The following is a 57,156-nucleotide window of genomic DNA, read 5'->3' as shown; positions in this document are numbered from 1 at the left end:
GCGACCAGCGCGGCCCGGCGTTCCGCGGCGAGGACCCCGCCGACCGCGACGTCCTCGCCGACCGCCGGCCCGTCCTGCGCCGCCGCGCGCAGGACCAGCCCGTCCCGGCGGCTGCGGGACCGGTGCAGGTTGCGGGTCTCGTTGGCGACGATCGCGAGCAGCCACGACCGGAAGGACGACTCGCCGCGGTAGCGGGACAGATTGCGGAACCCCTTCACGAACGCCTCCTGGATGACGTCCTCCGCGTCCGATCCGGCGCCGAGCAGCACCGCCGTCCGGTACGCGGACGCGGTGTGCCGGGCGACCAGGAGTTCGTACCCCTCCAGGTCACCGGTGCGGGCGCGGCGGACAAGCTCGTCGTCGTCCAGTGGAGACCTCCCCTTCGACCACCCTCATGACACCGGTCGCGCCCCGGCGGTTCCACAGTCGTGGCATGGAACCTCGACGGCTCCGAGGGTGTCACCTCGGCATGACCGTCACCATCACCCGCCGCGGCGTCCTGACCCTGCTCGCCGGTGCCGGCACCGCCGTACTGGCCGGCTGCGAGCCGACCCGCGCCAGGACCTCCGCCCCGACCGTCTCCGTCCCGGATCCGCTGCTCGTCCAGGTCGACGCGGGGCAGGTCCTCCTGCGCGGGGCCGACCGGCGGACGATCCCGCGCGCGGTCGCCAGCGCGGACGGCGCCTGGATCTTCGCGACCGCCCCCGCGGGCCCCGACACCGCCTGCTGGCGGATCGACACCACGACCGGCCACGCCTCGGCGAGGACGGCGCTGCCCGGACGCTGGCTGCCCCAGGTGGTCTCCGCCGAGGGGACGGGCGTGGCGCTCACCACGACCACGGCGACGGTGAACGGCGGCCGACCCGCCGGGCGGGAGGTGACGCCGGTGCTGGTCGCCGACGTCAACGGGCTGCGCCACCGCCTGGACCTGCCGGGCAACGTCGTTCCGGAGGCGTTCACCGCCGACCGCACCGGGCTGTTCGTGCTCGAATGGCTCCCGGCGACCGCGCCGGACCGCTACCGGGTGCGGGTCGTCGACCTGGCCACCGGCCGGCCCGGCCCGCTGGCCACCCGCGACAAGCGGACGGTGCCACCGGGCGCCGAGGAGGAGATGCGCGGCGACGGCCGCCAGGCGGTGCTCGCACCGGACCGCACCGTCCTCTACACGCTCTACACCCACCAGCCCGGCCACCAGCACACCCGGGACCTCGTGAGCGGACGGCCCGGCAACGCGCACGCGTTCGTCCACACGTTGCAGCTGGCGGAATGGTGGGCGTACTGCATCGATCTGCCGCACCCGTTCGGCGAGGCGGCCGCGGCCGGCCACACCATGGCGATCAGCCCCGACGGCGGTCGGCTCCTCGTCGCCGACATCGCGTCGGGCACCGTCGCGGACATCTCCACCGGGGACCTGGCGGTACGCCGGACGGTGCCGCTGGCCCGGGGCGCGGGCGCGGCGCACGCCACCGCCGGCACCGACCACCTCTTCCTCGCCGCCGGCACGGCGGTCCGGGCCCTGGATCTCACCCGCCTGACCGGCACGGTGGACTGGCAGGCGCGCGAGCCGGTCTCCGGCCTGGTGGCCAGCCCGGACGGCAGCCGCCTCTATCTTGGCCAGCGGGACGCGGTGAGCTGGCACGACGCCGCCAGCGGCCGGGAACTCGGCCGCGTCCGGGTGCCCGGACTCGTCGGCCTGCGCGGCCTCGCGCCACGCCCCTGAACCCCCGCCGCCGGAGGCCCACCGCCCAGCCGTAAGAACTCGGCAATGGATCGGCCACCCACCCGTGGCTACGCTGGCCGCTCGGGTACGGGGAGGTGCGCGTGGCGCAGCGGGTGCTGGTGGTCGACGACGACCGCACGGTCGCCGACGTGGTCTGCCGCTACCTGGAGCACGCCGGCTACGAGGTCGGGCACGTCGGGGACGGGGCCGGGGCGCTGGCCGCCGTGGCCCGGCGCCCACCGCACCTCGTGGTGCTCGACCTGATGCTCCCGGTGCTCGACGGGCTGGAGGTCTGCCGGCGGCTGCGGGAGCGGCCGGACGGCGTACCCATCGTCATGCTCACCGCCCGCGGTGACGAGGCCGACCGGATCCTCGGCCTGCAACTGGGCGCGGACGACTACCTGAGCAAGCCGTTCTCACCCCGCGAGCTGGTGCTGCGGGTCCGCTCGGTGCTGCGCCGCGCCGGTGGCGACCCGGCCGGCGTACCCCCGGAACTGCTCGCCGACGGCGGCCTGGAGGTGGCGACGGGCCCCCGGGTGGCCCGGCTGCACGGCCGGGAGCTGACCCTGACCCTGCGCGAGTTCGACCTGCTCGTGCACCTCATGCGGCACCCGGCGCGGGCGTTCCGCCGGGCCGAGCTGCTGGAGCGGGTCTGGGGGTGGAGCTTCGGCGACCAGTCGACGGTGACCGTCCACGTGCGGCGGCTCCGGGAGAAGATCGAGACCGACCCGGCCGATCCCCGCCGGATCGTCACGGTCTGGGGCGTCGGCTACCGGTACGAGCCGGCCGATGCGTGACCTGGCGCTGATCTTCGGGGCGGCCCTGCTCGCGGCGCTCGCCGTCGGGCTGGCCGGCGCGGTGGCGCTGCGGCTGCTGCGCGGCCGGTCGATCACCGTGCACATCTCCGTGCTGCTCGCCATGACGGTCGGCGCCGTGGCGGCCGGGGTCGCGGTGGTCGCCGAGGCGATGTTCCTCTCCCCGCACGACCTCGAGGTGGTGCTGACCACGCTCGCCGCCGCCGCGGTGGTGAGCCTCGCGGTCGGCTGGCTGTTCGGCCGCCGGCTGGCCGCCGCGGCCGTCTGGGCCGACCAGGCGCGGGAGCGGGAACGCCGCATCGAGAAGGGGCGCCGGGACCTGGTCGCCTGGGTCTCCCACGACCTGCGCACCCCGCTCGCCGGGCTGCGGGCCATGGCCGAGGCGCTGGAGGACGGGGTGGTGGGCGATCACGCGACCGTCGCCGAGTACCACCGCCGGATCCGGGTGGAGACCGACCGGATGACCCGGCTCGTCGACGACCTGTTCGAGCTCTCCCGGATCAACGCCGGAGCGCTGCGGCTGTCGCTGTCCGCGGTGCCGCTCGGCGACGTGGTGTCCGACGCGCTGGCCGGCAGCGCGCCCCTGGCCGCCGCGCGCCGGATCCGGCTGCTGGCCCCGGAGGCCGGCTGGCCGACGGTGACCGCGAGCGAGCCGGAGCTGGCCCGGGTGGTGGGGAACCTGCTGCTCAACGCGATCCGCTACACGCCGGAGGACGGCACCGTCCGGGTGGACGCCGGCCGGGACGCCGACACCGCCTGGTTGGCCGTGGCGGACACCTGCGGCGGGATCCCGGAGCGCGACCTGCCCCGGGTGTTCGACGTGGCGTTCCGGGGGGAACGGGCCCGCACTCCCCCGCGCGACGGCGGCGGCGTGGAGGGCTCCGGCGGGCTGGGACTGGCGATCGTGCGCGGCCTCGTCGAGGCGCACGGCGGCCGGGTCGAGGTGGGCAACATCGACGACGGCTGCCGCTTCGTCGTCCGGCTGCCGCTGGCCGCGTGAGCTGGGCGGCCGGCGGCTCCCCCTACGGCCCGACCAGCTCGGCGAACCAGCGGTCGTCCGCCTGGAACACCTCGCGGACGGACAGGCCGGCCGCCCGGGCCGTCCCGTGCACCGCCCGGGTGTCCAGCCGGGCCCAGCCGAAACTCGGCCCCCGGTACCGCCCCGACACCACCCGCACCCGGCCCTGCCAGCTGCCGCTGCCGGGCGGGTCCAGCTCGACCAGGGCGGTGCCGTCGGCGCCGAGCAGCTCCCGGCACCGGCGCAGCAGCCGGCCCGGGTCACCGCCGATGCCGATGTTGCCGTCCAGCAGCACGACGTGCCGCCACCGGCCCTCGGCGGGCAGCGGGTCGAACAGGTCGGCCTGGACCGAGACCACGCCCAGGCTCCGGGTCAGCGCCACCGCCCGCGCCGAGACGTCGACTCCCACGGTGACCAGCCCGGCCCGGGTCAACGCCACGGTGAGCCGGCCCGGCCCGCAACCCAGGTCGAGCGTCGGGCCGGTGCAGCGGGACACCACGGCGACGGTCGCCGGCTCGGCCGGACCGTGCCACCGCTCCACCGGCAACCGGCGGCGCGTCCCGTCGGCCTGCACCAGCCAGTGCGCGGTGGCGTCCCGGTGCCGGAGCGCGGTGGCGAACCCGTCGACGCTCACCGCCGGCCCCCGACGGCGTGCCGTCCCGGTTCCCGGAGCGGCCGGGCCCGCCCCAGGGCGCCGACCGCCCGGGCGAAGCGGCCCGCGGGGACCAGGGCGGCCACGGCGAGCGCGTCGGTCCAGTCGTCGACGTCGCGCAGCACCGGCAGCGTCCCGATCCGCAGGCCGCGCCCGGCCAGCGCCTCCCGGGTACGCCGCCCGGTGTCTCGGGTCGACATCGGCACCCCGCGCAGGGCCCGCGCCTGCCGCGGGTCGCGCAGCCCCAGCGCCCACCAGCCGCCGTCCGCCGCCGGGCCGAGCACCCCGTCGGTGCCGGTCGCGCCGAGCCGGCGTACGGCGGCGGCCAGCCGCGCCGCGGTGATCTGCGGGGTGTCCATGCCGATCTGGAGCACCGGCCGCCCCGGGTACGCGCCGGCCACGTCGGCGTGCGCGTGCGCGAGCCGGTCGGCGAGGTCGTCGCCGCGCTGCGGCAGCACCGCCCAGCCCGCGACCGCGTCGGCCAGCTCCGGCCCGTCCTCGGCGTCGGCGAGCCGGCCGGCCAGGGCCAGCACCGGGAAGACACCCGGGGTGGCGGCGACGGCGTCGAGGGTGTCGCGCAGCGCGGCCGCGGCGATCCGCGCCGCCTGCGCGGGCTCGGCGGGTGGGCAGAGGCGGGTCTTGACCGTCCCGGCCACGGGCGCCTTCGCCATCACCAGCACGACGGTCATCGCGGGCCGTCCACGGTGCGGAGCACGGTGAGGAAGTCCCGGGTGGCACGGACGGTGCCGCGGACCGAGCCGGAGACCTTGGACCTCGTGCCGGCGGCGCGCGGGGCGTAGCGGACGTCGCGCTCGTGGATGCGCCAGCCGGCCGCGGCGGCGCGGATCATCAGCTCCAGCGGGTAGCCGAAGGCGCGATCGGTGACCCCGAGGGCGAGCAGGGCGTCCCGTCGGGCCACCCGGATCGGGCTGAGGTCGCGCAGCGGCACCCCCCGCTGCCGCAGCAGCGCCGCGACAAGCGCCGTGCCGGCCCGGGCGTGCCAGGGCCAGACCCCGGCGGACACCGGCCGCCGCCGGCCCACCGCCAGGTCGGCGGTGCCCGCCGCGACGGGGGCGACCAGGGCGGGCAGCTCCCCCGGGTCGAACGAGCCGTCGGCGTCGAGCACGCAGACCAGCTCGGTCTCGGCATGTTCCAGGCCGGTGTGCACGGCCGCCCCGTAGCCCCGGCGGGGCTCCCGCACCACCCGCGCGCCGTGCCGGGCGGCCACCTCCGGCGAGCCGTCCCGGGACCCGTTGTCCACCACGATCGCCCGGTAGCCGGGCGGCAGCGCGGTCAGCACACCGGGCAGGGCGGCGGCCTCGTCCAGGCACGGCAGCACCACGTCGATCTGTGTCGGCATGCCGCCGACGCTAGGCCGCTCGGCGCCACGCCAGGCCCCGATCGTGCTTACGGAACCCTTACCGAGCAGGGATTTCTTACCATCCGGTGACGAGCCGGCGGATCGGCTGCCGCGGTGCGCCGCCGGCCCGTACCGTCCGGTCGTCATGAGAGCCGCAGCCACCCTGCCCCGCGTTCCCGGCCGCCCACGGCGGACCGCCCCCGGGCGCCGCGGCGACCTGGTCGCGCTGGCCGTCGAGGCGGTGCTGCTGGCCGCGGCGGTCGCGGTCGGGCTGCTGCTCAACCGGCGCGGCGCCGGGCTGCACGCGGACGCCGCGCCGCTCTACGCCACCTGGCGGCCGCACGCCGGTGGGGGCACCCCGCTGGCCGTGCTGGTCGCGGTGGTCGTGCTCGGGCCGGGCCTGCGCTGGGCGCGGACCGCCCGCTGGGGCCCGCTGCTCGCGGCCGGCTGGCTGGCCGCCGTGGCCTGGACGCTGTCGCTGGCCCTGGTGGACGGCTGGTCGGCCGGCCTGGCCCGGCGGCTCACCGCGCAGGCGGAGTACCTGCACGAGGTGCCCGGCGTCACCGACATCCCCGGCATGCTGACCGGATTCACCGACCGGATCCTCGACTTCCAGCCCGACTCCTGGTCCACCCACACCGCCGGACACCCGCCGGGCGCCCTGCTGGTGTTCGTCTGGCTGGACCGGATCGGCCTGGGCGGCGGCACCGCTGCGGCGCTCTGCTGCGTGCTGGTCGGCGCGACGGCCGCGGTCTCGGTGCCGGTCACCCTGCGCGCGCTGGGCGCCGCCGGGGCGGCCCGGGCCGTGCTGCCGTTCCTGGTGCTGCTCCCCGGCGCGGTCTGGCTGGGCGCCTCCGGCGACGCCGTGTTCACCGGCGTGGTCGCCGCGGGCCTGGCGCTGCTGGCGGTACGCGGGCCGCTCGCCGCGCTGGCCGGCGGGCTGCTGCTGGGCTTCGCGCTGCACCTGTCGTACGGGTTCGTGCTGGTCGGCATCCTGGCGCTGACCGTGCTCGCGCTGCGCCCCGACCGCCGCCGGGCGGCGCTGCTCGCCGCGACGGCCGGCGTCGTCGCGGTGACCACGCTGTTCGTCCTGGCCGGCTTCCGCTGGTGGGAGGGGTACGACCGGGTGGTCGAGCGGTACTACCAGGGCTGGGCGGCCGACCGCCCGTACGCGTACTGGGTCTGGGCGAACCTGGCGGCGCTGCTGCTCTCCGCCGGGCCGGTGCTCGGTCCGGCGCTGCGCCGCGCGGCGCTCGCGGCCCCGGCCGTGTGGCGGTCCGCCGGCTCCCCGTCCGGCGGCCGGGCCGGTGACCGGGTGCTCGACCGGCCGGGTGCGGGGCCGCGCGGCGCGGCCGGCGCGGCCGTCGGCCGCAGCGGTGCCGCCCGGCTCGGTCGGCGGTGGCGGGCGCGGGTGCGCGCGCTCGGGCCGACCGTGCTGCTGCCGGCCGCCGCCGCGCTGGCCGTGGCCGCCGCCGACCTGTCCGGGATGAGCAAGGCCGAGGTGGAGCGGATCTGGCTGCCGTTCGCGGTCTGGCTGCTGGTGGCCGTGGCACACCTGCCACCGCCGACCCGGCGCTGGTGGCTGCTGGCCCAGGCGCTCACCGCACTCGCCGTCAACCACCTGCTGTTCACGGTCTCCTGAACCACCGCCGTCCAGCGGGTGGCGCCGGTCCGGGTCAGGCGGGCAGGGCGGCGGGCTCGCGGAGGGGATCGGTGGCGAAGGCCGTCACGCCGTCGGCGAAGCTCACCTCGGCGGTGTAGCCGAGCAGGTCACGGGCCCGGGTGGGATCGGCCACCACGTGCCGGACGTCGGCCGCCCGGGCCCCGCCGACCACCTCCGGCTCGGGGCCGGCCATCGCCTGGGCCAGCGCGGAGGCCAGGTCACCGACGGTGTGCGGCTCACCGGAGCAGACGTTCACCGGGACCAGGCCGTCCGGCGTGGGCGCGGTGAGCGCCAGCAGGTTGGCCCGGGCCACGTCGGTGACGTGCACGAAGTCGCGGCGCTGCCGGCCGTCCTCGTACACCCGGGGCGGCCGGCCGTCGGCCAGCGCCGAGCGGAACAGCGAGGCGACCCCCGCGTACGGGGTGTCGCGGGGCATCCGGGGGCCGTACACGTTGTGGTAGCGCAGCGCCCACACCCCGCCCCCGGTCTGCCGGGCCCAGGCCGCCGCGTAGTGCTCCTGAGCGAGCTTGCTGGCCGCGTACGTGCTGCGCGGCTCCAGCGGGGCGTCCTCGGGGACCAGGGCCGGGTCGAGGGTGCCGCCGCAGGCCGGACACGTCGGGTCGTACCGGCCGGCGGCCAGGTCGGCGGTCCGGCGCGGGGCCGGGCGGACCACCCCGTGCCGGGCGCAGGTGTAGCGCCCCTCGCCGTAGACGACCATCGAGCTGGCCAGCACCAGCCGCGAGACCCCGGCCCGGTGCATGGCCGCGAGCAGCACGGCCGTGCCGTGGTCGTTGTGGGCGGCGTAGTCCGGGGCGTCCGACGGGTCCAGCCCGTGCCCGACCATCGCCGCCTGGTGGCAGACCGCGTCCACCCCGGACAGCAGCCGGTCCAGCAGCGCGGCGTCGCGGACGTCGCCGATCACCGGGTCGTGCGGCCGGGACCACTCCGGCAGCGCGCCGCCGTGCGCCTGGGGCAGCAGCGCGTCCAGGCACACCGGCTCGTGGCCCGCGGCGGCCAGCAGGTCGGCGATCTGCGATCCGATGAAGCCGGCGGCGCCGGTGACCAGTACCCGCATGCGGCCAGGCTAGGGCACCCGGCGGCCCCGGTCCGGCGGTTCCGGGCGGACGTCAGCGATCCGTAAGGGAGGGCGGTAAGGGTTCGGTAATGCGGCGAAACCGGATGACGGGCGGCCACGGCGTCTAGCGTCCTGGTGAGGGTGCCACCGGCGAACGGGTGGACCCGGACCGCCGACCAGGAGGAGACGTGCCCGCCAGCCCACCGCCACCGGACGACGCGTCGTCGGCCGCGCCGGCCGCCCTGTGGGCCGGGCTGGCCCGGCACCGGCCGCCCGGGGTCGACGCCGCCGACCGGGCCTGGCGCAGCCCGGTCCGCGGGCCGTGGCTGACCTCGGTGCTCGGCGCCGTGCTGCTGGCCACCCTTCCCCTGGTCGTCGTCACCGGGCTGCTCGACTGGATCGCCTACGGGCCCCGCCTCGACCAGGCGTTCCCCCGGGACGTGGGCTGGCTGCACCCGCCCGTGTTCGACTGGCCGACCCGGCCCGCCTGGCTGTTCCGCCTCACCCAGGGGCTGCACGTGACCCTCGGGATCGTGCTGGTGCCGGTGGTGCTGGGCAAGCTCTGGTCGGTGGTGCCCAAACTCTTCGACTGGCCGCCGGCCCGCTCGACCGCCCAGCTGCTGGAGCGGCTGTCGCTGGTGCTGCTGGTCGGCGGCATCCTGTTCCAGACGGCCACCGGGCTGCTGAACATCCAGTACGCGTACCTGTTCGGCTTCGACTTCTACACCGCGCACTGGTACGGCGCGTGGATCTTCACGGCCGCGCTGGTCGCCCACGTGGCGATCAAGCTGCCCCGGATGGTCACCGCGCTGCGCGGGCCGGGCTTCGCGCGTACCCCGGTGGAGCGGACCCGGCCGGAACCGGCGGATCCCGACGGCCTGGTGGCCCGGCGCCCCGGGCCGGCCACGATGAGCCGGCGGGGCGTGCTCGCCCTGGTCGGCGGCGGCGCCCTGCTGCTGGCGGCGCTGACCGCCGGGCAGAGCGTCGACGCGCTGCGCCGCACCGCGCTGCTGCTGCCCCGCGGCCGGCGGATCGGCGACGGACCGACCGGCTTCCCGGTCAACCGCAGCGCCGCCGCGGCCGGGGTGACCCCGGAGCAGACCGGGCCGGGCTGGCGGCTCACGCTGCGCGCCGGAAACCGCACGGAGTCCTTGGACCGCAACCGGCTGCTCGCCCTGGCGCAGCACACCGCCGTGCTGCCGATCGCCTGCGTGGAGGGCTGGTCCACCACGCAGACCTGGACGGGCGTCCGGCTGCGCGACCTGGCCGCCCTGGTCGGGTCGGCCGGCCCGGCCACCGCCCGGGTCCGGTCGCTGGAGCGCGCCGGCCTGTTCCGCGAGGCGGCCCTGCACGGCGGTCAGGTGACCGACCCGGACGCGCTGCTCGCCCTGCGGGTCAACGGCGTCGACCTGAGCCTCGACCACGGCTACCCGGCGCGGGTCATCGTGCCGGCGCTGCCCGGCGTGCACTGCACCAAGTGGGTGGCGGAGATCGTGTTCGATGGCTGAGTTCCGGCGCGCCTACGGCGCCGCGCCCTGGCACCTGCTGCTCCTGGCCGGATGCTTCGCGATCACCGGCTGGATCGCGCTGCGGCTCGCCGGTGAGGCCTCGGCCGTCCGGATCCTGCTCTGGTTCCTCGGCGCGGTCATCGCGCACGACCTGGTCCTCTTCCCGGTCTACGCGTCGCTCGACCGGGTGCTGCGCCGTGCCCTCGGCCGGGGCCGCGTCCCGTCGGCCCTCAACCACGTCCGGGTGCCGGCGCTCGGAGCCGGCCTGCTGTTCCTGATCTACCTGCCGGGCATCCTCGGGCTCGGGGACGGCACCTACCTGGCGGCGACCGGCCTGGCGCCCCGGGCCATGGTGGGCCGGTGGCTGGCGGTCAGCGGAGTGCTCTTCGCGGGGAGCGCGCTGCTCTACGCCGCCCGCCGGCTGGCCCACCGGGTCAGCCACCGACTCCGCGAACGGTAGGGCTCAGCGCGGCGCGTTCAGGTAGCGAAGCACGGCGAGTACCCGACGGTGGTCGGTCCGCGCCTGAGGTAGGTCCAGCTTGGTGAAGATGGCTGTCACGTGCTTCTCCACGCTGCGCGGGGCGAGGTGGAGCGCCTCGCAGATGGCAGCGTTGGAGCGGCCCTCGGCCAGCATCCCGAGGACCTCCCGTTCCCGCTCGCTGAGGCGGGCCACGCCCGCGTCCACCGCCGGCGCCGCCAGCAACTGGCGCACCACCTCGGGGTCCAGTGCCGTCCCGCCGGCGGCCACCCGGCGCAGCGCGTCGACGAAGTCGTCGGTGCTGACGATGCGGTCCTTCAACAGGTACCCGACCCGCTCGGGGTGCTCGGCGATCAGCTGCCGCGCGTACCGGGTCTCCACCCACTGCGAGAAGACCAGCACGCCGGTGTCCGGGTGCGCGGCACGGATCGCCAGTGCCGCCCGCAGGCCCTCGTCGGTGAAGGTCGGCGGCATCCGCACATCGACCACCACCGCCTCCGGCCGGTGCTCGCCGACCGCCGCCCGCAGGTCGTCGCCGTTGTCCACCGCCGACACCACGGTGATCCCGTAATCGGTGAGCAGCAACCTGATCCCGTCGCGCAGCAACGGGTTGTCCTCGGCGATCACGACGCGCATGGCAGCTCCAGGGTGACAGTCGTCGGCCCGCCGGGTGGGCTGTCCACCCGCAGCGTGCCGTCGAGCGACTCGGCCCGCCGGACCAGCCCCGTCAGACCCGTACCCGTGTCCCCGGGCCGCGCCCCGCCGCGCCCGTCGTCGGTGACGGTGAGGCGCAGCGCGCCATCCAGCGCGCGCAGGTCCAGCCGGATCCGGCCGGCCCCGGCGTGCTTCGCCACGTTGGTGAGCAGTTCGGCGGCACTGAAATACAGGGCCGACTCCGTCTCGGGAGCCAGCCGTTCGGGCAGGTCCACGTGCACGTCCACGGGCACCGCGCTGCGCGCGGCCAGCGTCTCGATCGCGGTGCCCAGGCCGGCGTCCAGCGCGGGCGGGTGGATGCCCCGCACGATGTCCCGCAGCTCGGTCAGCGCCTCCACCACCGCCCCCTGGGCCTGCGTCACCATCGCCCGCAGCTCCGGCTCGCCGGCCCGCCGCTCGATGCGCGACAGTGCCACGCCCAGCGCGACCAGCCGGGCCTGCGTACCGTCATGCAGATCCCGCTCCACCCGCCGCAGCAGCGCGGCCGCGTCCGCCCGCAGCGCCGCCCGGCTGGACTCCAGCGCCGCGATCCGGGCTCGCTCCGGGCCCGGCTCCAGCAGCGCCCGCACCAACCGCCGGTCCAGCCACACGATGAGCCGGACGTACCACGGGAACAGCAGCAGCGCCGCCAGGCCCTGCGCGGCCAGGCCCCACGCGCCGCCCCACGGCGGGTCATCGGGAAACCAGTGCGTCCAGATCGGATAGGTGAGCCCGAGCAGCCCTCCGGCGATGAGGACCCCGCCGAGGTACGCGGCCGCGGCCATCAGGGGCAGCCGGGCAAAGCAGTACGCGAGGGCCTTCCAGGCGCTGGGGTCCGTCAGCACCGCGCCGGCCCAGCGCACCGGGCCGGGCCCGCGGCGGCGTACCGGCGGCGGGTCCGGCCAGCTCCAGCCGAGGAACAGCCGGGCCGGTCCGCGGAAGTACCGTACGGTCAGCCGGGCCAGCATCAGCACACCGGTCAGCAGCGGCAGCCCGATCGTCAGCAGCGACAGCGCGGCGAACACCAGCCCCAGCAGGGCGATCGCGAACGTCGGCACGGCCAGCACCGTGCCGGTGACCGCGTACCCGACCTCGCGCCAGGTGCGGGCGGCCACCGGCGCGCGCAGCACCGCGCCGGCGACCGATCTCACGCGTCCACCGCCAGCGACTCCACGGGCGGACGGCGCATCGCCACCAGCGCCGGCACCACGGTGCCCAGCAGGACCAGCCCGATCACCGCGGCCAGGCCGCCGGCCAGCTGCCCGGGTGGCAGGTACGGCATCCACGTGCCCTGCATGCCGTGCAGCATCGGCACCATGGTCACCATCGCGACCACGGTACCCACCACCAGGGCGGTCACCGTCACCATCAGAGCCTCGCAGACGACCATGGCCAGCGCCCGCACCCGACTCGCCCCGACCAGCCGGGTCACCGCGAGCTCCCGGCGCCGGGCCAGCAGCACGGTCACCAGCGTGTTCACCGCGGCCACGGCGGCGAAGGCGACGTAGACGGCGGTACCGGAGTACTCGGTCCACACCTGCGCCGCCGGTTCGGGTGCGCCGCGCACGTGCACCGACGTGGTGTGCGCGACCACTTTCACCATGGCGAACGCGATCGCGAGGACCAACGGGACCAGGGCACCGGACAGCGCCCTGGCGCGCAGCGCGAGGCTGTCCGCGGCCAGCGCGCCGGTGCCTCCGAACAGTCGCGCCAGCGGGCCGGTCAACCGGAGCAGGACCGGACCGAGGAAGCCGGCCCCCACGCACATCGCCAGCATCGTGAAGAAGCTCGACCCGTCGGCCTTCGCCGGGTCGCCGTTGGCGATCCGGACCGACAGCACCACACCGCCGGTCACCAGTAGCACCCCGATCGCGGTGCGCAGCACGCCGACCCGGCGCCGCGGGACCGCCGTCTCGGTCAGCGCCGTCGCGGGGCGTACCCGCGCCGGGCGTACCGCGGCGACCAGCGCGCCGACCAGCGACGCCCCGACGGTGATGCCCAAGGCGGCGGGCAGCGCCGCGGCCGACGGGTGGTACGTCACGCCGGGCGGGATCACCCCGTGCCCGGTGAGCCCCGCCAACCAGGCACGGGCGAGCAGGGCACCGAGCGGCACCCCGAGCACGGTAGCCGGCACCGCCACCACGGCGGCCTGCGCCGCCACCGCGCGGCGCACCCGAGCAGGAGTGGCACCGACCGCCCGCACCAGCGCGATGTCGCGGCCCTGCCGGGCGATCGACGACGTCATGGTGAGCCCCACGATCAGCGCGGTCAGGTACACCGACACCACCACGAACAGCACGGCCATCTCGGGGATCTGGCTCTCGACAAGCGCCTGCCGTGCGGCCCGGTCCAACCGCGCGCCGGACAGCGAGGAACTGGCGCCCAACGCGCCGGACACCAGCGCGGCGGCCAGGCACTGCGTGACGAACGGTCCGGCGAAGGCCCACGGCTGCTTGCGTAGCGCCTGCCGGGTCAACCCCGCGTTCACCGGGCCACCGCCGGTTCGCTCACGGTGGCGCGCAGCCGCTCCGCGATGGTCGCCGGGTCCGGTGTCGGGCCGTCCGCCACCACCGCGCCGCCGCGCAGCAGAACGAGGCGGTCGCTCCAGGCCGCCGCGGTCGGGTCATGGGTCACCATCACCACCGTCACCCGGGCCTGGTCCACCCCCGTACGCAACAACCGCAGCACCTGCTCGCCGGTGGCCGGATCCAACGCCCCGGTCGGCTCGTCCGCGAACACCACCGCGGGGCGGCCCGCCAGTGCGCGGGCGATGGCGACCCGCTGGCGCTGGCCACCGGACAACTCGCCGGCCGGCCGGTCGGCCAGCCCGGACAGCCCGGCCTCGGCCAGCACCTCGTCGAGCGGACGCGGGGGCGGGCCGCCCAGCCGGCGGGGCAGCAGCACGTTCTGCCGCACCGTCAGCTCCGACAGCAGGTTGTACGACTGGAAGACGAAACCCAACCGGTCGCGGCGCAGCCGGGTCAGCGGACCCTCACGCATCCGCGTGACGTCCCGGCCGGCCAGCCGGACCCGGCCCGAGGTCGGCCGGTCCAGCCCGGCCGCGCAGTGCAGCAGGGTGCTCTTGCCCGACCCGGTCGCGCCCATGACCGCCACGAAGGTGCCGGCCGGTACCTGGAGCGAGACGCCGCGAAGAGCGGCGACCGGCCGGCGACGCGAGCCGTAGATGCGGGTCACCCCGTCGAGTTCCACCACGTTGTCCATGCGTTCCAGCCTGGGCGCCGGCGGCGCCGGGGACATCCGGGCGCACCGCACGGTACGGGTGCGGCTGTCCGCACCGCACGAGGCACCCGGCATTCGTTTCCTGGCGATCGACCGTCGCGCCCGCGCTCCGCGAGATCGACCGTTGCGGCAAGTGCGCGTAGGGTCATCGATCCATGAAGGTTCTGATCTCGGTGGACCTGGAGGGCATCTCGGGGATCGTGCATCCCACGGAGACGAATCCGGATCGCTACGACTATGAGCGCGGCCGGGCCCTGATGACGGCCGAGGCGAACGCAGTGATTGCCGGTGTTCTCGACGCCGAACCCGACGCCACCGTGTGGGTCGCCGACGCACACGGACCGTTCCGGAACCTCCTGCCGGAGGACCTCGACCGGCGTGCTCACCTGGTGCGAGGCAAACCCCGCCCGCTGGGCATGCTCGCTGGGCTGGACGGGCAGACGGATGCCGTGATGTTCATCGGCTACCACGCTCGGGCCGGCGCCGGGCCCGCCGTGCTGGCGCACACGATGAGTGACGCCATCCTCGACGTGCGGGTGGCCGGACGGTCGCTGGGCGAGATCGGCCTCAACGCCGCCATGGCGGGACACCTGGACGCGCCGGTTGTCCTGCTCAGCGGGGACGACGCCGCCTGCACGGAATTCAGCGAGCTGGTGCCCTCGGCGGTCACCGTCGCCGTCAAGCAGACCCTCGGCCAGGCGGCCGCGGTGGCCCTACACCCGCAGGAGGCACGGGAGCGGCTGCGCCGCGCCGCCGCCGACGCGATCACCCGGCGCGCATCGATCTCCCCACCGAAGATGGCCGGGCCGTTGGACGTCGAGGTGGACCTGTACGGCCCCTACATGGTCGACCTCGCAGTTCTGGTGCCCGGTGTGACCCGCGTCGGCGGCGGCCGAACGGTCGCCTTCCACGCCAGGGACTTTTCCGAGGCCTACCGGCTGGTGCAACTGCTTGTCCAACTCGCCACCATCAAACCCGGCTAGCGCGTGAAGCGCAGCAACCCACGTGAACAAACCGCGCCGAACGGCGCGCAACGGAGTGGAACCACTGCCGACGGCAATGGCTCCACTCCGTTGTCAACGTGTCTCGCACCCCGGCGGCCGCTGAGCCCGAATCGAGGCTTCCCGCCACCGCGCATGCCCCTCGTGCGCGCGCTGAACTTCCGGATCACACGATGGAGATCGACCGCACCTGGGTGTTGCCCTTCGTGTCGACGTACACCTTGTAGTCGCCCACGGTGTAGGTGCCGGCAGCGTTGTTGTTGATGGTGAACGTGGCCGTCACCGGAGACTCACTGCCGTCGATGTGGGTCTGCTTCACCGTGATGGTCAACTCGTTCGTGTTGCCCTTCAGCTTCTTCACCACCGCCGACGGCTTGGCATCGACGACCGCGTTGGCGACCGTCACGTAGACCGCGTCGGGCGACGAGAACTCCGCGTTCTTCTGGCCATCACCGAACACGAAGAAGCCCCGTTGTTCGACGGCCCCGCGCCCGGGGAACGGATCCGGGTGGGAGGCCAGGTACGTCGGATTGACCGTGTAGAGGTCCGTCTTGGAATCCGCGAGGACGGCCTGCACCCCGCTGTACGGCGCGTCGCTGATCGCGAGGTTGACCGACAGGTAGATGGCGTCGGGGTTGTTGGCCGAGATGCGCGAGGAGAAGTACTTGTCCGCACGCTGCCCGGCAGGAACGGCCAGCGGCACCACCGTGTCGCCGACGAGGATGTTGAACTGGAAGTCGCCGTAGCCACCGGCGACGAACGTCGCCCACGCCGCGTCCGACATATGGTCGGGGCGCTCCACCTTGAACTCCAGGCGCATCGGCGCCACGTACGTGCTGTTCAGGTACTCGGGGTCGGTCAGGGGCAGGTAGACCCCTCCCGGGGCGTGCCCCAGTGCGAAGGCCGACGCCGTCGGGGTCGAGTTGCCGCGCCCGTTCCACATCGGGATGTTGAACGAGGTGGCGCCGAGCAGGGCCTGATTGCCCAACCGGCTCGTGCCGACAGACGCCGACGCGTCCTTGTAGGTGCCGATCGTGACGTCGAGCAGGTCGAGGTCCGCCCGGTCGGCGTTCTGCCCCGGGATGTCCGCCCACATGAACTTGGCACCGGCGGGCCCGGAGTAGCGGGCCATCTCCAGCATGCCATCGGCCATGATCTTGGTCATCTGCACCGCCGAGTCGACCTTCATCCGCTCGTTGGCCGTGTGCCACCAGCGCTCGTTGCCCGGGATGACGGCGCCGAAGGCGGTCATCTTGTTGCGGAAGCTGCTGGCCAGGGTGCCACCGGTCGTGCCCTGCGGATAGACCACGTCCCGGAGGGCGTACGGATCCGCAAACTCCCCCGGGTTGCGGTTGATCGAGGCCTGGTAGCTCCCGAACTGGAGAGCCGTCAGCGGGTTGTCGTGAGTGACGTACAACCCGGCGCCGACGGGCGAGCCGAGGTTGCCGATGGTGAACCCCTTCGCCTCGAAGGCGGCCGAGACCGCCGCCGTCGCCTGGCCGGAGTCAGCCGCGGTGACGTGCATGCTCCGCACGTACATCGGCATGCTGAGGCTGCCGGAGGCGTCCGTGTAGAAGCTCGTCGGGGTCTCCGAGTTGATGCCACCCATGAGGGCGAAGGTCAGGTTCGGCGTGCCGTCGCTCGGGTTGCGCAACAGGTTCACCGGGATGCCCATGTACTTGCCGATATAGGCCTCGCCTTCGACACCGTCGCGGAAGAACAGGTCGTTGATGCCGTCGGCGGCCTTCTTCAACTGCATGTCGGCGGCGGTGGCTCCCAGTGCGCCGAGTCCCTCGGACAGGAGGAACATTCCCCACACGACGGCATTCCGGCCGTACTGCGGGGTCGGCATCTCCATCGCCACATCGGTGTTGATCTCCAGCGTGAGCGAGTCGCCGGTGATCGTGGTCCGCACCTTGGGCGTGGTGCGGGGAGCAGCCGGGAGCCAGCCCTTCGCGGTCGCGGCGGCGGTGATCGCGGACACGAACCGGTCCCGCTCGGTGGAGCCGGCCCCCGCCACGTCGAGGGTGAAGGTGGCCCGCGAGGCGATCTGCGTGGTGCTGCCGTAGGCGATGTCCTTCAGCGTCGGGTCGCCCTCGCGCAGGGTGACACCGGCGGTGGCGGCCGTCAGCCGGAAGGCCTTGGAGCTGTCCGCCGACAAGCTCATCGACACCGACGGGGTCACCGATCCGGAGTTGCCGACGATGACGGGGAACCGCGAGTCGGAGGTGTAGGCCGCGATCGGGATCTCCTCGCGGTTGAGGTTCTTGTAGGCCCAGTTGTCGTAGAAGCTCGGATTCGAGTTGTACGGGATGGACTGGAAGGTGGCGGTGTTCGTCGTCGAGGGCGTGCCGGGACCGCCGTCTTCGTAGATGCCCATGACGATGCGGATGCGTCGGTCGAGGGGCAACCCCGACTTGAGCAGCGCCTTGGCCGCGAGCAGCGTCGCCAGTGTCGGGCCGCTGTCGTCCTGTATGCCCGCACCGTAGACCCAGCCGTCCTGGACATAGGGCGAGTGGTACGCACCAGGAGTGCCGAGGTTGCCGTCGGCGTCCCGCCAGCGCGCCAGCTGGGCCGGCGACACGGAAGCCGTCGGCGAGTCGAGGTGGCTCAACGCCATGACCATCTCCGGGGCGTCCGGGTCACCGATCTCCGCGTAGACGTACTTGTCGGGCTGGCGTTGCACGACCACCGGGAAACCCAGGTCGGTGGCCAGCTTGACCACCCAGGCGAGCTTGGCGACCTTGCGGTCGTACTCGTTCTGGTTGGCCTCGGTGTTGCTGACCGGGAAGGGGTACGCCGTCGCGGCCGTGCCGCCCCGGGAGATGGAGTCGTAGCTCGACCCGTCCAGCATCGCCCCGACCAGGGTGAGCGGGTCGTAGCTGCCGTCCCCCGCCCGCGCGCTGCTGACCCGTCCCGCCAACGCCTCGACTTCCGCGTGGATCGCGTCGCGCTCGGCGTCGGTCACCGACAGGTCGTAGGTGACACTCGGCTGGAAGCGCTCCTCGCCGGGGCCGGCGGCGGACGCGTGGGGCGCGGGCGCAACGGTCGCCGCGAGGGCCGCGGCGAGCACGACGGAGAAGGTGGTCGTCCGTCTGTCTCTCATAGAAGCTCCCGAACAGGGGGGATGACACGGTGGCGACAGCACACGCCAGCCGTGCCGCCAGCGGGCGCCGGGGCGGGATTTCTTGAGGATGATCTGAGAATTGAGAGCGCCCGCGGCGTTACCGCCTCCGGTCCGGTGGGGGCGCCGACGCCTGCGGTCCGCGTCCAGGGCCACTCGGGAGGCCCTCCGGAACCCCGGCCAGATTCCCGATCGATGAGCCGTACTTCCGCTGGACAGGATCGGGAGGGGCCATCCAGGTGACACCTGGCAGCCGTGGAGGGCCGAGCTCAGGCGATCCAGCAGCCGATGCGGCGAGCCGCCGCCGCAGGGTCCGGGTGGAGTGGGCGGCGCGGCCCAGCCGCCCGCCGGCGTAGCGCACGCCACCGCGGAACACGCCCTGGGCGACCGCGAGCCAGCTGCACACGCCGCGCTCGATCAACCACAGGGGCGCCAGCACCGCGGTGGCCGGCGGGAAGACCGCCGGCCCGCCGGCCCTGCGCCGGCCGGTCTCGGCCACCCCGATGACCGCCGCCGCGGCCGCGGCCAGCAGCCCCGGACGCCGGGCGGCGAGCGCCGCCGCAACCCCGGGCAGCACGAGCAGCGCGGCCACCAGCCGCACCGGCTGGGCGAGTTCGTCGTACGCCTGGCGAACGCGCTGGGAGGCGAAGTGTCCCGTGGTGGGAGGCAGGCGCCGGACGTACAGCCCGGCGGGGGCCGCCACGCTGCCGCCGACGGCTCGCACGGTCCGGATCAGCTCGAGGTTCTCGAAGAGGACGTCGGGGTCGTAGCCACCGGCGGCGAGGAAGACGCTGCGCCGCACCGCGAGGGTTCCGGGAAAGTCCGCGCCGATCGCCCGGTTGAGCAGGATCCGCCCGGTGTCCCAGGAGGCGTGCCACGGAAGCGGGTCGAAGTAGTTCTGGGGTTGCACCAGGTCCGCCCGTCGCAGGAGACGCCGGACCTCGCGCAGTCCGTCCTCGTCGTAGCGGACGTCGTCGTCGGCGATCACCACGTCCTCGTGCGTGGCCGCCGGCACACCGGTCAGCACGCCGAGCACCTTGCCGTTCCGGCCGGACAGGCTCGGGTCGGGCGGCAGGTGCCGGACCAGCGGATGCCACCGCCGGTGGTGGCGGGCGAAGACCTCGGGCGGCGACCCGTCCACCACGATCACCTCCACCCGGGTGGCGAGCCAGCGCAGGTAGTCGGTCAACCGCTCCGGGTCGCTGTCGTCCACCCGCCGGATCGGCAGCACGTACGACATCGGCATCGGTCGCGGCCGGGCGGCGGCGCCGGTCATGCCGCATCCGCCCGGCGGTAGACGCTCACGTGTTCCCGGCTGTCGTCGCCGAACGGCAGGCGCGTCCAACCGGCCCACCGGTGCTCGCGGCGCAGCCCGGCCAGCTCGGCCATCAGGTCCAGCTCCGCCGGCCAGGCGTACCGGTGGTTCGCCGGCAACAGCTGGACCCCACCCGCGGTCAGCCGAACCTTGGTGGTGGTCATCCTCTGCTCGGCGGGGTGCAGGAGCGCCGCCTCCAGCAGGACCTCGTCCTCCGCGACTCGTACCGGGCGCAGCGCCGAGCCGTTGCGGAACGCCGCCGGGTCCGGCACCCAGGCCTCGACCACGAACCGACCGCCGGGACGCAGGTGGGCGGCCGCGTTGCGGAAGCAGGCCACCTGCGCGGCCTGGTCGGGCAGCGCGAAGACGGTGTTGAAGGCGAGGAGGACCAACGCGAAGTCGCCGGGTACGCGGGTGTGGGTGAAGTCCCCCACCGCCACGTCGATCCGGTCGCCACCCGCCTTGCTCCGCAGGCCCGCCACCATGTCGGGAGAACCCTCGATGCCGGCGACCGTCAGGCCGCGTTCGACAAGCGGAAGCGCCAGGCGACCGGTGCCGATGCCGAACTCGCAGACCGGCCCGCCGTCGGCCAGCTCGGCCAGGACCTCCACGGCGCTGTCCGGAGTCAGATACGCGTAGGTCTCGTCATACACGTCGGCCACGTACCGCCCGTAGGCGCTCGCGTCAAACGACAACTCTGCCTCCCGCACGACGATGGTCCTGCCGGCGCCCGTCCCGTCGCGCCTCGACCGGGCCGGCGCCGCTCGCGGCTCAGCAGGCCAGGCCGGTCATCAGGCTCGCCGTCTCCGAGCCGGTGGCGCGCTGCGGCTCGTCGACGTGCCGGGTGATCGGCGCGCCGGGACCGCCGGGACGCAGGGAGCTGCGGCCGGCCTGCCAGCTGTCCAGAGTCCAGGCGGCGAAGAGACGGTCCAGCGCCAGGGCGGCGGACGCCCCGAAGAGCACGTCGGCGGCGAGGTGCGGCTCGACCCGGACCAGCCCGCCGCACATGTCGTGCGCGGCGATCTGCTCGTGCACCGCGTCCGCCTCGACGTGCTCGTCGTAGAAGCGGGTGGCCGCCTCGTCGAGACCGAGGCGCCGCAGGCCCCGCCCGTATCGACGGTTCGGCAGCGACGAGGTCATCTCGTAGGCGGCGAGGTGCCCGAGCAGCGCCCCGCGCAACCGGCGGTGCAGCCCGAACAGCGACATCAGGTTGTTGCCCGCCAGGGTCACCGCGGGCACCGCGTCCAGATAGGCCCCGTATCCGGTGTCCAGACCGAGCCGCTCCAGGGTGACGCGGAACAGTTCGGCGTGCATGCGGTCGAGCCGGCCACCGCCGTACTCGTCGATCTGGATCTCGACCAGGGCGGCCTTCGCCGGGCCGCCCAGCCGCGGCAGGGCCCAACTGTGCGGGTCCGCCTCCCGAAGGTGGTAGATCGAGCGGTGCATGACGAACTCACGGAACTGCTCGTGGGTCGCCCGCCTTTGCAGGTACGCGGAGAGCGCCGGGCCGTCATCTGCCGCCACCACCGCGGCGAGAGCGGAGGCCATCCGCCCGTCGAGGAGCGGGGGCTGCGGGCCGGCGAGGGCGCGCACGGCCGTCTCGAAGACCGCTTCGGCGCGGCTGCGCAGCGCGATCAACGACGGCTGCCACTCCCACCGGTCGTCCACGCCCCACCAACCGCGGTAGTGCAGCTCGTAGCAGAGGAACAGGGTGAGCTGAAGGTCCTCGTCACCGATCGGGTCCACCCCGTCGAACTCGGAGGCCAGGTCCGCGGGCAGGTCGTGCGGGGCGGACGTGAGCGCGTGGTGCAGCGCCGCGGAGACCGGCCCGCGTGGCTGCGGCAGCGGCGCCGGACCATAGCGACGGTCACCAGACTCAACCACCCTGGCCTCCCCGCACAGTCGTCCCGCTGCCTGTCCCCGCTCCCGAGTGCCACAAACCCGGTGTCCGGCGTCGATCAACGGCGCGGGCGCGCCCCGGTCGTCTCGGTGGGTTCATCGCGCCTTCGGTGTGTCACGATCGGCGCCGGCACGAAAGTTGATCACCTTGTGGGTGCCGTCGCAGAAGGGCTTGATGGCTGACTTCCCGCACCGGCACAGGGCGATCGTCGCCCGGCCCGGTGCGATGGGCGTGCCGTCCGGTGTGCGTAACTCGAAGTCGCCGCGGACGATCAGCGGTCCGTCCTCGTACGGGGTGATTGTCGACGTCATGCCGCCTGTGGTCCCCCGGCTGCGGCGATCCAAACTGCCGCCGAGCCGGCGCGACATTGCACCGGGCTCGGTCACCTCGACCTCGACGGCCCGACCGGCGGTCGAGCACGGACGCGGGAAGGGCGCTGAGCGCTCACGTGGCGGTCCGCCAACGAGGAGAGGCCACTGACCAGGGCAAACGCCCGGCCGGTGGCCTCTTTTTCGTGCTGTCGGGACGGCCGGATTCGAACCGACGACCCCTTGACCCCCAGTCAAGTGCGCTACCAAACTGCGCCACGTCCCGATGCCCCCGCGCGGCATTCCCCGCGGCAGCCGGTACAGCTTAGCGCAAGATCTACAGACCCGCGCACAGGCCCCACCGCGTGCCGAATCCCACTCCCCCTAGAGCGTCCTAGGAAAGACGCCGCCGGGGACGGGGTCCCCGGCGGCGTCTCGAAAGGTGGGTCAGCCGTGGGCCTTGCCGCGCCCGCCCGGGCCGAGCTTCTTGCGGGGGCGGACCGAGATGTCGATCGGGCTGCCCTCGAAGCCGAACTCCTCGCGGAGCTTGCGCTCCACGAACCGCTGGTAGCCGGCGTCGAGCGGGCCGGTGGTGAAGAGCACGAAGCGCGGCGGGGCCACGCCGGCCTGGGTGGCGAAGAGGATGCGCGGGGCCCGGCCGCCGCGCACCGGGTGCGGGGTGGCCTGGACCAGCGCGGTGAGCCACTGGTTGAGCTGGGCGGTCGGGATGCGGGTCTCCCAGCTGGCCAGGGCCCTGCGCAGCGCCGGGGCGAGCTTGTCGACCGCCCGGCCGGTCTTCGCCGACAGGTTCAGCCGGATCGCCCAGGGGATGCGGCGCAGCTCCCGGTCGATCTCCTTGTCCAGGTAGTAGCGCCGGTCCCCGTCGACCAGGTCCCACTTGTTGAACGCGATGACCAGGGCCCGACCGGCCTCCACCACCATGGTGAGGATGCGCTGGTCCTGCTCGCTGATCACCTCGCTGGAGTCGAGCAGCACCACGGCCACCTCGGCCGCCTCGATCGCCGATGCGGTGCGCAGGCTGGCGTAGTACTCGGTGCCGCTGGCCTTGCCGACCCGCTTGCGCAGGCCTGCGGTGTCGACCAGCTGCCAGGTCTCCCCACCGATCTCCACGAGGCTGTCCACCGGGTCGACGGTGGTGCCGGCGACCGCGTCGACCACCGCCCGCTCCTCGCCGGAGAACCGGTTGAGCAGGCTGGACTTGCCGACGTTGGGACGGCCGACCAGGGCGACGCGGCGCGGGCCGCGCGGGCGGTTCTCGACGATCTTCGGCGCCTCGGGCAGCGCCGCCATGATGGCGTCGAGCAGGTCGCCGGAGCCGCGGCCGTGCAGCGCGGAGACCGGGAACGGCTCACCGAGGCCGAGCGACCAGAGCGCCGTGGACTCCATCTCGATGGCGGTGTTGTCGGCCTTGTTCGCGACCAGGATCACCGGCTTGGCGCTGCGCCGCAGCATCTTCACGGCGGCCTCGTCCACGTCGGTCGAGCCGACCATGGCGTCGACCACGAACAGCACCACGTCGGCGGTGACGACGGCCGTCTCGGCCTGGGCGGCGATGGCCGCCGCCCGGTCCTTGGCGTCCGGCTCCCAGCCGCCGGTGTCCACCACGGTGAACGCCCGGCCGTTCCACTGCGCGTCGTACGGCACCCGGTCCCGGGTCACGCCGGGGATGTCCTCGACGACCGCCTGGCGGCGGCCGATGATCCGGTTAACGAGCGTCGACTTGCCCACGTTGGGGCGGCCCACCACGGCCACCACCGGCTGCGGGCCGGTCGGCTCACCGGGCTCGAGCTCCGGCTCGCGCAGCTCCACCCAACCGCCGAAATCCTCGCTCATGCCACACCCCGCTCGGTGAGCAGCGCGCGCAGCCGGGCGACGACCTCGTCGATGCCCAGCTCGGTGGTGTCCAGCACGACCGCGTCGGGGGCCTGCTGGAGCGGGTTGACCTTGCGGGTCGAGTCCAGCTTGTCGCGGCGGGCCAGGTCGGCGGCGGTCGCCGCGACGTCCACGGCGTCCTCGGCGCTGCGGCGCTGGGCACGGGCCGCCTCGGAGGCGGTCAGGTAGACCTTCAGGTCGGCGTCGGGCGCCACCACGGAGCCGATGTCGCGGCCCTCGACCACGATCCGGCCGGCGTCGGCGATCATCTGCCGCTGCCGGGCGACCAGCAGCTCGCGTACCGCGCCCACGGCGGCCACGGCGGAGACCGCGCCGGTCACCTCGGGGCCGCGGATCTCCTTCGCCACGTCGACGCCGTCGACGGTCACGCCGTACCCCTGGGGGTCGGTGCCGATGCGCAGGTCGGCCTCGCCGGCGACCTTGGCCACCGACTCGGTGTCGGTCAGGTCGACGCCGGAGCGCAGCACCGCCCAGGTGAGCGCCCGGTACATGGCGCCGGTGTCGAGGTAGCGGGCCTCGATGCCGACCGCGAGCCGCCGCGACACGGTGGACTTACCCGAACCGGACGGCCCGTCCACAGCGACCACGCAGCGCCCGGCCCGTACGTTTTCCTCCACCGTTGTCCTCCTCAGCCCGTACCTCGCGGGTCGCCGGCTTGTCCGGCGCCGTTGAGCGGTTGTGTTTCCTCGTCAATCATCCCGCGCCGCGCGGGTCGGCCACGCGCCGTGCCGCCGGAGGGCGACCGCGGGCCGCGTCGAAGCCTACCGGGACCCGTACCCCGATCGTCGGGGTCAGTCACCCACCGCCTTGAACAGCGCGGCGACCTCCGCGTTGGTCAGTCGGCGCAGCCGCCCGGTGCGCAGGTCGCCGAGCTTGATCGGACCGATCGAGGTGCGGATCAGCCGGGACACCGGGTGTCCCACCTCGGCCATCAGGCGCCGGACGATGTGCTTGCGCCCCTCGTGCAGGGTCAGCTCCACCTGGGCGGTTTTGCCCAGGGTGCCCACCACCCTGAAGGAGTCGACCTTCACCGGCCCGTCCTCCAGCTCGACGCCGGCCGTCAGCCGCTTGCCCAGGTTGCGCGGGATCGGCCCGGCCACCTCGGCGAGGTAGGTCTTGAGCACCTCGTACGACGGGTGCATGAGCTTGTGGGCGAGGGTGCCGTCGTTGGTGAGCAGGAGCAGCCCCTCGCTGTCGGCGTCGAGCCGCCCGACGTGGTAGACCCGCTGCTCCAGCCGCGCACCGATGAAGTCGGCGAGTTCGGTGCGGCCCTTCTCGTCGGCCATGGTGGTGACCACCCCGCGCGGCTTGTTCATCGCCACGTAGACCAGGCGGACGTCGGCCTGGAGCCGCTCGCCGTCGACGTGGATGACGTCGTGCGCCGGGTCCGCCTTGTCGCCGAGCTGGGCCACCCGGCCGTTGACGGTGACCCGCCGCCGGAAGATCAGGTCCTCGCAGGCACGCCGCGAACCCACCCCCGCGGCGGCGAGCACCTTCTGCAGGCGCTCGGCGCCCTCGTAGACGGGGGCATCGGGCTTCGGGGCACGGTTATCGCGTCGCATCGGCAAGCTCTTCTACGTCGTCGGGGAGGAAGGGGGCCAGGGGCGGCAGGTCGTCCACCGAGTTCAGCCCCAGCTTCTCCAGGAACATCGTGGTGGTCCGGTAGAGGAACGCACCGCTGTCCGCTTCGGTGCCGCACTCCTCGACCAGGCCCCGGGACACCAGCGTACGGATCACGCCGTCGCAGTTGACGCCCCGGATGGCGGAGATCCGCGACCGGGTCACCGGCTGCTTGTAGGCGATCACCGCGAGGGTCTCCAGCGCGGCCTGGGTCAGCCGGACCGTCTGACCCTCCAGCACGAACCGCTCGACGTAGGTCGCGTATTCCGGGCGGGTGTAGAGACGCCAGCCACCCGCCGCCCGGCGCAGCTCGAAGCCGTGCCCGGCGGCGGTGTAGCCGGCCGCGATCTCGTCGAGCATCGGGCCGATCCGCTCCGGGGACTGTTCGAGGACCTGGGCCAGGGTCAGCTCGCTGACCGGCTGGTCCACCACCAGCAGGATGGCCTCCAGCGCGCCGCGCAGCTCGGCGTCGTCCAGGACCGGCGCGGGCTCCGGCTCCGGCGCCGGGCGCCGCCGTCCCCGCCTTCCGGGTACGCCGGTCCCGGCGCCCGCTCCCTCCGGCTCGCCGGACGGGCCGTGGGAGCCGGCGGCCTCGTCCGCTCCGGGCTCGCGACCGGACAGGCCGTCGGGGCCGGCCGCCTCGCCGGGGCTCGTGCCCGCGCCGGCCGGTTCCGCCGCTTCGAAGGTCGCCGCGGGCGCACCCGCGCTCTCGCCCACCGAATCTTGGAGAGTTTCCGTTCCAGGCGAACGGTAAGTGTCCAAGATCTCCGGCTCGACACCGATGGGCGCCGCCGCGGGCGCCCGGGGCGCCGGGGTCGGCGTGGGTTCGGCGGGTGCCGCCCCGGACGCGCCGGGCTCGGCCGGCGGCGCGGACGCCTCGGGCTCGGCCGGCGCCGCCACGGACGCCTCCGGCTCGGACGGCGCCGCCACGGACGCCTCGGGCTCGGCCGGGGTGTCGCTGGTGGTGGGCTTCGGCGCGGTCGGCCGCTCCCACGGGGGGACCCAGGCGGCTGCCTGGTCGGCCAACGAATCGCGGCGTTCCTCGTCGCTCATCGGGTCACTCCTGTGTCGGCGCGGCGTCGTCCGCCGCCGCGGCCCGGGTCTGCGGGGCCTCGTCCGCCGGCTCGGTCCGTGCCGGCGCCGCCTCGTCCGCCGCCCCGGTCGGTGTCGGCGCGGCCGCGTCCGCCGCGGGCGGGGGCGGCGGCTCCGGGGAGCCGGCGTACTCGTCGATGGTCAGTTCGGTGTCGCCGTCGGCGGAGCCGGTCCAGCGCACGGTCAGCTCCTCCAGCGCCTGCTCCTGGACGAAGGCGACCAGCCCCTGCCGGTAGAGCTCCAGCAGCGCCAGGAAGCGCGCCACCACCTCCAGGGTGATCTCGCAGTCGGCGCAGAGCAGCGAGAAGCTGGCGGTGCCGGCGCGGCGGAGCCGCTCGGAGATGATCTCGGCGTGTTCGCGGACGCTGACCCGGACCATGTGCACGTGGGCGATGGACACCTCGGGCACGGGCTTCGGGGTCATGGCCCGGAGCGCCAGCTTGAGCAGCCGTTCCGGGCCGATGCCGAGCACCAGGTCGGGCAGGGCCTCGGCGTACCGGGGTTCGAGGGTGACCGCCCTCGGGTAGCGGCGCCCGCCGACCGACTCCAGCTCGGCGATGTGCGCCGCCGCCTCCTTGTACGCCTTGTACTGCAGCAGCCGGGCGAAGAGCAGGTCCCGGGCCTCCAGCAGGGCCAGGTCCTCCTCGTCCTCCACCTCGGCGGCGGGCAGCAGCCGGGCCGCCTTCAGGTCCAGCAGCGTGGCGGCGACCAGCAGGAACTCGCTGGTCTCGTCGAGGTCCCACTGGTCGCCCATGGCCCGCAGGTACGCGATGAACTCGTCGGTGACCTTGTGCAGGGCCACCTCGGTGACGTCCAGCTTGTGCTTGCTGATGAGCTGGAGCAGCAGGTCGAACGGGCCGGTGAAGTTGTCCAGCCGGACGGTGAAGCCGGTGGTCTCCTCGACGGTGGCCGGGTCGGCGGGCACCACGCCGTCGACCTCGGCGGCCAGCTCGGCGGCGGCCACCGGGTCGGCGGCGCCGTGCGGCGGGTCGAGGGGCGGTGCGGTCACCGGCAAACCGTAGTCCACGACCGGGTCACCCGGCGTGCGGCCTACCGCTCCGCCTGGGCGGCGATCACCTCGCGGGCGAGCTGCCGGTAGTTGCGCGCGCCCGAGGAGGCCGGGTCGAGGGTGGTGATCGGGGCACCGGCCACGGTCGACTCGGGGAACTTGACGGTCTTGGTGATCACCGTCTGGTAGACCTTGTCGCCGAACGCCTCCACCACCCGCTGGAGCACCTGCCGGCAGTGGGTGGTGCGACTGTCGTACATGGTCGCGAGGATGCCCTCGAGCTCCAGGTCGAAGTTGAGCCGCTCGCGCACCTTGTCGATGGTGTCCAGCAGCAGCGCGACACCGCGGAGGCTGAAGAACTCGCACTCCAGCGGGATGAGCACGCCGTGCGCCACGGTCAGCGCGTTGATCGCCAGCAGGCCCAGGGAGGGCTGGCAGTCGATCAGGATGAAGTCGTACTCCTTGCGGATCGTGCGGAGCACCCGCGCCAGGGCCATCTCGCGGGCGACCTCGTTGACCAGCTGGATCTCGGCGGCGGAGAGGTCGATGTTGGCGGGCAGCAGGTGCAGCCCGGCCACGTCGGTCTTGATCAGCACGTCCTCGGCGGTGACGTCGTCCTGCATGAGCAGGTTGTAGACCGACAGGTCGAGGTTGTGCGGGTTGACACCCAGGCCGACGGAGAGGGCGCCCTGCGGGTCGAAGTCGACGAGCAGCACCTTGCGGCCGTACTCGGCGAGGGCCGCACCCAGGTTGATGGTGGTCGTCGTCTTGCCGACGCCGCCCTTCTGGTTGGCCATCGCGATGATCCGCGCCGGGCCGTGCCGATCGGTCGGCATCGGCTCGGGGATCGGCTTGCGCATGGTGTAGGCGGCCGGGTCGGCAGGGCCGAGGTCGGCGCCGAGCGTCGCCTGCTGCTCGCGGAGCTCCGACGTCCAGGTCTCGGCACGGTCACCGTTTCCTGCCATGTCCTCGTTGCCCCCTCCCGACGACCACCCGGCGTCGGAGCCGTCCGACGTCCCTCGCGGCGCCGCTGCGCACCCCCGGTCCGTCACCCCTGGAGGCCCGCGCCGAAGCCGACTGTACGCCACGTGCCAGCAGCGCGTTCGGTAGCGGGTCGGCGTGTCGGGCGGCGGTCGGCCGGGACGCCGGTCCGTCCGCGGCTGCGGGGCTCACCACCCCGCGAACTCCTCGCGCTCACCCGCGGGCGCGGGGGTGGGCGGTGGCGTACACCTCGCGCAGCCGGTCCACGGTGACCAACGTGTACACCTGGGTGGTGGTCACCGAGGCGTGGCCCAGCAGTTCCTGCACCACCCGCACGTCGGCGCCGCCGTCGAGCAGGTGGGTGGCGTACGAGTGGCGCAGGGTGTGCGGGGAGACCGCGTCGGGCCCGTCGACCGGCAGGCCGGCCCGGTCGGCCGCGGCGCGCAGCACGGTCCAGGCGCCCTGCCGGGTGAGCGGCCCGCCGCGGGCGTTGACGAACACCGCCGCGGTGCCCCGACCGGCGGCCAGCAGCGCCGGGCGGCCCCGGACCAGCCAGGCGCGCAGCGCCTCGGCCGCGTACCCGCCGACCGGCACGAGCCGGGTCTTCCCGCCCTTGCCGTGCAGCAGCACGGTCCCGGCGTCGAGGTCGAGGTCGTCCACGGCGGCGCCGACCGCCTCGGAGATGCGCGCGCCCGTGCCGTACAGGAATTCCAGCAGCGCCCGGTCGCGCAGCGCGCGGGGCGCCGCCTCGCCGGTGGCGGTGACCGGGCCGGCGGTCTCCAGCAGCCGCACCACGGCGTCGACCGGCAGCGCCCGGGGCAGCCGGCGCGGCGGGGCGGGCGGGCGGACGTCGCGACCGGGGTCGGCGCCGGCCATCCCCTCGCGCAGCGCGAAGCGGTGCAGGCCGCGCACGGCGCTGGCGGCGCGGGCGGCGGAGGAGACGGCGAGCGGCGGGTGGTCGGCGTCGCCGCCGCGCAGCCGGGCCAGGTGCGCCTCGATGTCGGCCGCGCCGACGGCCGCCAGGTCGGTCACCCCGGCGGCGGCCAGGGTGGACAGGTAGCGGTCCAGGTCCCGGCGGTACGAGGCGAGGGTGTTCGCGGACAGTCCCCGTTCGACGGTGAGATGGTCCAGGTAGCCCCGGACGGCACGGCGCAGGGCCGGCGCGGGCTCGACTCCCGCACCGGCCCCGTCCGTCGTCGCGGTCAGGCTGCCGTCCCTCAGGCGAGCACCTCGGCCAGCGGCAGCGCGGCCATGCCGTGCGCCTCGGCGACCGGGCCGTAGACGACCTGGCCGGCGTGGGTGTTCAGGCCGAGGGCGAGCGCCGGGTCGTTGCGCAGCGCGCCGCGCCAGCCCTGGTTCGCCAGTTCGAGGGCGTACGGCAGGGTGACGTTGGTCAGCGCGTAGGTGCTGGTGTTCGGCACGGCGCCCGGCATGTTCGCCACGCAGTAGAAGATCGAGTCGTGGACCTTGTAGACCGGGTCGGCGTGCGTGGTCGGACGCGAGTCCTCGAAGCAGCCGCCCTGGTCGATGGCGATGTCGACGAGCACGCTGCCCGGCTTCATCCGGGAGACCAGCTCGTTGGAGATGAGCTTCGGCGCCTTCGCGCCCGGCACCAGCACCGCGCCGATGACCAAGTCGGCGTCGAGCACGGCCCGCTCGATCTCGTACGCGTTGGAGGCGACGGTCTGCAGGTGGCCCCGGTAGATGGCGTCGGCCTGGCGCAGCCGGGCGACGTTCTTGTCCAGCAGCAGCACCTCGGACTGCAGGCCCAGCGCGATGGCGGCGGCGTTCAGGCCGGACACGCCGGCGCCGATGACCACGGTCTTGGCCGCGTACACGCCGGAGACGCCGCCGGGCAGGACACCGCGGCCGCCGCCGGTGCGCATCATGTAGAAGGCGCCCACCTGCGGGGCGAGCCGGCCGGCCACCTCGGACATCGGGGCGAGCAGCGGCAGCGAGCGGTCGGGCAGCTCGACGGTCTCGTAGGCGATGCCGGTGACCTTCCGGTCCAGCAGCGCGTCGGTGCACTCCTTCGAGGCGGCCAGGTGCAGGTAGGTGAAGAGCACCTGCCCCTCGCGCATCCGGTGGTACTCCTCGGCGATCGGCTCCTTCACCTTGAGCACCAGCTCGGCGGTGTCCCAGACCTCGTCGGCGGTGGCCAGGATCTTGGCGCCGGCGGCGGCGAACTCGTCGTCGGTGATGCTGGAGCCGACGCCCGCGCCGGACTCGACGAAGACCTCGTGGCCGTGGCGGGTGAACTCGTTGACGCCCGCGGGCGTGATCGCCACGCGGTACTCGTGGTTCTTGACCTCGCGTGGGATTCCGACCTTCACGATGCAGACACCTTCCTCGGGGAGGCTCACCCCCGACTGCACGGCGCCGCGACGGCCCCTTTGCCGACACGGTCCACCGGTCCCGCCCGGCGGCAGTCTAGGCGCGTGGGAACCCCACGGAGGCCAACACAGTGACATCCGGTGCCCGGTCGTGCTGACGGTGTGTCAGGCATCGATCGGGCTGTGCGGTGGAGACCGCCTCAGCCGACAGGACAATGTTCGGTAAATATCCTCCCACCGCCGGGGCGGCGGTGCGGACAGGACGGCAGTGGATCACTAAGGTGTCCGCTCATGACCACTCCTCCTTACCAGCAGTACCCGCCGCAGGGCGTCTCGGACAAGAGCAAGGTCGTCGCGGGCATCCTGGGCATCCTGCTCGGCTTTTTCGGTGCCGGGCGCTTCTACATGGGTGACACCAAGACCGGCGTGCTCCAGCTCGTCGTGAGCGTCGTGACCTGCGGCTTCGGCGCCCTCTGGGGCACCATCGACGGCATCCTGATCCTGGTCAACGGTGGCGTCGACGGGCAGGGCCGCCCGCTGCGCGACTGACCGTCGCCACAGCACGAAGGGGCCGCGCGGTGCACGCACCGCGCGGCCCCTTGTCGTCCGACCCCGGTCAGCGGGGCAGCGGCGCCTCCGGGCGGCGCAGCTCGGCGAAGCCGGTCTCCCGGGCGCGGGCGGCGGCGAACAGCCCCGCCACGCAGGAGGCGTTGGTGATCTCGCCGGCCAGGACCATCCGGACCGCCTCGTCGAGGTCGACCCGGACCACCTGGAGGTCGGCCTCCTCGTCGCGCCGGTCGTGGCGCTGCTCGGCGGGCACGTCGGCCAGGTCCCGGGCCAGGAACACCCGGACCACCTCGTTGCTGAACCCGGGCGAGCTGTGCAGGTCGACCAGGACGTCGATGCGGCCCGCGGTGAGGTCGGCCTCCTCGGCCAACTCCCGGGCCGCCGCGGTGGCCAGGTCCTCGCCCCGGACGTCCATCAGCCCGGCGGGCAGCTCCCACAGGTGCCGGCCCACCGGGTGCCGGTACTGCCGGATCAGCACCACCTGGCCGGCGTCGTCGAGGGCCACCACGGCCACCGCGCCGACGTGCGTCACGTAGTCGCGGGTCGCCGTGCCCCCGCCGGGCATGGTGACGTCGTCGCTGACCACCGAGAAGATCCGCCCGGACCAGATCTCCCGGTGCCCGGCCACCTCGTACCGGTGCTCGACCGCGCTCACGCCACCGCCTCGCTTCGCTCCCGGGCGGCGCGAGGCGCCGCGCTGCCGATCTCGATGGCTCGCTCGCTCCGCTCGCTCACGAGGCGGACGCCGCCTTCGCCGCCGGGGCGCCCCCGTTGCGGCCCGCCTTCCGCGCCGCCGCGTTCTCCGCCGGGGCGTCCAGGTCGACCGGGAGCTGGTCGGCCTCGGAGTACGCCACGGCGGCCTTCACGAACGCCGCGAAGAGCGGGTGCGGCCGGGTCGGCCGGCTCTTCAGCTCGGGGTGCGCCTGGGTGGCCACGAAGAACGGGTGCAGGTCCCGGTCCAGCTCGACGAACTCGACGAGCCGGCCGTCCGGCGAGGTGCCGGAGATGGTCAGGCCGGCCTTGGTGAGCTGGTCGCGGTAGGCGTTGTTCACCTCGTACCGGTGGCGGTGCCGCTCGCTGACCTCGGTGCTGCCGTACGCCTCGGCGACCAGCGAGCCCTCGGCCAGCTTCGCCGGGTACGCGCCCAGGCGCATGGTGCCGCCCAGGTCGCCCTTGCCGGCGACGATGTCCTCCTGGTCGGCCATCGTGGCGATCACCGGGTGGGTGGCCTCCTCGTCGAACTCCAGCGAGTTCGCCCCGTCGAGGTGGGCCAGGTGGCGGGCCACCTCGATGGTCATGCACTGCAGGCCGAGGCAGAGGCCGAGCAGCGGGATGCCGTTCTCCCGGGCGTACCGGGCGGTGCCGATCTTGCCCTCGATGCCGCGGACGCCGAAGCCGCCGGGGATCACGATGCCGTCGACGCCGGCCAGGGCCGCCGCCGCGCCGGCCGGGGTCACGCAGTCGTCGCTGGGCACCCAGCGCAGCTGCACCCGGGCCCGGTGGCCGAAGCCGGCGGCCCGGATCGCCTCGCTCACCGACAGGTACGCGTCGGGCAGGTCGACGTACTTGCCGACCAGCGCGACCGTCACCGTGTGGCGGGGCTGGTGCACCCGGTCGAGCAGGTCGTCCCAGCGGGTCCAGTCCACGTCCCGGAAGGAGAGGCCGAGCCGGCGCACCACGTACGCGTCGAGGCCCTCCCGGTGCAGCACCTTCGGGATGTCGTAGATGCTCGGCGCGTCCGGGGCGGCGGTGACCGCCTCCCGGTCGACGTCGCAGTAGAGCGAGAGCTTCTCCTTGACCTTGTCCGGGATCTCCCGGTCGCAGCGCAGCACCAGGGCGTCGGGCTGGATGCCGATGCTGCGCAGCTGGGCCACCGAGTGCTGGGTCGGCTTGGTCTTCAGCTCACCCGACGGGGCCAGGTAGGGCACCAGCGACACGTGCAGGTAGAAGCAGTTGTCCCGGCCCAGGTCGTGGCGGACCTGGCGGATCGCCTCCAGGAACGGCAGCGACTCGATGTCGCCGACCGTGCCGCCGACCTCGGTGATCACCACGTCGGGGGTCTGGCCGTCGGCGTCCGGGTCGGCCATGCCGAGGATCCGCGCCTTGATCTCGTTGGTGATGTGCGGGATGACCTGGACGGTGTCGCCGAGGTATTCGCCGCGCCGCTCCTTGGCGATCACCGCCGAGTAGATCTGCCCGGTGGTGACGTTCGCCTTGCCGGACAGGTCCCGGTCGAGGAACCGCTCGTAGTGGCCGACGTCGAGGTCGGTCTCGGCGCCGTCCTCGGTGACGAAGACCTCGCCGTGCTGGAACGGGTTCATCGTCCCGGGGTCGACGTTCAGGTACGGGTCGAGCTTCTGCATCACCACGCGCAGGCCGCGCGCCGTGAGCAGGTTGCCGAGGCTGGAGGCGGTGAGGCCCTTACCCAGCGAGGAGGCGACGCCCCCGGTGACGAAAATGTGCCTGGTCGTCCGTGCTGAAGGGGCCAAGGCCTGCTCCCGTGTCGTCCGTAGCGGTCGTGCGAACCGCCGTGCCGATCAGCCAAGTGATCACGCGATCCACGGGATTCCACGGTAACACCTCCCCGGCCCCGCAGCGGCGTCGCACCCTCCGTCGGCGCACGTGAAGCCGTGTTCGCCTCAACCGGCGGGCACCTCGGTCGATGCCGGGCCGGGCTGGGCCGGCACCCGGGGCGCCCGGTCGGCGGTCGCGTCCGGCGCCCGCGTACCCCCTTCGGGGCCCGCCGGAGTGTCCTCGGCGGCGGCCGGGTCGGGGTCGGGCCGGGCGGCGCCGCCCGCGCCGGGGACCGCGGCGGCGCGCCCGCCGCTCGGTCGGTCCCCGGTGGGGCCGCCGGGCGGGGCCGACCCGCCCTCGTCGCCCGGGCGGCCGCTGCCCGGCAGGGTGCGGTCGGTGGAGTGGTCGAGCACCCGCAGGGCGGCCAGGGCCGCCATCGGCACCACCAGGGCCGCCGCCGCCCCGGCCACGTCCAGCGCCGAGCCGCCCAGCACGCCGCCCAGGCCGGCGGCCACGCCGGTGCCGGCCATCGCCGCCCGGATCGCCGGGTAGATGCCGAACAGCCGCATGAGGCCGCCCCAGGGCTGCAGCAGGGCGAACCAGACCAGCGCCGCGCCGGCCAGCGCCAGGACGGTGAGCGGGCTGTTCACCAGCGTCTGGAAGTTGGCGGTGCTGGACCGGTGCACGGTCAGGCCGCCGGTGCCGTCGCCCAGCGCGGCCAGGAACCGCCCCAGGCTCCCCCGCTCGGCCTCCGGCCGGCCCACGTCGACCACGGCGAAGCCGATGGTGACCGCCAGGCCGGCCATGGTGGCCCAGGCCAGCCGGCTCACGGTCAGCCAGCCGCCGGTGCAGATGGCGGCCGCGACGCTCACCCCGGCGGTGAGCGCGATCGCGCCGATCGAGTCCGCCCCCAGGTAGGGGCTGCCCACGATGACGACGGCCGTCCCACCCACCGCGACCATCACCATCGGGCGCCAGGCCCGGCGGACCCGCTGGGCCAGCCAGCCGCCGCACAGCAGCGAGCCGGCGATGAACACGCCCAGCCCGACGGTGCCCAGGCCGGCGTACCGGCCGCCCTCCAGCGCGGAGTACCCGATCACGCCGTTGAGCTGCAACCGGGAGCCGGTGAGCACGTCCACCCCGACCACCAGGGTGGCCAGCGCGGCCACCGCGCCGAGCGGGCCGAGGGTGCGCTCGTGGCCGGGGGTGAACCGGACGGCGGCCGTGCCGCCCACGGTCAGCAGGGCGGTGACGCAGGCGAACCACCAGCCGGCGTGCGACCCGCGCCACCAGGGCACCGCGTCGGCGAGCAGGGCCGCCGGCACGGCGAGCGCGGCGGCGATCAGGAGCAGCTCCACCGCGGCCACCACCCGCCGGGACACCGGCTCCGGACCGTGCGGGCCGGCGTGCCGGCGGGCCCGGCGCAGCAGCGGCAGCACCGCCAGGGCGAGGGCCACCTGGGCGGCGGCGAGCAGGGTGAAGAACCAGCCGGCGACCCGGCGCTGCGCGGCGGCCTCGCGGTCGGCGTCGGCGGGCGCGTCGATCGCGGCGCGCAGGTCGTCGGGGCGGTCGCCCGCGGAGACGGCGGGGCGGCCGAGGAAGAGCCGCTCGGGCATCGGGCGGCCCAGGGCGGCCAGCGCCGTGGGGGCCAGGTCGACCAGTTGCAGGTAGCCCTCGCGGGCGGTGCTCGGCGAGGTCAGCCAGCCCCGGCCCCAGCCCGGGCCGTCGGCCACCGCGACGTGCAGCCGGGACGGGTTGTCGGTGTCCGAGACGCCGGCCACCAGGACCAGGGAGCGGGGTGGCCGGGCGGCGAGCACCCGGGCGAGCTGGGCGTCCACCTGGCGGGCCTGGGCGGCCCGGCCGGCCGGGTCCTCGCCGTCCACGGTGCCCAGGTCGACGATGCTCAGCACGCAGGAGCCGAGCAGCTTCGCCGCGTCGGCGGGGAGCACCGGCGCGTACCGGTCGACCCGGCCGAACGGGCGGGCGGCGGCCACCGCGGCGCCCGGGCCGACCGCCACCGAGCAGCGCACCGACTCGGACAGCGCGCCCGGCGTCGTCCCCCAGGAGAGCCGGTCCTGGTTGTAGGCGACCACGCTCTCCTGGTCGGGCAGGTTGGCGCCGATCCCGTCGGGCTGCTCGACGGCCACCCCGGTGGCCGGGCAGCCCCCGCCCGACCGGCTGCCGTTCCAGGCGGCGAAGTTGCCGGCGCCCAGGGTGAGCCAGCCGTCGACGGGGCAGGTGGGCCGGTGCGCGGAGCGGACGGACAGGGAGCCGATCGAGCCCTCCTCGGCCATCCGCCACAGCGTGGGCGTGGTCTGCGGGTCGACGTCCTCCCAGCGCAGGCCGGCCGCACCGGCCAGCACCACGAAGTCGGCGCTGCGCTCCGGCGCGCCGTCGTCCGGGCGCGCGGCCAGCGCGGTGATGCCGAGCGCCACCACGAGCAGGGTCAGCAGCACGGGGGTCAGTCTGCGCAGCATCAGGGCGTCCCCGTCGAGTGCTCGGGCGTCAGCTCGGCGTACAGGTCGATCAGCGCGCCCGTGGTGTCCGCCTCGGTCGGCCAGGTCGCGGCCCGGGCGGCGCCCCGGCGGCCCAGGTCGGCCCGGTGGGCCTCGTCGTCCAGCAGGTCACGTACCGCCGCGTCGACGGCGTCCACGTCGCCGGCGGGGACCAGCACCGCGGCGTCGCCGACCAGCTCCGGCAGGCCGCCGACGGCGGTCGCCACCAGCGGTACGCCCGCGCTCAGCGCCTCCTGGGCGAAGAGCTGGCGGGCCTCCCAGTCGCTGGTCACCACGGCGAGGTCGGCGGCGCCGAGCAGGTCGGCCACGTCGGTGCGGTGCCCGAGCAGGGTCACCGGGGCCCGGGTGGTCGAGATGCGCGCGGCGAGCGGGAGGTACGCGGGCCCGCTGCCGGCGATCACCACGAGCGGCGCGGGCTGCCGGGTGCGCCACCGGGCGGCCGCGTCGACGAGGATGTCGTACCGCTTCTGCGGGTGCAGCCGGCCCACCGAGACGATCAGCGGCCGGTTGGCGGCGACCCCGAACTCGGCGCGGACGGCGGCCCGGCGGCGGCGCGGCGCGGGCAGCGCCGGCGCGGCGACCGGCGCGAGCCGGGCGTCGGCGGCGCCGAGCGCGGCGGCCCGCTCGACCAGGTCGGCGGAGGCGCCCAGGGCGACCCGGACGGTGCGGGCGACGATCCGCTCCGCGAGCCGGGACAGCGCGCCGCGCAGCCCGCCGGCGAGCACGGCGTTGTGCCAGGTGACGACGAGCGGGGCGGCCGGCCGGGCCAGCACGGCGACCAGGCCGGCGCGCAGCCCGTGCGCGTGCACCACGTCGACCGGCGGGTCGGCGAGGGCCCGGCGCAGCGCGGCGACGGCCCGCGCGTCGGCCGGGGTGGGGCTGGCCGGGATCTCCACCGGCGTGAAGCGGGCGCCCACCCCGGTGAAGTCGAACTGGTCCTGGGTCGCGGCCGGGCCGCAGACCAGCACGGACGCGCCGGCCTCGCTCAGGCCCCGGGCGATCGAGCGGACGTGCTGCCCCACGCCACCGGTGCTGGAGGCGAGAACCAGGGCCACGGAGCCGGGCCACCGCGGCGCCGACGAGGCGTCCGTCATGAGGAAACGGTCTCCTTTCCGTCGCCCCGCTCGCCGGGACGGTGGTCCTCCCGCGGGCCGTCGCCCGCACCGGGCGGGCGGCGCCGGCCGAGCCGGCGGGTCACGGCCGCGAGCAGCGGCCGGACGTCGCGGGCGTCGGTCGCCCAGGCGACGGCGAGGAACAGCACGCCGACCACGACCCCGGACAGCATGCCCTGAAGGAGGGCCTCCCCTGTCGTCGGGGTGCCGCCGGCGAGCCCGGCGAGTCCCCGGGCGGTGGCCGCGCCGCCGAGTCCCGCGACGGCCGCGGCGAGCAGGCCGGCGGCGCCGGCCCGCCCGACGCCGGCCAGGGCGGCCGGGCCGGCGGAGCGGAGCACGGCGACGATCAGCAGCCCGCCGAGCAGCAGCATGCCGGCGGAGGTGGCCAGGGTCACGGCGAGCACGCGGTCGGCCAGCGGCAGCAGGTGCCCGAGCAGCACGGCCAGCACCGGCACGCTGAGCCAGCCGAGGGCGGTGGCGACGGTGGCCGCCCGGGCCTCCCCCCGCGCGTAGAGGGCCCGGGTGAGCACCGCGAACAGGCCGTAGCCGAGCAGGCCCGGCGCGAAGCCGGCGATGCCGGCCGCGGCCGTGCCGGCGTCGGCCGGGTCGAAGAAGAAGTGCCCCACCGGGCCGGCCGTGCCGACCAGCGCGGCGGCCCCGAGCAGGCTGAACAGCACCACCCCGCGCACCGCCGGGGCGAGGGTGTCCCGGTAGGCGCGCTCGTCGCCGGTCGCCCGGGCCGCCACGAGCGTCGGGTACGCGGCCACCGCGAGCGGCACGGCCAGCACCGACCAGGGCAGGAAGTAGACCGTCTGGGCGAGGTTGTAGACGCCCACGTCGGCGGTGCGGCCGTAGGTGACCTGGTTGAGCGCGACGACCAGGGCGATCTGCTGCGCGGCGACGGTGACCACGCCGGCGACGGCCAGCCCACCGACCCGGGCCCGGGCGTCGGCGGGGAACCGGAAGCCGGGCCGCGGCCGCAGCCCGAGCCGGCGCAGCGGGACGAGCAGGGACAGCGAGAGCACCACGACGCCGAGCGTGGTGCCGCCGGAGAGCAGCAGCTCGCCGCCGGGGCCGACCTCGCCGACGCCGGCCAGGCGCCCCTCCGCGGCGGTGAAGCCGAGGTAGACCACGATGACGGTGACGCTGGACAGCAGCGGGGCGATCACCGGCCAGGCGAACCGCCGGTGCGCCTGGAGGACCCCGGTGAGCACGATGCCGACGCCGTAGAGCGGCAGCTGGGGGGCGAAGACCCGCAGCATCCGAGCCCCGACCTCCTGCTGGGCGCCGTCCAGGCCGTGGCCGAGCACCCCCAGCAGCGGGTCGGCGAGCAGCGCCACCAGCACCGCGAGGGGCACCAGCAGGCTGAGCGTCCAGGTGAGCAGGGCGCCGGTGGTGGCGGCCACCGCCCGCCGGTCCCCCGCCTCGACCGCGCCGGCCAGCAGCGGTACGACCAGGCTGGCCAGCGCCCCACCGGCGACGATCTCGAAGATGAAGTTCGGGACGTAGTTCGCGACCAGGTAGGCGCCACCGAGGTCGGTGGGGGCGAGCGTCCAGGTGAAGACGGCGGTGCGGCCGAAGCCGGCCAGCCGGCTGACCACGGTGAGGACGGCGATGAGGGCGGCCGCTCCGGCCACGCGGCCGGCGCCGGCGAGGGGTGCCGGTTTCGTCACGTCAGTCGGCGAGCCGACCCAGCTCGTCAAGGTGCCGCAGCCCCGGGGTCCGCTGGATCACCTGGGTGAAGCTCACCTTCTCGCTGGCGGCGGTGAGGGCGGCGAGCACGGCCAGCACGCCGGCCCGGCCCAGTGGCCCGGTGCGCGCGGCCAGGCTCACCCCGAGCAGCGCGCCGAGCGCGTTGGCGCCGCTGTCGCCGACCATGACCCGCTCGTCGAGGTCCTCCCGGACCAGCCCGGCGGCCGCCCCGACCGCGCCCGCCGCGATGCCCCCGAACGGGCCGCGGGCGAGGGGCGTGCCGAGCAGCATGCCGGCCTTGAGCGCCCGGCCGGGACGCAGGTCGAGCAGGTTGACCAGGTTGGCGGTGCCGGCCACCACGCCGGCCCCGAGCAGCACGTCGATCCCGCGGCGGAGGGCGCCGGCCGCCTGCCGGCGGGGGTGCGCGGCGACCCGCGGGTCGGCGGCGAGCAGCACCGCCGCGCCGAGCCCGGCGGCGCCCACGCCGGCGACCTTGACCAGCCCGGCGGTGACCCGCCCCTCGCGCAACGCGGCCAGGTGCCCCGCGAACCCCTTGGCGGCCTTCTGGTCGGGGCGCGCGCCGACGACGTCGTCGTAGAGCCCGACGGAGCCCGCGCCCACCCCGGCGAGCAGCGCGGCCGCGCCCGCCGGGGCGCTGCCGGCGCCGAGCGCGCCCGCGGTGGCCGCGCCGACCGCGAGGGCGGGACCGGCAGCCAGGGTGACCGTGCGGCCCCGGAAGTTGGTGCGCTCCAGCGCCGGTGCGCCCGGCGAGGTCCGCACCTCCCGCAGCACGTAGCGGGCGGCCAGCGCCCCGGCGCCGACGGCCAGCAGCCGACCCAGTCTCACGCGACCCCTCCGATCCGGATGTTCAGCGCGACGCGGTACGGACCGGTCACTGGGGCAGTCTAGGCAGCAGCGCGGCGGCGTTGTCGCCGACGCCGTACTGGCCGGCCTTCTTCTCGGTCAGCTGCTGCACCAGGGCCAGGCTGGTGACCAGCTGCCCCTGCACGGTGTTGGCGTTGTCGACGGTCGAGATGGTCTGGGACAGCACCGGGTCGCCCCGGACCACCGAGACCACGTTGCCGCCGGCCGAGCCCATGCCACCGACCACGATCGCGCCGGTCCGGTCGAACTGCTCGGCGATCTTCACCACCGACTCGTCCTTCTCCGCCGAGTACTTGTCGACGTACGGCTGGCCGCTGACCAGCACGACCGCCTCCGCGGCGCCGCCGATCTTGTCCTGCGGCGTGAGGTAGCCGGAGTTGGTGTACTGCTGGACCACCGCCCGGCGGTCCGCGTCACTCACCGCCGGGCTGCCCTGCGGCCGGTCCAGCAGCACGCTGGCCAGCAGGGCGCTGGAGGTCTCCACACCGTGCCCGTTGCCCGGCAGGCCGGAGGTGGGCACGCTGTTCGGGCGGGCCGCCGTGACGGCCAGCTCCAGCAGGTTGTTGTTGCTGTCCGGGTTGATGAACTTGTCCTGGACGTCGATCCGGGCGGTGACGTTGGCCCCGGCGAGCTGGAGCATCTTCATGACGCCCTCGGTGTGGTCCCGGCCGCTGGGCAGGCTCAGCACCAGCACCCGCCGGCCGTTCAGCTTGCCGGGGAGGATGACCTGCGCCATCTCGGCGGCGAAGTCCTCCTCCATGTCCAGTTCCTTCTGGAGGCTGTTGACCGACTGGCGCATCAGCGAGTTGTCCTTGCTGAGCCCGTTGACCCGCTCCTTGAGCGAGTCGGCCACGGGACCGTTCAGGGCGGCCGTGCCGACCACCAGGCCGATGGCCAGCGCCAGGAAGACCGCGGTCAGGGACACCACGTGGTAGCGGAAGTTGATCACGCTTGCAGCCTCTTGGTCGTCGGGGAGCTAGAAGATCTGGCCGAGCCGGAACACGAAATTGTCCCACCACTCCGACACCACACCCAAATACGCCTTCCCGACTGTGGAGACCGCCACCGCCGAGGCCATCGCGGCCACCGCCGAGAGGATGAGCAGCAGCAGCGAGGACCCGGAGATGCTCTGCCGGTAGAGCCGGCTCACGCCCTTGGCGTCGACCAGCTTGCCGCCCACCTTGAGCCGGGTCAGGAAGGTCGAGGCCATGCCACCGCGGCCCTTGTCGAGGAACTCCACCAGGGTGGCGTGGGTGCCGACGGCCACCAGCAGCGAGGCGCCCTTCTCGTCGGCCAGCAGCATGGCCAGGTCCTCGCTGGTGGCCGCGGCCGGGAAGGTGATCGCCGGCACACCGAGGCCCTCCACCCGGGCCAGGCCCGGCGCCCGGCCGTCCGGGTAGGCGTGCACGATCACCTCGGCGCCGCAGCGCAGCACGTCGTCGGTGACCGAGTCCATGTCGCCGATGATCATGTCGGGGGTGTAGCCGGCCTCGACCAGCGCGTCGGCGCCGCCGTCCACGCCGATCAGCACCGGCTTGAACTCCCGGATGTAGGGGCGCAGCACGTCGAGGTCGGCCTTGTAGTCGTAGCCCCGGACCACGATGAGGCAGTGCCGGCCCTGGATCTGGGTCTGGATCTCCGGCACGCCGACGCCGTCGAGCAGCAGGTCGCGCTCCTGCCGCAGGTAGTCCATGGTGTTGGCGGCGAACGCCTCCAACTGCACCGACAGCCCCTCGCGGGCGTCGGCCATCGACTTCGCGACCGTCTCGGCGTCCTGCAGGGTGCCGTGCGCGACCGGCTCCTCCCCGACGAAGACCGTGTTGCCCTCGATGCGCACCACGTCGCCCTCGCGGATCTGCTCGAAGACGCTCTCGCCGAGGTCGTCCAGGAGCGGGATGCCGGCCGAGATCAGCACCTCGGGCCCGAGGTTCGGGTAGCGCCCGGACACCGACGGCTTGGCGTTGAGCACGGCGGCCACACCGACGGCCACCAGCGAGTCGGCCGCCACCCGGTCCAGGTCGACGTGGTCGATGACCGCGATGTCGCCCGGGCGGAGCCGGCCGACCAGCCGTTTCGTCCGGCGGTCGAGGCGCGCGGTACCGAGGATCGAGCCCGGTTCCGCGTTCCGGGTCCGGCGCAACGTGGGTAGACGCATCGTGACCATCCTGGCATGTGAGGCAGGTTTTGCTGTCGCGACATGCCTGAGCAGGGCCGCCTACCCAGGGAAGCACACCGGAGCGCACGCCGGTGTGCTTGCGCTCACAATCTCGGGATCAGGGGCGCCTTTCCTTGGCCGCCACCGCCAGGAGCTCCTCGGCATGCGCGATACCCAGATCCGAGTCCGGCAAACCGGCGAGCATCCGGGCCAGCTCGCGGGCCCGCTCGGTGTCCTCCACCACCCGCACGCCGCTCGTGGTGACCGCTCCCCCGGTGTCCTTCGCCACCACCAGGTGCCGGTCGGCGAACGCCGCGACCTGCGGCAGGTGGGTGACCACGAGCACCTGGTGGCTGCGGGCCAGCCGGGCCAGCCGGCGGCCGATCTCCACCGCGGCCTGCCCGCCGACGCCCGCGTCGACCTCGTCGAAGACCAGGGTGGGCGGGCCACCGGAGCCGGCGAAGACCACCTCGATGGCGAGCATCACCCGGGACAGCTCGCCGCCGGAGGCGCCCCGCTGCAACGGCAGCGCCGGGGCGCCCGGGTGGGCGAGCAGCCGCAGCTCCACCTCGTCGGCGCCGTCCGGGCCGACGCCGGCCTCGACCCCGTTGACCGGCAGGCTCGGCTCGGCCCGCCCGGCCGGCCGGGGCAGCACGGCCACCTCGATCCGGGCGTGCGGCATGGCCAGCCCGGCCAGCTCGACGGTGACCTGCTCGGCGAAGCGGACGGCGGCCTCCTGCCGCGAGGTGGAGACCCGGCCGGCCAGGTCGGCCACCTCACCGGCGAGCCGGGCCGCCTCCCGGTCCAGCTCGTCCAGCAGGTCGTCGGAGGTGTCCAGGTCGGACAGTCGGGTGCGGGCCCGCTCGGCCCAGGCGATCACGCCGTCGACGTCGTCGGCGTACTTCCGGGTGAGGCCGCGCAGCGCGGCCCGGCGCTCGTAGACGGTCTGCAGGCGGGCCGGGTCGGCGTCCAGCGCGGCCAGGTAGGTCGACAGCTCGGCGGAGACGTCGGTGACCAGGGTGGCGGCCTCCTCCAGCCGGGCGGCCAGCTCGCCCAGGGCGGGGTCGGTGCCGGCCTGCGCCTCCAGGGTGCGCCGGGCGGTGCCGAGCAGCGCGGTGGCGTCGGGGGTGTCGTCGGCGGCCTCCACGCCGCCGGCCACGCACTGCTGGGCCAGCTGGGCGGCGGTGCGCAGCCCCTCGGCGTGCTCCAGGCGCTGCGCCTCCGCCTTCAGCTCGTCGTCCTCGCCCGGCTGCGGGTCGACGCGGGTGATCTCGTCGAGGCCGAGCCGGAGCAGGTCGGCCTCCTGGTTGCGCTCGCGCGCGTTGCGCCGCCGGTCGGCCAGGTCGTCGACCACCGCCCGCCACCGGGTGTGCGTCTCGCGCAGCGCGTCGAGCAGCTTCTCGTGCTCCGGGCCGGCGAACCGGTCGAGCGCGGCCCGCTGCTCGGCGGGACGCAGCAGGCGCAGCTGGTCGGACTGGCCGTGCACCGCCACCACCTGCTCGCCGACCTCGCCCAGCATCGACACCGGCATGCCGCGGCCGCCCAGGTGCGCGCGGGACCGGCCCTCGACGGTGACCGTGCGGCTCAGCAGCAGCGAGCCGTCCTCGTCGGGTTCGCCGCCCGCATCGGTGATCCGGGCGTGCACCGTCTCGGCCACCCGGCCGTCCAGGCGCAGCCGGCCCTCCACCACAGCGCGGCCCGGTTGGGCCCGGACGCGGCCGGCGTCGGCCCGGCCGCCGAAGAGCAGGCCCAGGCCGGTCACCACCATGGTCTTGCCCGCACCGGTCTCGCCGGTGATGACGTTCATCCCGCCGGTCAGCGGCAGCGTGGTGTCCTCGATGACGCCCAGTCCGGTGATGCGCAGCTCTTCCAGCACAGCACCCGACAGTAGACGCGTCCTCCGACACTTGACCAGCCGGCGCGGTGCCGGTGGCGGGGTCGTACAGTTCTGCCCCGTGCTCGACGTGATCGGCCTGACCCCCGACGAGGAGCGGCTCTACCGCTGCCTCGTGCAGCTCACGACCGCGCGGGTCGACGAGTTGGCCGGGCGGCTGGGCCGCCCGCCCGGGGAGATCCTCGCCCAGCTCGACGCTCTGCGCGGCAAGGGACTCGTGCCGCCGGCCGGGCCGGAGCCCGACGCGCCGCTGCGGCCGCTGGCCCCCGACGTCCCGCTCGGTGAGGCGCTGCTGCGCCGGCAGGCGGCGCTGGAGGCGGCGCGCGCGGCGGTCACCCAGCTCACCGAGGAGTACCGGGCCGGCATGCGGCGGCACAACGCCGACCATCTGGTCGAGGTGATCACCGGGGCGCGGGCGCTCCGCGAACGCCTGCGCGACCTGCAGAACGGCGCCCGGGACGAGGTGCTCTGGTTCTGCCGGGCCAACCCGCTGGCCATGCCGGGCCAGGAGAACGTCGAGGAGTTCGACGCGCTGGCCCGCGGGGTCCGCTACCGGGCCATCTACGAACGCGAGATGCTCCTCGAACCGGGCGCCCTGGCCGACGTCGAGCAGGGCGTCCGCGCCGGCGAGCAGGCCCGGGTCCTCGACCGGCTGCCCGTCCGGCTGGCGGTCGTCGACGGCCGGACGGCGGTCTGCCCGCTGGTCCCGGAACGGGGCGGCGGGGAACCGACCGCCGCGGTGATCGGCCGCAGCCAACTGCTCGACGCCCTGGTCGCCCTCTTCGAGAGCCACTGGCTGATGGCGACGCCGGTGAGCTCGTCGGCCACGCCGGTCGAGGACCGGGCGGGCGGAGGGTACCGGCCGGACGCCGACGAGGTCCGGCTGCTGTCGCTCTTCGTGGCCGGGGTGCCGGACAAGTCCATCGCCTCCCAGCTCGGCGTGAGCCGCCGTACGGTGCAGCGGCGTCTCGCCGATCTGATGACCGTGGCCGGGGTCGACACCCGGCCGGGTCTGGCCTACCAGGCCGCCCGTCGCGGCTGGCTCTGACCCGTCCGACACCCCGGCCACCGGCCGCAGCGCCGTCGGCCCCGCCTCCCGAGTACGGTGCCGGCGGCGACCGGCCGCGGCGCCGTCCGTGGCGCCCACCGGAAGGGGCGGGCACCACGGACGGACGGGGGTGACGTCCACGCGGGCGAGGGGGGTCCGTCCCGCGTGGACGTCCGTTCAGCGCAGCCCGTACGCGTCGAGCACCGTCTGGTCGACGGTGTTGCCCGCCCGGTCGCCGGCGTGCACCCGCAGCGACACCGTGCCGCGCCCGGCGGGCACCATCGCGGTGAAGCGGGCGCCCGAGCCGTGCACCGGCACGCGCCGCCAGTGGCTCCCGCCGTCGAACGACACCTCGACGCGCACCCCGACACCGGTCGGCGCCGGTACGCCCGCCGGCTGGCGCAGGGTCAGACCCACCTGGTGCGGCCGGCCGCCGGGCACCTCGCCCCGCAGGTCCGCCGGGACCCGGTAGTCCACCTGCAGCAGCGACAGCGGCTGGGCGGTGTCCCCGTCCGGCCGGGCCGAGGTGAACTGCCAGGCCGTCTCGGTACGCGTGGCCCACCGCCACTCGTCCGAGGCACGCCGCGTGGTGACGTCCAGCCGGTACCGCGCCGCACCCGGGGTGGTCGGCACCGGCGCCCAGCCGCCGGAGAGGTCGGCGATCTGCTGCCCGTCCCGGCTCAGCCGGCGCTCCACGGTGTCCTGCTCCTCGCCCTCGCCGGCCGCGGCGTAATGACCGTCCGCGTCGACGAACTCGGCCACCGGCAGGTTCAGGGTGTCGCCGGTGCGCGCGGGTACCGGCGCTCCGGCGCCCGCCGGCACGGCCGGACGGACCACAGGGGCGTGCCAGGTCTCGGTGACCCGGTCGTCGGCGGCGTACCGCCGGGGCTGCTGGGCGAGCCCGCCGAGCAGCTGCCCCCAGGACCAGGTGAGTCGGTGCAGCACCCGCTGCTGCCACCAGTTGTCCCCGGCGCTGACGAACTCCTGCCGGGTGGTGCCGGTACGCACCATCCGCTGGTCGTCGTTCCAGGAGTACTCCTGCCAGGATCGCCAGCCGAACCGCTGCTCACTGGCCCAGTCGGACCCGCCGGTGTCGGCGTAGCGTGCGGTCACCTCGGCGGTGTTGTCCGCCGTCACCCGGTGCACGATCCGCTCCGGGACCCGCCCCTTCGACACCTGGAACACGTCGTACAGGTAGGGGCTGTCCACGGTCAGCGTCACGTCCAGGGTCGCGCGGCCCCGCTTCGCCGCCGCGATCATCGGCTGTCCGTCGTCGTACGCGACCACCAACGACGGGATCGGCAACCGGTCCCCGTCCGGTCGCCAGACCGTCCACGCGCTCCGGTCCGCCGGGCGGACGATGAGCACCATGGCGGCGCCGGCCGCCGCGGCATCGGCGACCTGGTCCTCCTCGGCGCGGTCGTAGCTGCCGGCCACCAGCGCGGCCGCACCCCGGACCCGGGCCCGGGCCAGCTCGGCGGCGGTGCCGTCGCCTGCCCAGACCAGTGGGAGCTTCCGACGGCCCGCCGGAGCGGGCGACTGGCCCAGCAGGTTGATGTCCAGCGGACCGGAGACGTTGCTGACCTTGGCGTCCACCATGGGCGCCACCAGTTGCCAGCGGGAGGCGAACTCGAACTCGCCCCGGCTCACCGACCGCGTCGGGGTGACGTTGACCTGCTGGGTCGTGCTGAAGTTCATGACGCCGTGGTCGACCTGCCGCCCGTTGCCGAAGATCCGGTGCTCGTAGAAGCTGATCACCGCCCGCTGCTCGGTCGGCTTCGGCGTCTCGATCCGCACCGGAGTGCCCTTGCGCGGGTCGAGCACCACGGTGAGGTCGCGATCCACCATCAGCTCGGGGTCGGTGACCAGGGTGATCTGCTCGTCCAACGGGGCGCCGTGCTCGATGAGGCCCTCCAGCAGGTACGGACCCTCCTCGACCTGCACCTGCCATCCGGTGGGGGGAAGCCAGAGCATCTGGTCCGACTCGGAGTGCTCACCGAAGAGGGTGACCACCGGCGAAAGGCCCGGCTGCCCGGCCATGTCCAGCGCGCGCAGGGTGACGGTGTGGAGCGGGCCGCTGAGGGTGAGCCCGACCGCCGTACGCACCGCGATACCGTCCGCGCCGGTGGCCACCAGCCAGCCCCCGTGCACTCCCCGGTCCAGCTTCGCCGGGTCGGCGTGCAGCGGGACGTCCACGCTGCCGCCCGCCGGCACGGTCACCTCGGTGCCGTCGAGCGACACCCCGTCCGGCTCGGCGGCGCCGCTGTCGAGGTTGCGCAGCTCCAGGGCCAGCCGCAGGGTCTGCGGGGAGGACGTGCCGTTGGTGTACGTCACGGTCCGCTCCGCCGCCGCACCGCCGGTGTTCACCCGGCCGAAGTCGGCGGTGGCCGAGCCGTACACCCGCTGGCTCAGCGCGCGAGCCACATCGACCCGGCCGGCGCCCTGCTCGAAGACGGTCAGCGCGGGGTTCGCCTTCGTCGTGCTGACCAGCGCGTCCTTGAGCTTCCCGGCGGTCCAGTCCGGGTGCTCCTGAGCGAGGATCGCCGCCGCGCCGGCCACGTGCGGGGTCGCCATCGACGTGCCGGACGCCCGCGTGTACGCCTCGTCCACCGGCGTACCCATGGTGGTGCCTTCGGCGCGGGCCGCGGCGATGCCGACGCCCGGCGCGGTGATCTCCGGCTTCAGGCCGTTGTCGCCGATCCGGGGGCCGCGGCTGGAGAAGTCGGCCAGGTTGTCGTCGCGGTCCACCGCCCCGACGGTGAGGGCGGCGCCGGCCGCGCCCGGCGTCCCGACGGTACCCGCGGCGCCACTGTTGCCGGCGGCGATCACGAAGAGGGTGCCGGTCTCGGCGGTGAGGTCGTTGACCGCCTGGCTCATCGGGTCGGTGCCGTCGGTGGCCGGGCCGCCGAGGCTCATGCTGACCACCTTCGCGCCGGAGTGGCTGGCCCACTCCATGCCCGCGATGATGGACGAGTCGTAGCCGCTGCCGCTGTCGTCGAGCACCTTGCCGATCAGCAGCCGCGCACCGGGCGCGACGCCCTTGCGCAGGCCGTCCGAGGCGGCGCCGCTGCCCGCGATGGTGGAGGCCACGTGGGTGCCGTGCCCGTGCCCGTCCCGGGCGCTGCCGCTGCCCGTGAAGTCCTGCGTCTCGGCGATCCGGCCGGCCAGGTCGGGGTGGCCGGCGTCGACGCCGGTGTCGAGCACCGCGACCCGGACGCCCTGGCCGTCCCGGCCGGCCGCCCAGGCCGCCGGTGCGCCGATCTGCGGCACGCTGTGCTCCAGATCCGCGTGGACCCGCCCGTCCAGCCAGACGCGGGCGATGCCGGCGCCGAGCCGGGGCGCGCCGCCGGTGGTCCGGGCCTCCGGCGTGCCCCGCAGCGTGGTCCACAGGCCGCCGAGGTCGCCCTTGCCGACCCGCAGCGCCGCGCCGTTGATGCTCTCCAGCGGCCGGGCGGCGGTGGCGCCGGCGAGCGGCCGGACCCGGCCGGCGGCGGGCTGCTGGTAGCGGACGATCAGCGGCAAGGCGCCCTGCGCGGCGTCGCCGTACCCGTCCGCGACCAGTTCCTGCACGTCGAACAGGTCGGCGTCGAGCACCCCGGCGGAGACGTACGGCACGACGTCGCTGGGCAGCACCCGCAGCCCGCCGTCGACCTCCAGCGTGTGGAAGGTGACCCGCTCCCGGCCGGGGCCGGGACGGACCGTGGCGGCGACCCGGCCGGGCGCGGCCGGGGCGAGGTCGACCTGGTCGCCCGTGATCAGGGTGATGCGGACGGGTGCCGCGCCCGGGGCGGGCGTGGCCGGGCTCGGGCCGGTGGGCCGGGCGGGCGGGTCGGCGGACGCCGGTACGGCGAGTCCGACCACCAGCGCGCCGACCGCGCCGGCGGCGAGCCAGCGTGGGGACCGGTGCATGCGATGCGCTCCTCTACTCGGGTGGCCGGCCTCGGGGGGGATTGAGGCCGGCCGACCGGAGTCTGCGACGGAGATCATCGGTCGGTCACTAGGTACGCCACGCCGCACCGGCGACATGTCGCCAGGTGGACACGGGTCGACCGCGGTCGGACCATCCGGTGTCGGGCAGATTGCCGCGAGCGGGGGCGTGGAATGTCGCCCGGCGGGCGCGAGCCGGAACGGCCGATGGCCGGGGTGCCGGAGACGAGTGCGTCGCCGCCCGGTTCGTGAGCCGCCGTTTCCTCCGACGGCGGCTCGCCGATCCGGCCGACCCGACCGGGGTCGAAACCCGGCCGGGCGCGGCTCGCCGTCCGCCCGCCGCGGCCGGCCGCGACTCCTCCGACACCCCGACCGTCGTGGACCCGACCACCCCCTGGCCAGGGCCACGACCGCCGGACCGCGCGGTCCGGGCGGACACGGCCTCGCCGCCCCGCCCGGACTCCACCTCGACGCAGTCCGGACGCCCCGATCGCCGTTCCGGAGAACGACGGCACCGGCCCCGACGGTCGCCCGCCGCGGGGGCGGAAAGCATCCGCCCCGGCCCGGTGCCGGCCACGGTCGCCGGAACCCGGCGCGGCGTGCCGTCGTCGGGGGAGGCTCCTACCGTAACCCTCCCTGGGCCGCAGCCGGGTACGCCGTACCGGCCGACGCCGATCTTCGCTGAGTCGTCGGTCAGCGACGGTTGCCGCGCCAGCCCTGCACGGGAAGGTCGAACTTGGCCACCAGCCGGTCGGTGAACGGCCGCGCCCGGAGCCGGACGATGCGCACCGGCAGCGCGCCCCGGCGCACGGTGACCCGGGCGCCCGGGGGCAGGTCGTAGACCCGCCGGCCGTCGCAGGAGAGCACCGCGAGGGTGGTGAACGGGTCCACGGTGATCACGAAGGTGGACGTCGGCGCCGTGACGAGGGGGCGGCTGAACAGCGCGTGCGCGCTGATCGGCACCAGCAGCAACGCCTCCACCTCGGGCCAGACCACCGGCCCGCCGCCGGAGAACGCGTACGCCGTCGAGCCGGTCGGGGTCGCGCAGACCACGCCGTCGCAGCCGTAGCGGGACAGCGGCCGGCCGTCCACGTCGACGAGCAGCTCCAGCATCTGGGCCCGCTCGCCCTTCTCCACGCTGATCTCGTTGAGCGCCCACGACTCGATGGTCGGGCCGCCCTCGAACTCGGCGGTGACGTCGAGGGTGAGCCGTTCGTCCACGGTGTAGTTGCGCCCGACCACGTCGCGCACCGCGCTGTCCAGGTCGTCGATCTCCGCCTCGGCCAGGAAGCCGACCTTGCCGAGGTTGATGCCGAGCAGCGGGGCCTTGGCGGGGCGGGCCAGCTCGGCGGCGCGCAGGAACGTGCCGTCCCCGCCGAGCGCGAACACGATCTCGGCGCCCTCGGCGGCCTCCGGGCCGGTCACCGGCACCACGCCGGGCAGGTCCAGGTCGTCGACCTCCTCGGCGACCACCCGCACCTCGAAGCCGGCCGCGATGAGGTCGGCCGCCACCGCGCGCGCGTGCTCGGTGCTGCGCCGACGACCCGTGTGCGTCACCAGCAGAGCGGTCCGGCTCACCCGGACACCTCCTCAGTCGTGGCCACCGGCCCGGCGGCCGGAGATCCCTGCGGGCCGGCGGCCACCACCGCGCGTACCCGCTCGGGGTCCGCGGCGGGCGCGTCCCGGCGTAACCATACGAAGAACTCGACGTTGCCGCTCGGCCCGGGCAGCGGGCTGGCGGCCACGCCGGCCAGGCCCAGCCCGAGCTGCGCGGCCGCGGCGGCCACGTCGAGCACGGCCTCGGCGCGCAGCTCCGGGTCGCGGACCACCCCGCCCGCGCCGACCCGCTCCTTGCCCACCTCGAACTGCGGCTTGACCATCAGCGCCAGGTCGCCGTCGGGCCGGGAGCAACCGGCCAGCGCGGGCAGCACCAGCCGCAGGGAGATGAACGACAGGTCGGCCACCGTCAGGTCGACCGGGCCGCCGATGGCCTCCGGCGTGAGGGTACGCACATTGGTGCGCTCGAAGACGCGCACCCGCTCGTCGTTCCGCAGCGACCAGGCGAGCTGCCCGTAGCCGACGTCGACCGCCACCACCTCGGCGGCGCCGGCGCGCAGCAGCACGTCGGTGAAGCCGCCCGTGGAGGCGCCCGCGTCGAGGCAGCGCCGGCCGGCCACGGTCAGCCCGCCCGGGGTGAACGCGGCGAGCGCGCCGGCCAGCTTGTGACCGCCCCGGGAGACGTACTCGTCGGCGGGGTCCTCGCCGGTGACCAGCAACGGGTCGGCGGGGTCGACCATCGCGGCGGCCTTGCGGGCGAGCACCCCGCGCAGCTGGACGCGACCGGCCTCCACCAGCGCGGCGGCCTGCTCACGGGAGCGGGCCAGGCCGCGCCGGACGAGTTCGGCATCCAGCCGGGTTCGACGTGCCATCGGTGGTTGTTCTCCGCCTCTCCTCAGGCCTGGTCGATGCTGGCCAGGGTCTCGCGCAGCGTCTCGTACGCCGCCTCGTACTGGGCGATCTGGTCCGCCGGCGAGAGCGCCTCGGCGTTGATCATGGCGTGCACGGCGACGTCCACCGCCGGGTGCCGCGCCTCGCCGACCTCCTCGACCGGCGCCGGCCGTGCCCCGGGTGGCGGGCCGGGCCGGGGACCGGCCGGCGGCGGCCCGGGGCGCGGGCCGGGACGGAAGGGCGCGGTCACGACCCGGCACCGCCGGTCGGCTTGCGGCCGGCGGCCTTCTTCGCCGGGCGCACCGGGGCGGCCGGCGACTCCTCGGCCGGGGTCTTCGCGACGGTGGCCGAGGGCTTCTTGACGATGGCCTTCTTGGCCACGGCCTTCTTCGCCACCGCCTTGGTCCGCGCCGGCGCGGGGGGGGCCGAGACGGGCGCCTGGGCGGCCGGGGCGGGCTGCTCCGCGGCCGGGACGGGCTCCTCGGCGGCCAGGTCCCCGGAGGGCGTCACCTCGCCGGCGCCCGCCGTCTCGGCGGCCGGGCCGGGACCGGCCGGCGCGCGCCGCGCGCGGCTCTCCGGAGCGCCGGCGGTGCTCGCCCCGGCCTCCGGGGCCCCGGTGGTCTTCGCCTCGCGCAGCTGCCGCTCCAGGTCGTGCACCCGGCGGGTCAGCTCGGCGACCTCGTCGGCGGTGGCGAGGCCGACCGCGCCCAGCGCGCGGTCCACCTCGAAGCGGACCAGCTTGGTCAGCGCCTCCCGGTTCGCCGCCCCGGTGGAGACCAGCTCCTCGGCGAGCGACTGGAGCTGGGCGGCTGTCGCACCGCCCTGGCCGACCACGCGCTTCACCGCGTCCTGAGCCTTCTTCCGGGGCGCCTCCGTCAGGCCCATGGCCAGCTCGAGGTAGGCGCGCCACGCGTCCTGCATGCCAGAGTCCTTCCGCGGGGCGGGGTGTGCAGGTGTCACGCTACCGGGCGCCGCGGACGCCCGATTGCGGTACGGTGCCGGGAACGGCGTGGCGCGTGTGAGGAGACGATGTGGCCAGCGTGGACGAGTGCCGGCAGGCGTTGCACGACCTGGCCGCCCGGCTGGACCGGCACGCCGAGGCGCAGGAGCGGATCGACCTCGACCGCACGCTCGCCTGCCGCATCACCGACCTGGACACCGCGTTCCACGGGCGCATCGAAGGCGGCCGGCTGGTCGACCTCACCGACGGCGACGACCCGAAGGCGAAGATCGCGCTGAGCACCACGAGCGACGACCTGGTCGCCCTGGTGCACGGTCAGCTCGACGTCATGAAGGCGGTGGGCTCCCGGCGGGTGTCGATCAAGGCGAACCCGTTCGACCTGATGAAGCTCCGCAAGCTGCTCTGACCGGGCCGGTCAGTCCGCCAGGCCGAGCGCCGTCAGGGCCTGCTCCGCCGCCGGGGACGCGGGGCGCACCCGTGGGCCGGTCCCCGTCGACCAGGCCGCCGCGCACAGCGCCGCGAGGGCGTCGAGCGGGCGTCCCGCGCCGTCGAGGGTGAGGCCCCCGTCGGCGACCGTCGCGGACCAGCCGCCGGCGTTCGCCGTGCCCGGCACCCGCACCACGGCCGCCGGGTCGAAGAGCCCCGCCAGGTCGAAGGAGACGTACGCGGGCCGGCGCGACTCGGGCGCGGCCAGCAGCTCGGCCACGTCGCTGACCCCGGTGAGCACCAGCAGGCTGTCCAGGCCCGCCCGGCGGGCGCCCTCGATGTCGGTGTCCAGCCGGTCGCCGACCACCAGCGTCCGCCCCGAGCCGGCCCGGCGGGCGGCCGTGGCGAACAGCGCCGGCTCCGGCTTGCCCACCACCACGTCGGGATCCCGCTCCAGCGCGGTGCGCAGCACCGCCACCAGCGAGCCGTTGCCCGGCAGCGGGCCACGCGGGCTGGGCAGGGTCCGGTCGGTGTTGGTGGCGTACCAGGGCGCGCCCGCCCGGACCGCGAGGGACGCCTCCGCCAGGTCGGACCAGCCGACCTGCGGGCCGTACCCCTGGGCCACGGCGGCGGGCTCATCGTCCACCGTCGAGACCGGGCGCAGGCCCACGGCGCGCAGCTCCGCGCGCAGCGCCTCCGCACCGACCACCAGCACCGGCGCGCCGGCGGGCAGCCGGTCGCGCAGCAGCTCGGCGGTGGCGGCCGCGGAGGTCAGCACCTCCTCCGGCCCGGCCGGCACACCCATGCCGGTGAGCAGGTCGGCCACCTCGCTGGACCGGCGCGAGGCGTTGTTCGTCGCGTACGCGACCGCCCGGCCCTCGGCGTGCAACCGGCCGACCGCCTCGACCGCACCGGGGATCGGCCGGTCGATCAGGTAGATCACCCCGTCCAGGTCGAAGACGACAAGGGTGTACCCGTCGACCAGCCGGTCGCCCGTTCCGGCCCGGTCGCGTTCCCCGCGATCCGGACCGGAACCCGCGTCCCCGGTGTTCCCGGTCACCGGCGCTCCGGCTCCCCGTCGCCCGGCGTGTTCCCGTCCGGGCCGTCCGGGCCGGCGGCGTCCACGGCGGCGGCGCGGGTGTCGGCGGCGAGCGAGCGCGCCTCCGCGTCGGTCAGCTCGTCGTCGCCCAGGTCCGCCGCGTCCCGGTCCCGGTACCCGGCGCCCTCGCCGGCCGGCACCGCGTCGGCGGTGTCCGCGGCGACCGAGTCCGCCGTGTCGGCACGCTGCCGGGCGTCACCGTCGAGCTCGTCGTCCTCGTCGGCATCGTCGTCGTCCTGGTCCGCGTCGCCGTCGAGGTCGTCGTCCTCGTCGGCTTCGTCGCTGAGGTCGTCCTCGTCGTCGTCCTCGTCGAATTCGTCGTCGTCCTCGTCGAGGTCGTCGTCCTCGTCGTCGAGGTCGTCCTCGTCGTCCTCGTCGTCGAGGTCGTCGTCCTCGTCGTCCTCGTCGTCGAGGTCGTCGTCGTCGTCCTCGTCGCTGAGGTCGTCGTCCTCGTCCTCGTCTTCGTCGGAGTTGCCGGTGAGGTCGGCGTCGGGACGCGCCGGGACGGCACCCGGGGTGCCCGGACCGGCCGCGAACTCCTCGTCCTCCTCGTCGTCACCTTCGATGACGACGCCGTCGAGCTCCAGCAGCCGCTCGGCCGCGTCGGTCTCGCCCTCGGCGTCCACGTCGGCGGCCCGGGAGAACCACTCCCGCGCCTCCTCGCGCCGGCCCACCGCGAGCAGCGCGTCGGCGTACGCGTAGCGCAGCCGCGCCGCCCACGACTCGGTCGAGTCGGCGGTCAGCTCGGGGACCTGGAGCATGGCCACGGCCGCGTCCTTCTGCCCGAGGTCGCCCCGGGCCCCGCTGGCCACGATGAGCAGCTCGATGGCGACGGCCTGGTCGAGCTTCTCCCGGTCCGCCCCGCGGAACAGGTCGATGGCCCGCTCCGGGCGACCCAGCGCCCGCTCGCAGTCGGCCAGCACCGCCAGGTGGCTCTGCAGCCCGGTCATCCGGTGGTAGGTGCGCAGCTCGGCGACGGCCGTCTGCCACTCTCCCGCGTGGTACGCGGCCAGCCCGACCGCCTCCCGCACCGCGGCGATCCGCGAGGCGAGCCGGCGCGCGGCCATGGCGTGCGCCAGCGCCTCGGCCGGGTTCTCGTCGATCAGCAGGCCGGTAGCGACCAGGTGCCGGGCGACGGTCTCCGCCACCGGCTTGGCGAGGGAGAGCAACTCCGCGCGGACGGCCGAGTCGAGGTCGCTGGCGACCACCTCGTCCGGCAGCGCCGGCGCCTCACCCGTGCGCCCCTCGATGCGCTCGTCCTGCCGCTCCCGGTACGCGCCGTCCGGCCGGCGGTCGTCCCGGCCGTAGCCCCGGCGCTCGCCGTCCCGCTCGGTACGCTCGCGTCCACCGCGGAAGCCGCCCTCGCGGTCGTCACGGCGGAAGCCGCCGGGCCGCTCGTCGCGGCGGAAGCCCTCCCGGCGGTCGCCGCCGAAGCCACCCTCGCGACGCTCGCCGCCACGGGAGCCGCCTACGCGGTCGTCGCGGCGGAAGCCTTCGCGGCGCTCGCCGCCAGCGCCACCCTCGCGACGCTCGCCGCCACGGTAGCCACCCTCGCGATCGCCGCCCCGGAAGCCACCCTCACGACGGTCCCCGCCGCGGAAGCCACCCTCGCGGCGCTCGCCACCGAAACCACCCTCGCGACGGTCCCCGCCGCGGAAGCCACCCTCGCGACGCTCACCACCGCGGAAGCCACCCTCGCGACGGTCACCGCCGGTCGAGCCGCCACGGAAGCCGCCCTCACGGTCGCCGCCACGGAAGCCGCCCTCGCGACGCTCACCGCCACGGAAGCCGCCCTCACGACGGTCACCGCCGGCGGAGCCGCCAGGGCGGTCACCGCCACGGAAGCCGCCCTCACGGTCGCCACCACGGTAACCACCCTCGCGGCGGTCGCCCCCACGGAAGCCACCCTCACGACGCTCGCCGCCGCGGAAGCCGCCCTCGCGATCGCCCCCACGGAAGCCGCCCTCACGACGCTCGCCCGCGCGGAAGCCGCCTTCGCGGCGGTCGCCCCCACGGAAACCACCCTCACGGTCGCCGCCACGGAAACCACCCTCACGACGGTCACCGCCGGTCGAGCCGCCACGGAAACCACCCTCACGGCGGTCACCGCCACGGAAGCCACCCTCACGGTCGCCACCACGGAAACCACCCTCACGACGGTCACCGCCGGTCGAGCCGCCACGGAAACCACCCTCGCGACGGTCACCGCCACGGAAGCCACCCTCACGGTCGCCACCACGGAAGCCACCCTCACGGCGGTCGCCGCCGGTCGAGCCGCCACGGAAACCACCCTCGCGACGGTCACCGCCACGGAAGCCACCCTCACGGTCGCCACCACGGAAGCCGCCTTCACGGCGCTCACCGCCACGGAACCCGCCCTCACGGCGGTCGCCGCCGGTCGAGCCGCCACGGAAGCCGCCCTCACGGTCGCCACCACGGAAGCCGCCCTCACGGTCGCCACCACGGAAGCCACCCTCACGGTCGCCACCACGGAAGCCACCCTCGCGACGGTCACCGCCACGGAAACCACCCTCACGACGGTCACCGCCACGGAAGCCGCCTTCACGACGGTCGCCCCCACGGAAGCCACCCTCACGGTCGCCGCCACGGAAACCACCCTCACGACGGTCGCCGCCGGTCGAGCCGCCACGGAAGCCGCCTTCGCGGCGCTCACCGCTGGCGTTGCCGCCCCGCGGGCCGGCGTCGCGGTCGTCGCGGCGGAAGCCACCCTCGCGGCGCTCACCGCCACGGAACCCGCCCTCACGGCGGTCGCCGCCGCGGAAGCCGCCTCGCGGACCGCCCGAGCGGTCGTCGCGGTCGCTCCGGGGACGGTCGTCGCGGCGGGCGTCGCCGCGCCCCTGCCCACGGTCGGCGCGGTCCTCGTAACGACGGGGGCGATCCTCGCCCTGCGGTCCTGAACTCACAGGTACATCCTTCCTCATTGCGTCCGCCACGGACGCTAACGCAGTCGAGGGCCGACCCTGCTGGGGCGGCCCTCGACTGGAAGATTGTCCGGCGGTGTCCTACTCTCCCACACCCTCCCGAGTGCAGTACCATCGGCGCTGGAGGGCTTAGCTTCCGGGTTCGGAATGT

Annotated in this window: 48 protein-coding genes, 1 tRNA gene, 1 rRNA gene and 1 pseudogene (1 of these 51 only partly in view); 11 read left to right on the top strand and 40 right to left on the bottom strand. The window is 75.0% G+C overall.

The features are described 5' to 3' along the window. Nucleotides 1–269, bottom strand: the 5' portion of a protein-coding gene (locus ACZ6PY_RS29300; protein WP_466078159.1) for an RNA polymerase sigma factor. The gene continues 184 nt to the left of window position 1, outside the view; 269 of the gene's 453 nt are visible here — the first part of the coding sequence; the start codon lies at nucleotides 267–269; its stop codon lies beyond the left edge, outside the window. Between the two features lie 200 nt (nucleotides 270–469). Between ACZ6PY_RS29300 and ACZ6PY_RS29295 the strand changes: the two genes are divergently transcribed. The 3 genes from ACZ6PY_RS29295 to ACZ6PY_RS29285 all read left to right on the top strand — a co-directional run bounded on the left by ACZ6PY_RS29295 (nucleotide 470) and on the right by ACZ6PY_RS29285 (nucleotide 3,535). Next, nucleotides 470–1,720, top strand: a complete 1,251-nt coding sequence (locus tag ACZ6PY_RS29295; protein ID WP_466078156.1) for a YncE family protein — start codon at nucleotides 470–472, stop codon at nucleotides 1,718–1,720. 101 nt (nucleotides 1,721–1,821) lie between these two features. Beyond that, entirely contained in the window at nucleotides 1,822–2,517 is a 696-nt protein-coding gene (locus tag ACZ6PY_RS29290) for a response regulator transcription factor (RefSeq protein ID WP_466078153.1), read from the top strand. Further along, nucleotides 2,510–3,535 (top strand): sensor histidine kinase, encoded by a 1,026-nt coding sequence (locus ACZ6PY_RS29285; RefSeq protein ID WP_466078150.1) that lies wholly within the window; start codon nucleotides 2,510–2,512, stop codon nucleotides 3,533–3,535. Before ACZ6PY_RS29290 ends, ACZ6PY_RS29285 begins: the two co-directional genes overlap by 8 nt. A 22-nt stretch (nucleotides 3,536–3,557) precedes the next feature. On the opposite strand, the gene ACZ6PY_RS29280 is transcribed toward ACZ6PY_RS29285, so the two are convergent. The 3 genes from ACZ6PY_RS29280 to ACZ6PY_RS29270 are packed head-to-tail and all read right to left on the bottom strand — an operon-like array spanning nucleotide 3,558 to nucleotide 5,565. Then, on the bottom strand, nucleotides 3,558–4,187 hold the full coding sequence (locus ACZ6PY_RS29280; RefSeq protein WP_466078147.1) for a class I SAM-dependent methyltransferase: 630 nt from the start codon (nucleotides 4,185–4,187) through the stop codon (nucleotides 3,558–3,560). Continuing rightward, nucleotides 4,184–4,894: a TIGR04282 family arsenosugar biosynthesis glycosyltransferase gene (locus ACZ6PY_RS29275; protein WP_466078144.1), complete on the bottom strand. Its 711-nt coding sequence runs from the start codon at nucleotides 4,892–4,894 to the stop codon at nucleotides 4,184–4,186. The genes ACZ6PY_RS29280 and ACZ6PY_RS29275 overlap by 4 nt, the downstream gene beginning before the upstream one ends. Continuing rightward, on the bottom strand, nucleotides 4,891–5,565 hold the full coding sequence (locus ACZ6PY_RS29270) for a glycosyltransferase family 2 protein (RefSeq protein ID WP_262285331.1): 675 nt from the start codon (nucleotides 5,563–5,565) through the stop codon (nucleotides 4,891–4,893). The genes ACZ6PY_RS29275 and ACZ6PY_RS29270 overlap by 4 nt, the downstream gene beginning before the upstream one ends. A gap of 145 nt (nucleotides 5,566–5,710) precedes the next feature. Between ACZ6PY_RS29270 and ACZ6PY_RS29265 the strand changes: the two genes are divergently transcribed. After that, nucleotides 5,711–7,207, top strand: a complete 1,497-nt coding sequence (locus ACZ6PY_RS29265; protein ID WP_466078141.1) for a hypothetical protein — start codon at nucleotides 5,711–5,713, stop codon at nucleotides 7,205–7,207. Nucleotides 7,208–7,241: 34 nt separating this feature from the next. Here the strand turns inward: ACZ6PY_RS29265 and ACZ6PY_RS29260 are convergent, their stop codons facing one another. After that, nucleotides 7,242–8,303 (bottom strand): NAD-dependent epimerase/dehydratase family protein, encoded by a 1,062-nt coding sequence (locus tag ACZ6PY_RS29260; RefSeq protein WP_466078138.1) that lies wholly within the window; start codon nucleotides 8,301–8,303, stop codon nucleotides 7,242–7,244. Nucleotides 8,304–8,491: 188 nt separating this feature from the next. Here ACZ6PY_RS29260 and ACZ6PY_RS29255 point away from each other — a divergent pair, with 188 nt between their 5' ends. Together ACZ6PY_RS29255 and ACZ6PY_RS29250 are read left to right on the top strand one after the other, a co-directional pair. Then, complete coding sequence (locus ACZ6PY_RS29255; RefSeq protein ID WP_466078135.1) at nucleotides 8,492–9,811, top strand: molybdopterin-dependent oxidoreductase; 1,320 nt, start codon at nucleotides 8,492–8,494, stop codon at nucleotides 9,809–9,811. Beyond that, nucleotides 9,804–10,271: a hypothetical protein gene (locus ACZ6PY_RS29250; protein ID WP_466078132.1), complete on the top strand. Its 468-nt coding sequence runs from the start codon at nucleotides 9,804–9,806 to the stop codon at nucleotides 10,269–10,271. The genes ACZ6PY_RS29255 and ACZ6PY_RS29250 overlap by 8 nt, the downstream gene beginning before the upstream one ends. A 3-nt stretch (nucleotides 10,272–10,274) precedes the next feature. Here ACZ6PY_RS29250 and ACZ6PY_RS29245 read toward each other — a convergent pair whose 3' ends face one another. The 4 genes from ACZ6PY_RS29245 to ACZ6PY_RS29230 are packed head-to-tail and all read right to left on the bottom strand — an operon-like array spanning nucleotide 10,275 to nucleotide 14,204. Continuing rightward, the gene (locus ACZ6PY_RS29245; RefSeq protein ID WP_466078129.1) at nucleotides 10,275–10,925 is read right to left on the bottom strand and encodes a response regulator transcription factor; all 651 of its coding nucleotides are present in this window, start codon (nucleotides 10,923–10,925) and stop codon (nucleotides 10,275–10,277) included. Further along, nucleotides 10,913–12,133: a sensor histidine kinase gene (locus ACZ6PY_RS29240; RefSeq protein ID WP_466078126.1), complete on the bottom strand. Its 1,221-nt coding sequence runs from the start codon at nucleotides 12,131–12,133 to the stop codon at nucleotides 10,913–10,915. Before ACZ6PY_RS29240 ends, ACZ6PY_RS29245 begins: the two co-directional genes overlap by 13 nt. Continuing rightward, the gene (locus tag ACZ6PY_RS29235; RefSeq protein WP_466078123.1) at nucleotides 12,130–13,470 is read right to left on the bottom strand and encodes an FtsX-like permease family protein; all 1,341 of its coding nucleotides are present in this window, start codon (nucleotides 13,468–13,470) and stop codon (nucleotides 12,130–12,132) included. The genes ACZ6PY_RS29240 and ACZ6PY_RS29235 overlap by 4 nt, the downstream gene beginning before the upstream one ends. After that, on the bottom strand, nucleotides 13,467–14,204 hold the full coding sequence (locus ACZ6PY_RS29230; RefSeq protein WP_466078120.1) for an ABC transporter ATP-binding protein: 738 nt from the start codon (nucleotides 14,202–14,204) through the stop codon (nucleotides 13,467–13,469). Before ACZ6PY_RS29230 ends, ACZ6PY_RS29235 begins: the two co-directional genes overlap by 4 nt. A 173-nt stretch (nucleotides 14,205–14,377) precedes the next feature. On the opposite strand from ACZ6PY_RS29230, the gene ACZ6PY_RS29225 reads away from it, so the two are divergent. Then, the gene (locus tag ACZ6PY_RS29225; protein ID WP_466078117.1) at nucleotides 14,378–15,205 is read left to right on the top strand and encodes a M55 family metallopeptidase; all 828 of its coding nucleotides are present in this window, start codon (nucleotides 14,378–14,380) and stop codon (nucleotides 15,203–15,205) included. Nucleotides 15,206–15,389: 184 nt separating this feature from the next. Here the strand turns inward: ACZ6PY_RS29225 and ACZ6PY_RS29220 are convergent, their stop codons facing one another. From ACZ6PY_RS29220 to ald, 14 genes are all read right to left on the bottom strand, one after another. Beyond that, complete coding sequence (locus tag ACZ6PY_RS29220; protein ID WP_466078114.1) at nucleotides 15,390–18,329, bottom strand: M20/M25/M40 family metallo-hydrolase; 2,940 nt, start codon at nucleotides 18,327–18,329, stop codon at nucleotides 15,390–15,392. Between the two features lie 118 nt (nucleotides 18,330–18,447). Next, a complete protein-coding gene (locus ACZ6PY_RS29215) occupies nucleotides 18,448–19,623 on the bottom strand; it encodes a glycosyltransferase family 2 protein (protein WP_466078111.1) in 1,176 nt (391 codons plus the stop codon). Further along, entirely contained in the window at nucleotides 19,620–20,357 is a 738-nt protein-coding gene (locus tag ACZ6PY_RS29210; RefSeq protein ID WP_466078108.1) for a class I SAM-dependent DNA methyltransferase, read from the bottom strand. Before ACZ6PY_RS29210 ends, ACZ6PY_RS29215 begins: the two co-directional genes overlap by 4 nt. A 76-nt stretch (nucleotides 20,358–20,433) precedes the next feature. Then, nucleotides 20,434–21,546 carry an iron-containing redox enzyme family protein gene (locus ACZ6PY_RS29205; RefSeq protein ID WP_466078105.1) on the bottom strand — a complete coding sequence of 371 codons (1,113 nt, stop codon included), beginning with the start codon at nucleotides 21,544–21,546 and terminating at the stop codon, nucleotides 20,434–20,436. Between the two features lie 111 nt (nucleotides 21,547–21,657). Continuing rightward, nucleotides 21,658–21,948 carry a CDGSH iron-sulfur domain-containing protein gene (locus ACZ6PY_RS29200; protein WP_466078102.1) on the bottom strand — a complete coding sequence of 97 codons (291 nt, stop codon included), beginning with the start codon at nucleotides 21,946–21,948 and terminating at the stop codon, nucleotides 21,658–21,660. 134 nt (nucleotides 21,949–22,082) lie between these two features. Next, nucleotides 22,083–22,156, bottom strand: a tRNA-Pro gene (locus tag ACZ6PY_RS29195). A 161-nt stretch (nucleotides 22,157–22,317) separates the two neighbouring features. Beyond that, nucleotides 22,318–23,724 carry a ribosome biogenesis GTPase Der gene (der, locus tag ACZ6PY_RS29190; protein WP_466078099.1) on the bottom strand — a complete coding sequence of 469 codons (1,407 nt, stop codon included), beginning with the start codon at nucleotides 23,722–23,724 and terminating at the stop codon, nucleotides 22,318–22,320. Continuing rightward, entirely contained in the window at nucleotides 23,721–24,401 is a 681-nt protein-coding gene (gene cmk / locus ACZ6PY_RS29185) for a (d)CMP kinase (protein WP_466078096.1), read from the bottom strand. The genes der and cmk overlap by 4 nt, the downstream gene beginning before the upstream one ends. Nucleotides 24,402–24,575: 174 nt before the next feature. Next, complete coding sequence (locus ACZ6PY_RS29180; protein WP_466078093.1) at nucleotides 24,576–25,346, bottom strand: pseudouridine synthase; 771 nt, start codon at nucleotides 25,344–25,346, stop codon at nucleotides 24,576–24,578. Continuing rightward, entirely contained in the window at nucleotides 25,333–26,121 is a 789-nt protein-coding gene (gene scpB, locus ACZ6PY_RS29175; RefSeq protein ID WP_466078344.1) for an SMC-Scp complex subunit ScpB, read from the bottom strand. Before scpB ends, ACZ6PY_RS29180 begins: the two co-directional genes overlap by 14 nt. A gap of 340 nt (nucleotides 26,122–26,461) precedes the next feature. Next, nucleotides 26,462–27,505, bottom strand: coding sequence for a segregation and condensation protein A (locus ACZ6PY_RS29170; protein ID WP_466078090.1), 1,044 nt, complete (start codon nucleotides 27,503–27,505; stop codon nucleotides 26,462–26,464). Nucleotides 27,506–27,546: 41 nt separating this feature from the next. After that, nucleotides 27,547–28,470 carry a ParA family protein gene (locus ACZ6PY_RS29165; RefSeq protein WP_091266519.1) on the bottom strand — a complete coding sequence of 308 codons (924 nt, stop codon included), beginning with the start codon at nucleotides 28,468–28,470 and terminating at the stop codon, nucleotides 27,547–27,549. 229 nt (nucleotides 28,471–28,699) lie between these two features. Beyond that, nucleotides 28,700–29,692, bottom strand: coding sequence for a site-specific tyrosine recombinase XerD (locus tag ACZ6PY_RS29160; protein ID WP_466078341.1), 993 nt, complete (start codon nucleotides 29,690–29,692; stop codon nucleotides 28,700–28,702). Between the two features lie 11 nt (nucleotides 29,693–29,703). Next, nucleotides 29,704–30,819, bottom strand: coding sequence for an alanine dehydrogenase (gene ald, locus ACZ6PY_RS29155; RefSeq protein ID WP_466078087.1), 1,116 nt, complete (start codon nucleotides 30,817–30,819; stop codon nucleotides 29,704–29,706). Nucleotides 30,820–31,047: 228 nt separating this feature from the next. Between ald and ACZ6PY_RS29150 the strand changes: the two genes are divergently transcribed. Then, nucleotides 31,048–31,368: a TM2 domain-containing protein gene (locus ACZ6PY_RS29150; protein ID WP_466078338.1), complete on the top strand. Its 321-nt coding sequence runs from the start codon at nucleotides 31,048–31,050 to the stop codon at nucleotides 31,366–31,368. Nucleotides 31,369–31,435: 67 nt separating this feature from the next. Here the strand turns inward: ACZ6PY_RS29150 and ACZ6PY_RS29145 are convergent, their stop codons facing one another. From ACZ6PY_RS29145 to recN, 9 genes are all read right to left on the bottom strand, one after another. Further along, complete coding sequence (locus ACZ6PY_RS29145) at nucleotides 31,436–32,041, bottom strand: NUDIX domain-containing protein (protein ID WP_466078084.1); 606 nt, start codon at nucleotides 32,039–32,041, stop codon at nucleotides 31,436–31,438. A gap of 76 nt (nucleotides 32,042–32,117) precedes the next feature. Further along, nucleotides 32,118–33,875, bottom strand: coding sequence for a CTP synthase (locus ACZ6PY_RS29140; RefSeq protein ID WP_466078081.1), 1,758 nt, complete (start codon nucleotides 33,873–33,875; stop codon nucleotides 32,118–32,120). Nucleotides 33,876–34,025: 150 nt separating this feature from the next. Next, nucleotides 34,026–36,377, bottom strand: coding sequence for a hypothetical protein (locus ACZ6PY_RS29135; protein WP_466078078.1), 2,352 nt, complete (start codon nucleotides 36,375–36,377; stop codon nucleotides 34,026–34,028). Next, complete coding sequence (locus ACZ6PY_RS29130) at nucleotides 36,377–37,510, bottom strand: glycosyltransferase family 4 protein (protein WP_466078075.1); 1,134 nt, start codon at nucleotides 37,508–37,510, stop codon at nucleotides 36,377–36,379. The genes ACZ6PY_RS29135 and ACZ6PY_RS29130 overlap by 1 nt, the downstream gene beginning before the upstream one ends. Beyond that, nucleotides 37,507–39,201 (bottom strand): murein biosynthesis integral membrane protein MurJ, encoded by a 1,695-nt coding sequence (murJ, locus tag ACZ6PY_RS29125; RefSeq protein WP_466078072.1) that lies wholly within the window; start codon nucleotides 39,199–39,201, stop codon nucleotides 37,507–37,509. Before murJ ends, ACZ6PY_RS29130 begins: the two co-directional genes overlap by 4 nt. Nucleotide 39,202: 1 nt before the next feature. Continuing rightward, on the bottom strand, nucleotides 39,203–40,066 hold the full coding sequence (locus ACZ6PY_RS29120; RefSeq protein ID WP_466078069.1) for a hypothetical protein: 864 nt from the start codon (nucleotides 40,064–40,066) through the stop codon (nucleotides 39,203–39,205). 46 nt (nucleotides 40,067–40,112) lie between these two features. Further along, a complete protein-coding gene (locus ACZ6PY_RS29115; RefSeq protein ID WP_466078066.1) occupies nucleotides 40,113–41,054 on the bottom strand; it encodes a copper transporter in 942 nt (313 codons plus the stop codon). 27 nt (nucleotides 41,055–41,081) lie between these two features. Further along, complete coding sequence (gene steA, locus ACZ6PY_RS29110) at nucleotides 41,082–42,260, bottom strand: putative cytokinetic ring protein SteA (protein ID WP_466078063.1); 1,179 nt, start codon at nucleotides 42,258–42,260, stop codon at nucleotides 41,082–41,084. A gap of 118 nt (nucleotides 42,261–42,378) precedes the next feature. Next, nucleotides 42,379–44,136 (bottom strand): DNA repair protein RecN, encoded by a 1,758-nt coding sequence (gene recN, locus ACZ6PY_RS29105; RefSeq protein WP_466078060.1) that lies wholly within the window; start codon nucleotides 44,134–44,136, stop codon nucleotides 42,379–42,381. A 79-nt stretch (nucleotides 44,137–44,215) separates the two neighbouring features. Between recN and ACZ6PY_RS29100 the strand changes: the two genes are divergently transcribed. Continuing rightward, complete coding sequence (locus ACZ6PY_RS29100; RefSeq protein WP_466078056.1) at nucleotides 44,216–45,202, top strand: TrmB family transcriptional regulator; 987 nt, start codon at nucleotides 44,216–44,218, stop codon at nucleotides 45,200–45,202. Between the two features lie 177 nt (nucleotides 45,203–45,379). Here the strand turns inward: ACZ6PY_RS29100 and ACZ6PY_RS29095 are convergent, their stop codons facing one another. From ACZ6PY_RS29095 to ACZ6PY_RS29075, 5 genes are all read right to left on the bottom strand, one after another. Next, entirely contained in the window at nucleotides 45,380–49,111 is a 3,732-nt protein-coding gene (locus ACZ6PY_RS29095) for a S8 family peptidase (RefSeq protein WP_466078053.1), read from the bottom strand. 711 nt (nucleotides 49,112–49,822) lie between these two features. Next, nucleotides 49,823–50,707: an NAD kinase gene (locus ACZ6PY_RS29090; RefSeq protein ID WP_262285361.1), complete on the bottom strand. Its 885-nt coding sequence runs from the start codon at nucleotides 50,705–50,707 to the stop codon at nucleotides 49,823–49,825. Then, entirely contained in the window at nucleotides 50,704–51,558 is an 855-nt protein-coding gene (locus tag ACZ6PY_RS29085; RefSeq protein WP_466078050.1) for a TlyA family RNA methyltransferase, read from the bottom strand. The genes ACZ6PY_RS29090 and ACZ6PY_RS29085 overlap by 4 nt, the downstream gene beginning before the upstream one ends. 23 nt (nucleotides 51,559–51,581) lie before the next feature. After that, nucleotides 51,582–51,827: a hypothetical protein gene (locus tag ACZ6PY_RS29080; protein WP_466078048.1), complete on the bottom strand. Its 246-nt coding sequence runs from the start codon at nucleotides 51,825–51,827 to the stop codon at nucleotides 51,582–51,584. Continuing rightward, the gene (locus ACZ6PY_RS29075; RefSeq protein ID WP_466078045.1) at nucleotides 51,824–52,498 is read right to left on the bottom strand and encodes a phasin family protein; all 675 of its coding nucleotides are present in this window, start codon (nucleotides 52,496–52,498) and stop codon (nucleotides 51,824–51,826) included. The genes ACZ6PY_RS29080 and ACZ6PY_RS29075 overlap by 4 nt, the downstream gene beginning before the upstream one ends. A gap of 110 nt (nucleotides 52,499–52,608) precedes the next feature. Here ACZ6PY_RS29075 and ACZ6PY_RS29070 point away from each other — a divergent pair, with 110 nt between their 5' ends. Continuing rightward, the gene (locus ACZ6PY_RS29070) at nucleotides 52,609–52,944 is read left to right on the top strand and encodes an SCP2 sterol-binding domain-containing protein (protein WP_466078042.1); all 336 of its coding nucleotides are present in this window, start codon (nucleotides 52,609–52,611) and stop codon (nucleotides 52,942–52,944) included. A gap of 9 nt (nucleotides 52,945–52,953) precedes the next feature. On the opposite strand, the gene ACZ6PY_RS29065 is transcribed toward ACZ6PY_RS29070, so the two are convergent. Then, complete coding sequence (locus tag ACZ6PY_RS29065) at nucleotides 52,954–53,949, bottom strand: HAD-IIA family hydrolase (protein ID WP_466078335.1); 996 nt, start codon at nucleotides 53,947–53,949, stop codon at nucleotides 52,954–52,956. 596 nt (nucleotides 53,950–54,545) lie between these two features. Then, nucleotides 54,546–55,130 (bottom strand): annotated as a pseudogene (locus ACZ6PY_RS29060) (hypothetical protein); the annotation flags it as partial. Nucleotides 55,131–55,133: 3 nt separating this feature from the next. Between ACZ6PY_RS29060 and ACZ6PY_RS29055 the strand changes: the two are divergent. Continuing rightward, nucleotides 55,134–56,981 (top strand): hypothetical protein, encoded by a 1,848-nt coding sequence (locus tag ACZ6PY_RS29055; RefSeq protein ID WP_466078039.1) that lies wholly within the window; start codon nucleotides 55,134–55,136, stop codon nucleotides 56,979–56,981. Nucleotides 56,982–57,073: 92 nt separating this feature from the next. On the opposite strand, the gene rrf is transcribed toward ACZ6PY_RS29055, so the two are convergent. Further along, a 5S ribosomal RNA gene (gene rrf / locus ACZ6PY_RS29050) occupies nucleotides 57,074–57,156 on the bottom strand; the annotation flags it as partial.

This window comes from Micromonospora sp. NPDC048907, assembly GCF_055586885.1.
The sequence above is the reverse complement of the archived record's forward strand: the minus strand, read 5'-3'. Positions and strand labels throughout refer to the sequence as shown.

Excerpts from the sequence above, each read along its gene's own strand:
- ACZ6PY_RS29295 (WP_466078156.1), top strand. The coding sequence starts at position 470 with ATGACCGTCACCATCACCCGCCGCGGCGTCCTGACCCTGCTCGCCGGT.
- ACZ6PY_RS29285 (WP_466078150.1), top strand. The coding sequence starts at position 2,510 with ATGCGTGACCTGGCGCTGATCTTCGGGGCGGCCCTGCTCGCGGCGCTC.
- ACZ6PY_RS29275 (WP_466078144.1), bottom strand. The coding sequence starts at position 4,894 with ATGACCGTCGTGCTGGTGATGGCGAAGGCGCCCGTGGCCGGGACGGTC.
- ACZ6PY_RS29270 (WP_262285331.1), bottom strand. The coding sequence starts at position 5,565 with ATGCCGACACAGATCGACGTGGTGCTGCCGTGCCTGGACGAGGCCGCC.
- ACZ6PY_RS29265 (WP_466078141.1), top strand. The coding sequence starts at position 5,711 with ATGAGAGCCGCAGCCACCCTGCCCCGCGTTCCCGGCCGCCCACGGCGG.
- ACZ6PY_RS29260 (WP_466078138.1), bottom strand. The coding sequence starts at position 8,303 with ATGCGGGTACTGGTCACCGGCGCCGCCGGCTTCATCGGATCGCAGATC.
- ACZ6PY_RS29250 (WP_466078132.1), top strand. The coding sequence starts at position 9,804 with ATGGCTGAGTTCCGGCGCGCCTACGGCGCCGCGCCCTGGCACCTGCTG.
- ACZ6PY_RS29245 (WP_466078129.1), bottom strand. The coding sequence starts at position 10,925 with ATGCGCGTCGTGATCGCCGAGGACAACCCGTTGCTGCGCGACGGGATC.
- ACZ6PY_RS29230 (WP_466078120.1), bottom strand. The coding sequence starts at position 14,204 with ATGGACAACGTGGTGGAACTCGACGGGGTGACCCGCATCTACGGCTCG.
- ACZ6PY_RS29225 (WP_466078117.1), top strand. The coding sequence starts at position 14,378 with ATGAAGGTTCTGATCTCGGTGGACCTGGAGGGCATCTCGGGGATCGTG.
- ACZ6PY_RS29220 (WP_466078114.1), bottom strand. The coding sequence starts at position 18,329 with ATGAGAGACAGACGGACGACCACCTTCTCCGTCGTGCTCGCCGCGGCC.
- ACZ6PY_RS29215 (WP_466078111.1), bottom strand. The coding sequence starts at position 19,623 with ATGACCGGCGCCGCCGCCCGGCCGCGACCGATGCCGATGTCGTACGTG.
- der (WP_466078099.1), bottom strand. The coding sequence starts at position 23,724 with ATGAGCGAGGATTTCGGCGGTTGGGTGGAGCTGCGCGAGCCGGAGCTC.
- ACZ6PY_RS29180 (WP_466078093.1), bottom strand. The coding sequence starts at position 25,346 with ATGCGACGCGATAACCGTGCCCCGAAGCCCGATGCCCCCGTCTACGAG.
- ACZ6PY_RS29165 (WP_091266519.1), bottom strand. The coding sequence starts at position 28,470 with ATGGCAGGAAACGGTGACCGTGCCGAGACCTGGACGTCGGAGCTCCGC.
- ACZ6PY_RS29135 (WP_466078078.1), bottom strand. The coding sequence starts at position 36,377 with ATGCTGCGCAGACTGACCCCCGTGCTGCTGACCCTGCTCGTGGTGGCG.
- ACZ6PY_RS29130 (WP_466078075.1), bottom strand. The coding sequence starts at position 37,510 with ATGACGGACGCCTCGTCGGCGCCGCGGTGGCCCGGCTCCGTGGCCCTG.
- steA (WP_466078063.1), bottom strand. The coding sequence starts at position 42,260 with ATGCGTCTACCCACGTTGCGCCGGACCCGGAACGCGGAACCGGGCTCG.
- ACZ6PY_RS29095 (WP_466078053.1), bottom strand. The coding sequence starts at position 49,111 with ATGCACCGGTCCCCACGCTGGCTCGCCGCCGGCGCGGTCGGCGCGCTG.
- ACZ6PY_RS29085 (WP_466078050.1), bottom strand. The coding sequence starts at position 51,558 with ATGGCACGTCGAACCCGGCTGGATGCCGAACTCGTCCGGCGCGGCCTG.
- ACZ6PY_RS29075 (WP_466078045.1), bottom strand. The coding sequence starts at position 52,498 with ATGCAGGACGCGTGGCGCGCCTACCTCGAGCTGGCCATGGGCCTGACG.